Origin of the sequence: Streptomyces montanisoli, from assembly GCF_017813245.1 — a bacterium.
GTDB classification, from domain to species: domain Bacteria; phylum Actinomycetota; class Actinomycetes; order Streptomycetales; family Streptomycetaceae; genus Streptomyces; species Streptomyces montanisoli.
Genome location: NZ_JAGIQL010000033.1, coordinates 1 through 53,274 on the forward strand (window position 1 = coordinate 1; position 53,274 = coordinate 53,274).

47 protein-coding genes and 1 pseudogene are annotated in these 53,274 nt (G+C 72.4%); 36 read left to right on the forward strand and 12 right to left on the reverse strand.

The features are described from left to right. Positions 1-186: 186 nt before the first annotated feature. On the forward strand, positions 187-981 hold the full coding sequence (locus JFN87_RS10940; RefSeq protein ID WP_209339795.1) for an SDR family NAD(P)-dependent oxidoreductase: 795 nt from the start codon (positions 187-189) through the stop codon (positions 979-981). A gap of 24 nt (positions 982-1,005) precedes the next feature. On the opposite strand, the gene JFN87_RS10945 is transcribed toward JFN87_RS10940, so the two are convergent. Both JFN87_RS10945 and rhaI read right to left on the reverse strand, forming a co-directional pair. After that, positions 1,006-2,025, reverse strand: coding sequence for a LacI family DNA-binding transcriptional regulator (locus JFN87_RS10945; protein WP_209339796.1), 1,020 nt, complete (start codon positions 2,023-2,025; stop codon positions 1,006-1,008). 162 nt (positions 2,026-2,187) lie between these two features. Further along, positions 2,188-3,357, reverse strand: coding sequence for an L-rhamnose isomerase (gene rhaI / locus JFN87_RS10950; RefSeq protein ID WP_209339797.1), 1,170 nt, complete (start codon positions 3,355-3,357; stop codon positions 2,188-2,190). Between the two features lie 291 nt (positions 3,358-3,648). On the opposite strand from rhaI, the gene JFN87_RS10955 reads away from it, so the two are divergent. From JFN87_RS10955 to JFN87_RS10995, 9 genes are all read left to right on the forward strand, one after another. After that, the gene (locus tag JFN87_RS10955) at positions 3,649-5,169 is read left to right on the forward strand and encodes a sugar ABC transporter ATP-binding protein (protein WP_209339798.1); all 1,521 of its coding nucleotides are present in this window, start codon (positions 3,649-3,651) and stop codon (positions 5,167-5,169) included. Beyond that, positions 5,166-6,215: an ABC transporter permease gene (locus JFN87_RS10960; protein ID WP_209339799.1), complete on the forward strand. Its 1,050-nt coding sequence runs from the start codon at positions 5,166-5,168 to the stop codon at positions 6,213-6,215. Before JFN87_RS10955 ends, JFN87_RS10960 begins: the two co-directional genes overlap by 4 nt. After that, the gene (locus tag JFN87_RS10965) at positions 6,199-7,269 is read left to right on the forward strand and encodes an ABC transporter permease (protein ID WP_209339800.1); all 1,071 of its coding nucleotides are present in this window, start codon (positions 6,199-6,201) and stop codon (positions 7,267-7,269) included. The genes JFN87_RS10960 and JFN87_RS10965 overlap by 17 nt, the downstream gene beginning before the upstream one ends. Before the next feature lie 97 nt (positions 7,270-7,366). After that, positions 7,367-8,455, forward strand: coding sequence for a rhamnose ABC transporter substrate-binding protein (gene rhaS, locus JFN87_RS10970; protein WP_209339801.1), 1,089 nt, complete (start codon positions 7,367-7,369; stop codon positions 8,453-8,455). Between the two features lie 17 nt (positions 8,456-8,472). Next, a complete protein-coding gene (locus JFN87_RS10975; protein ID WP_209339802.1) occupies positions 8,473-8,811 on the forward strand; it encodes an L-rhamnose mutarotase in 339 nt (112 codons plus the stop codon). Positions 8,812-8,883: 72 nt separating this feature from the next. Continuing rightward, the gene (locus JFN87_RS10980; protein WP_209339803.1) at positions 8,884-10,308 is read left to right on the forward strand and encodes an L-fucose/L-arabinose isomerase family protein; all 1,425 of its coding nucleotides are present in this window, start codon (positions 8,884-8,886) and stop codon (positions 10,306-10,308) included. Further along, entirely contained in the window at positions 10,308-11,342 is a 1,035-nt protein-coding gene (locus tag JFN87_RS10985) for a LacI family DNA-binding transcriptional regulator (RefSeq protein WP_209339804.1), read from the forward strand. The genes JFN87_RS10980 and JFN87_RS10985 overlap by 1 nt, the downstream gene beginning before the upstream one ends. Before the next feature lie 118 nt (positions 11,343-11,460). Further along, entirely contained in the window at positions 11,461-11,940 is a 480-nt protein-coding gene (locus JFN87_RS10990) for a tyrosinase family oxidase copper chaperone (RefSeq protein WP_209339805.1), read from the forward strand. A 26-nt stretch (positions 11,941-11,966) separates the two neighbouring features. Next, a complete protein-coding gene (locus JFN87_RS10995) occupies positions 11,967-12,833 on the forward strand; it encodes a tyrosinase family protein (protein ID WP_209339806.1) in 867 nt (288 codons plus the stop codon). Positions 12,834-12,967: 134 nt separating this feature from the next. Here JFN87_RS10995 and JFN87_RS11000 read toward each other — a convergent pair whose 3' ends face one another. Together JFN87_RS11000 and JFN87_RS11005 are read right to left on the reverse strand one after the other, a co-directional pair. Beyond that, positions 12,968-13,267 carry a chaplin gene (locus JFN87_RS11000; protein WP_209339807.1) on the reverse strand — a complete coding sequence of 100 codons (300 nt, stop codon included), beginning with the start codon at positions 13,265-13,267 and terminating at the stop codon, positions 12,968-12,970. 126 nt (positions 13,268-13,393) lie between these two features. Beyond that, the gene (locus JFN87_RS11005; protein ID WP_209339808.1) at positions 13,394-13,858 is read right to left on the reverse strand and encodes a DUF2000 domain-containing protein; all 465 of its coding nucleotides are present in this window, start codon (positions 13,856-13,858) and stop codon (positions 13,394-13,396) included. A 105-nt stretch (positions 13,859-13,963) separates the two neighbouring features. On the opposite strand from JFN87_RS11005, the gene JFN87_RS11010 reads away from it, so the two are divergent. The 3 genes from JFN87_RS11010 to JFN87_RS11020 all read left to right on the forward strand — a co-directional run bounded on the left by JFN87_RS11010 (position 13,964) and on the right by JFN87_RS11020 (position 19,889). Next, positions 13,964-14,455 carry an Lrp/AsnC family transcriptional regulator gene (locus tag JFN87_RS11010; RefSeq protein WP_209339809.1) on the forward strand — a complete coding sequence of 164 codons (492 nt, stop codon included), beginning with the start codon at positions 13,964-13,966 and terminating at the stop codon, positions 14,453-14,455. Positions 14,456-14,631: 176 nt separating this feature from the next. Beyond that, on the forward strand, positions 14,632-16,194 hold the full coding sequence (locus JFN87_RS11015) for a SpoIIE family protein phosphatase (RefSeq protein ID WP_209339810.1): 1,563 nt from the start codon (positions 14,632-14,634) through the stop codon (positions 16,192-16,194). 239 nt (positions 16,195-16,433) lie between these two features. Further along, positions 16,434-19,889, forward strand: a complete 3,456-nt coding sequence (locus tag JFN87_RS11020; protein ID WP_307865400.1) for a phosphodiester glycosidase family protein — start codon at positions 16,434-16,436, stop codon at positions 19,887-19,889. A 74-nt stretch (positions 19,890-19,963) separates the two neighbouring features. Here JFN87_RS11020 and JFN87_RS11025 read toward each other — a convergent pair whose 3' ends face one another. Both JFN87_RS11025 and JFN87_RS11030 read right to left on the reverse strand, forming a co-directional pair. Next, a complete protein-coding gene (locus tag JFN87_RS11025) occupies positions 19,964-20,602 on the reverse strand; it encodes a GNAT family N-acetyltransferase (RefSeq protein WP_209339811.1) in 639 nt (212 codons plus the stop codon). 84 nt (positions 20,603-20,686) lie between these two features. Beyond that, positions 20,687-21,253, reverse strand: coding sequence for a response regulator (locus JFN87_RS11030; RefSeq protein ID WP_443732202.1), 567 nt, complete (start codon positions 21,251-21,253; stop codon positions 20,687-20,689). Between the two features lie 77 nt (positions 21,254-21,330). On the opposite strand from JFN87_RS11030, the gene JFN87_RS11035 reads away from it, so the two are divergent. From JFN87_RS11035 to JFN87_RS11050, 4 genes are all read left to right on the forward strand, one after another. Continuing rightward, entirely contained in the window at positions 21,331-22,461 is a 1,131-nt protein-coding gene (locus JFN87_RS11035) for an enolase C-terminal domain-like protein (protein ID WP_245179202.1), read from the forward strand. Positions 22,462-22,812: 351 nt separating this feature from the next. Next, a complete protein-coding gene (locus JFN87_RS11040) occupies positions 22,813-23,964 on the forward strand; it encodes a type III polyketide synthase (protein WP_209339813.1) in 1,152 nt (383 codons plus the stop codon). 2 nt (positions 23,965-23,966) lie between these two features. Beyond that, positions 23,967-25,199 carry a cytochrome P450 gene (locus JFN87_RS11045; protein WP_307865401.1) on the forward strand — a complete coding sequence of 411 codons (1,233 nt, stop codon included), beginning with the start codon at positions 23,967-23,969 and terminating at the stop codon, positions 25,197-25,199. A gap of 25 nt (positions 25,200-25,224) precedes the next feature. Next, positions 25,225-25,782 carry a cupin domain-containing protein gene (locus JFN87_RS11050; protein ID WP_209339814.1) on the forward strand — a complete coding sequence of 186 codons (558 nt, stop codon included), beginning with the start codon at positions 25,225-25,227 and terminating at the stop codon, positions 25,780-25,782. A 34-nt stretch (positions 25,783-25,816) separates the two neighbouring features. On the opposite strand, the gene JFN87_RS11055 is transcribed toward JFN87_RS11050, so the two are convergent. Further along, positions 25,817-26,407, reverse strand: coding sequence for a TetR/AcrR family transcriptional regulator (locus tag JFN87_RS11055; RefSeq protein ID WP_209339815.1), 591 nt, complete (start codon positions 26,405-26,407; stop codon positions 25,817-25,819). A gap of 118 nt (positions 26,408-26,525) precedes the next feature. On the opposite strand from JFN87_RS11055, the gene JFN87_RS11060 reads away from it, so the two are divergent. The 5 genes from JFN87_RS11060 (at position 26,526) to JFN87_RS11080 (ending at position 31,555) form a co-directional block, all read left to right on the forward strand. Continuing rightward, on the forward strand, positions 26,526-27,563 hold the full coding sequence (locus tag JFN87_RS11060) for an SDR family oxidoreductase (RefSeq protein WP_209339816.1): 1,038 nt from the start codon (positions 26,526-26,528) through the stop codon (positions 27,561-27,563). Positions 27,564-27,659: 96 nt separating this feature from the next. Then, on the forward strand, positions 27,660-28,604 hold the full coding sequence (gene metF / locus JFN87_RS11065; protein ID WP_209339817.1) for a methylenetetrahydrofolate reductase [NAD(P)H]: 945 nt from the start codon (positions 27,660-27,662) through the stop codon (positions 28,602-28,604). Positions 28,605-28,676: 72 nt separating this feature from the next. Further along, positions 28,677-29,660, forward strand: coding sequence for an aldo/keto reductase (locus tag JFN87_RS11070; RefSeq protein WP_209339818.1), 984 nt, complete (start codon positions 28,677-28,679; stop codon positions 29,658-29,660). A 245-nt stretch (positions 29,661-29,905) separates the two neighbouring features. Next, entirely contained in the window at positions 29,906-30,109 is a 204-nt protein-coding gene (locus tag JFN87_RS11075) for a cold-shock protein (protein WP_209339819.1), read from the forward strand. 261 nt (positions 30,110-30,370) lie between these two features. After that, positions 30,371-31,555 (forward strand): hypothetical protein, encoded by a 1,185-nt coding sequence (locus tag JFN87_RS11080; protein ID WP_209339820.1) that lies wholly within the window; start codon positions 30,371-30,373, stop codon positions 31,553-31,555. A gap of 93 nt (positions 31,556-31,648) precedes the next feature. Here JFN87_RS11080 and JFN87_RS11085 read toward each other — a convergent pair whose 3' ends face one another. Next, positions 31,649-33,148 carry an MFS transporter gene (locus JFN87_RS11085; protein ID WP_209339821.1) on the reverse strand — a complete coding sequence of 500 codons (1,500 nt, stop codon included), beginning with the start codon at positions 33,146-33,148 and terminating at the stop codon, positions 31,649-31,651. Positions 33,149-33,344: 196 nt separating this feature from the next. Continuing rightward, a complete protein-coding gene (locus JFN87_RS11090; RefSeq protein WP_209339822.1) occupies positions 33,345-33,992 on the reverse strand; it encodes a histidine phosphatase family protein in 648 nt (215 codons plus the stop codon). Positions 33,993-34,296: 304 nt separating this feature from the next. Here JFN87_RS11090 and rpmG point away from each other — a divergent pair, with 304 nt between their 5' ends. The 7 genes from rpmG to JFN87_RS11125 all read left to right on the forward strand — a co-directional run bounded on the left by rpmG (position 34,297) and on the right by JFN87_RS11125 (position 42,801). Beyond that, positions 34,297-34,461: a 50S ribosomal protein L33 gene (gene rpmG, locus JFN87_RS11095; RefSeq protein ID WP_209339823.1), complete on the forward strand. Its 165-nt coding sequence runs from the start codon at positions 34,297-34,299 to the stop codon at positions 34,459-34,461. Positions 34,462-34,512: 51 nt separating this feature from the next. Further along, positions 34,513-34,776 carry a type B 50S ribosomal protein L31 gene (locus JFN87_RS11100; protein WP_030904738.1) on the forward strand — a complete coding sequence of 88 codons (264 nt, stop codon included), beginning with the start codon at positions 34,513-34,515 and terminating at the stop codon, positions 34,774-34,776. 406 nt (positions 34,777-35,182) lie between these two features. Next, positions 35,183-36,628, forward strand: a complete 1,446-nt coding sequence (locus JFN87_RS11105) for an AMP-binding protein (protein ID WP_209339838.1) — start codon at positions 35,183-35,185, stop codon at positions 36,626-36,628. 51 nt (positions 36,629-36,679) lie between these two features. Continuing rightward, positions 36,680-37,693 carry a DUF2510 domain-containing protein gene (locus tag JFN87_RS11110; RefSeq protein WP_209339824.1) on the forward strand — a complete coding sequence of 338 codons (1,014 nt, stop codon included), beginning with the start codon at positions 36,680-36,682 and terminating at the stop codon, positions 37,691-37,693. An 81-nt stretch (positions 37,694-37,774) separates the two neighbouring features. Beyond that, positions 37,775-38,737 carry an SDR family NAD(P)-dependent oxidoreductase gene (locus tag JFN87_RS11115; RefSeq protein WP_209339825.1) on the forward strand — a complete coding sequence of 321 codons (963 nt, stop codon included), beginning with the start codon at positions 37,775-37,777 and terminating at the stop codon, positions 38,735-38,737. A gap of 219 nt (positions 38,738-38,956) precedes the next feature. Then, positions 38,957-40,417 (forward strand): GH1 family beta-glucosidase, encoded by a 1,461-nt coding sequence (locus JFN87_RS11120; RefSeq protein ID WP_209339826.1) that lies wholly within the window; start codon positions 38,957-38,959, stop codon positions 40,415-40,417. Positions 40,418-40,845: 428 nt separating this feature from the next. Beyond that, on the forward strand, positions 40,846-42,801 hold the full coding sequence (locus JFN87_RS11125) for a S53 family peptidase (protein WP_209339827.1): 1,956 nt from the start codon (positions 40,846-40,848) through the stop codon (positions 42,799-42,801). 231 nt (positions 42,802-43,032) lie between these two features. Here the strand turns inward: JFN87_RS11125 and JFN87_RS11130 are convergent, their stop codons facing one another. Further along, positions 43,033-43,650 (reverse strand): hypothetical protein, encoded by a 618-nt coding sequence (locus tag JFN87_RS11130; RefSeq protein WP_209339828.1) that lies wholly within the window; start codon positions 43,648-43,650, stop codon positions 43,033-43,035. A 358-nt stretch (positions 43,651-44,008) separates the two neighbouring features. After that, positions 44,009-44,737 (reverse strand): class I SAM-dependent methyltransferase, encoded by a 729-nt coding sequence (locus JFN87_RS11135; RefSeq protein ID WP_209339829.1) that lies wholly within the window; start codon positions 44,735-44,737, stop codon positions 44,009-44,011. 134 nt (positions 44,738-44,871) lie between these two features. Here JFN87_RS11135 and hemC point away from each other — a divergent pair, with 134 nt between their 5' ends. The 6 genes from hemC to JFN87_RS11165 all read left to right on the forward strand — a co-directional run bounded on the left by hemC (position 44,872) and on the right by JFN87_RS11165 (position 52,740). Beyond that, positions 44,872-45,813, forward strand: coding sequence for a hydroxymethylbilane synthase (hemC, locus tag JFN87_RS11140; protein ID WP_209339830.1), 942 nt, complete (start codon positions 44,872-44,874; stop codon positions 45,811-45,813). 170 nt (positions 45,814-45,983) lie between these two features. Next, positions 45,984-47,294 (forward strand): glycosyltransferase 87 family protein, encoded by a 1,311-nt coding sequence (locus tag JFN87_RS11145; RefSeq protein ID WP_307865402.1) that lies wholly within the window; start codon positions 45,984-45,986, stop codon positions 47,292-47,294. Positions 47,295-47,398: 104 nt separating this feature from the next. Then, entirely contained in the window at positions 47,399-48,367 is a 969-nt protein-coding gene (locus JFN87_RS11150; RefSeq protein ID WP_209339831.1) for an aldo/keto reductase, read from the forward strand. Between the two features lie 106 nt (positions 48,368-48,473). Further along, on the forward strand, positions 48,474-49,349 hold the full coding sequence (locus tag JFN87_RS11155; RefSeq protein WP_209339832.1) for a Sco1979 family transcriptional regulator: 876 nt from the start codon (positions 48,474-48,476) through the stop codon (positions 49,347-49,349). A gap of 169 nt (positions 49,350-49,518) precedes the next feature. Beyond that, positions 49,519-50,826, forward strand: a complete 1,308-nt coding sequence (locus JFN87_RS11160) for an MFS transporter (protein ID WP_209339833.1) — start codon at positions 49,519-49,521, stop codon at positions 50,824-50,826. A gap of 378 nt (positions 50,827-51,204) precedes the next feature. Continuing rightward, a complete protein-coding gene (locus JFN87_RS11165) occupies positions 51,205-52,740 on the forward strand; it encodes an alkaline phosphatase D family protein (protein WP_209339834.1) in 1,536 nt (511 codons plus the stop codon). An 8-nt stretch (positions 52,741-52,748) separates the two neighbouring features. Here JFN87_RS11165 and JFN87_RS33600 read toward each other — a convergent pair whose 3' ends face one another. Further along, entirely contained in the window at positions 52,749-52,940 is a 192-nt protein-coding gene (locus tag JFN87_RS33600; RefSeq protein WP_307865403.1) for a peptidoglycan-binding domain-containing protein, read from the reverse strand. Positions 52,941-52,950: 10 nt separating this feature from the next. On the opposite strand from JFN87_RS33600, the pseudogene JFN87_RS33605 reads away from it, so the two are divergent. After that, a pseudogene (locus JFN87_RS33605) lies at positions 52,951-53,274 on the forward strand (hypothetical protein); the annotation flags it as partial.

Genomic DNA, 53,274 nt, shown 5'->3' on the forward strand with positions numbered 1-53,274 from the left:
CGGAGCGCCCGCCGGGCCGGGGCCCATGCGACGGGGCTGAGGGGCCGCGAGCGCGGTCCCGGGTGAGCGGCCGGCCGGCGACACACCGCGTGCGCCGCCGGGCCGGACACGAGGGCCGGGCGGGCCCACAATGTCCCCGATGCCTTGACCGTGCAGACCGACGACCGCAGACGGAAGGAACCGGACTTGCGTATCGACCTCGCAGGAAAGACCGCTCTCGTGACCGGCTCCACCCGGGGGATCGGCGCCGCCATCGCGAAGGGCCTGGCCAGGGCCGGCGCCCGGGTCGCAGTGAACGGCCGCACCGACGAATCCGTGGACAAGGCGCTCGACCAGCTGCGCGACGGCTCGCCCGGCGGCGACTTCGTCGGAGTTCCGGGCGACGTGTCGACGGACGAGGGCGCGCGCGCCGTGCTCGAAGCGCTGCCGCGCACCGACATCCTCTGCAACAACCTCGGCATCTTCGGGGCGCTGCCGGCGCTGGAGATCACCGACGACGAGTGGCGGCGCTACTTCGAGGTCAACGTGCTGGCCGCCGTCCGGCTCACCCGCGCCTACCTGCCCGGCATGACCGACCGCGGCTTCGGCCGGGTGCAGTACATCGCCAGCGACTCCGCGATCGCCGTGCCCGCCGAGATGATCCACTACGGCGTCACGAAGACCTCGCTCCTCGCCGTCGCCAGGGGGTTCGCCAAGACGGCGGCGGGCACCGGCGTCACGGTGAACTCCGTACTGGCCGGGCCCACCCACACCGGCGGCGTCGAGGAGTTCGTCTACCAGATGGTCGACAGCGAACTGCCGTGGGAGGAGGCGCAGCGGGTCTTCATGCGGGAGCACCGGCCCCAGTCGCTGCTCCAGCGCCTGATCGAGCCGGAGGAGATCGCCAACATGGTCGTCTACCTCAGCTCGCCGCTCGCGTCCGCCACCACGGGCGCGGCGGTGCGGGTGGACGGCGGCTACATCGACTCCATCGTGCCCTGACCCGCGGGCGCGGCCACGCCTGGCTCAGTCGAGGCGGCGCGTCGAGCTGCGGACGACGAGCTCGGGCTGGAGCACCACCGCGCGGTGCGAGTGGTGCTCCGCCTCCAGGCCCGTCTCCTCCATCAGCATCTCGGCCGCCGTGCGTCCCATGCGCTCTGCGGGCTGACGCACCGACGTCAGCGGTACGACGGCGGCCGCGGCGAACTCGATGTCGTCGTAGCCGATGATCGACACGTCTCCCGGCACGTCGACGCCCGCGCCGTACATCGCCTGGAGCACACCGAGCGCCAGCAGGTCGTTGGCGCAGAAGACGGCGGTGGGCCGCTCCGGCAGGCCGAGCAGGCGCGCGCCCGCGTCGATGCCCGACGCGACGTCCAGTCGCGCCGCCTCGACCTGGCGCAGCGCGTCGTCGGGCAGCCCCCCCTCGCGCAGCGCAGCCAGCGCGCCGGTGCGCCGGTCCCTGCACTGCGCCAGCTGCTTCGGCCCGCTGATGTACGTGACCGAGCGGTGCCCCGCCGCCAGCAGGTGCCGCACGGCGAGCGTGCCCCCCGCCACGTCGTCCACGGACACCGAGCAGCCGAGCGCCTGCGACACGGCGCGGTCAACGTGCACATACGGGATCTGCCTGCGGGCGAAGTCCCGCATGTTGCGGCCAGTCTCGTCGGCGGGCGTCACGAGCACGCCCCGCACACGCTGCTCCGCGAAGAGCGAGAGGTACTCGGCCTCCTCGGCGGAGCTGCTCGCGCTGTTGCAGAGCATCACCCCGAGCCCGGCCTCCCTGGCCGCGCGCTCGGCGCCCTTGGCGACCGCCACGAAGAACGGGTTGGCCATGTCCAGTACGAGTATCGCCAGGATGCGGCTCGTGCCGACCCGGAGCTGCCGCGCGGTCTCGCTGCGCACGAAGCCCAGCTCGTCGATGACCGCTCGTACCCGCACCCGGGTGCGCTCCGCGACCTTGTCGGGGCGGTTGAGCACGTTCGAGACGGTGCCGACGGAGACACCGGCGAGCCGGGCCACGTCCTTGATCCCCACCGTCTGTGCCACTTCGCCCGCCCTCATTCGCCTCGTCCCGGGGCCCGCGTGCCGCCGAGGATCTGGCGCCGGACCCGGGCCCACCATCATATGCGCGACCTCCCGAGGGACGGCGCGGCGGCCGGTGCCGGGGGCAGTGCCCGCCGCCGGCCCGCCGAACGCGTACCCGGACTGTCAGGCGCCCCAGCCCGCCTGGGTGCCGCCGACGCGGTCGGCCACGATCTTCTGCCCGTAACCGGAGGAGCGGTAGGCGGCGACCGGGTCGGCGTCGGCGCCCAGTTCGTCACGGACCTCCGCCACGAGCGGGCGCACGTCCGTGTTGTACGCGTCCATCAGCACCGCGTTCGCGCCCAGCACGTCACCCTCCCGCTGCGCCTTCGCGAGCGCGTCCCCGTCCACCAGCAGGGCCTTCGCCGTGGCCTCCTGAACGTTCATCACGGAACGGATGATCGCGGGGATCTTCTCCTCGATGTTGTGGCACTGGTCGAGCATGAACGCGATGCCGGCGTCGAGGCCGCCGCCGTGCACCACCTCGTACATGATCCGGAACAGCTGGAACGGATCGGCGGCGCCGACCATCAGGTCGTCGTCGGCGTAGAAGCGCGAGTTGAAGTCGAAGCCGCCGAGCTTCCCCTCCCGCAGCAGCATCGCCACGATGAACTCGATGTTCGTGCCCGGCGCGTGGTGGCCGGTGTCGACGACGACCTGCGCCTTCGGGCCGAGCTTGAGGCAGTGCGCGTACGCCGTGCCCCAGTCCGGCACGTCCGTCGTGTAGAAGGCCGGCTCGAACAGCTTGTACTCGAGCAGCATCCGCTGGTCGTCGCCGAGCCGCTCGTAGACGGCGGAAAGGGCCTCGGCCAGCCGTCCCTGGCGCGCGGAGATGTCGTCCTGGCCCGGGTAGTTGGTGCCGTCGGAGAACCACAGCTTGAGGTCGCGCGAGCCGGTGGCGTCCATGATGTCGACGCACTCGAGCAGGTGGCCGAGCGCCTTGCGGCGCACGGCCGCGTCGGGGTGCGTCACCGAGCCCAGCTTGTAGTCGTCGTCCTGGAAGACGTTGGAGTTGATGGCGCCGAGCCGCAGCCCGAGGTCGCCCGCGTAGGCGGCGAGCGTCGCATAGTCGTCGACGCGGTCCCACGGGATGTGCAGCGCCACGGTGGGCGCCACACCCGTGTGGGCGTGGACCCGGGCGGCGTCGGCCAGTTTCTCCTCGGGCGACCTCGGCACGCCCGGCTGGGCGAAGACCTTGAAGCGTGTCCCCGAATTGCCGAACGCCCACGAGGGCAACTCGATGGCCTGGGACTTCAGCGCGGCCTTCGCCGCGGACACAGCGGACTGACCTGACATCTCTCGGAGCTCCCGTGGTGGGGACCCGCCGCGCGGGCCGGCCGGCAACGCAGCCTTGATCGAACAATAGGCTGAATCGTTTCATTGCCAGGTCAACGTAGAGGACACCCCTTGGGGAGTCAAGGCTCTTGCCGTACTGTGCCGTTCGCGTCGGATCGGTCCACATCCGGGCGAGCCGGAAAATGTCGAGCAGACCCGTTGACTCCATCGGCCGAGGGCGTCTAGCTTCCAGGACATCCTTTTGAAACCTTTCACGATGTGCCAAGAGTGAGCCACGCCGAGGAGCCTTCGATGAACCAGCCCGAGACGGGCGGAGCCCCCGTTCTGGCACTGAGGGACGTGAGCAAGTCCTTCGGCGCGGTGCGGGCCTTGCGGGACGTGTCCCTCCAGCTGTTCCCCGGCGAGGTGCACGCACTCGCCGGGGAGAACGGCGCGGGCAAGTCCACCCTGATCAAGACGCTCGCCGGCGTGCACCGGCCCGACAGCGGCGAGGTGCTGCTCGACGGACGCCCCGTCACCTTCGCCGGGCCCGCCGACGCGCGCGACGCCGGGATCGCCGTCATCTACCAAGAGCCCACGCTCTTCCCCGACCTGTCGGTCGCCGAGAACATCTTCATGGGCCGCCAGCCGCGGCGCGGCCTGGGCCGCATCGACCGCGCGGCCGTCCGCTCGACCACCGAGGACCTGCTGAAGCGGCTCGGCGTGGCGCTCGACCCGGACAGGCTGGCACGCGGCCTTTCCATAGCCGACCAGCAGATCGTGGAGATCGCCAAGGCGCTCTCCTTCGACGCGCGCGTCCTGATCATGGACGAGCCGACCGCCGCGCTGACCGGCAGCGAGACCGCCCGCCTCTTCTCCGTCGTACGCGCACTCGAAGCCGAGGGCGCCGCCGTCCTGTTCATCTCGCACCGGCTGGAGGAGATCTTCCGGCTGTGCGCGCGGGTCACCACCCTGCGAGACGGCCGCTTCGTCTCGTCCGAGCCCCTCGAAGGACTCACCGAGGACGACCTGGTGCGCCGGATGGTCGGCCGCGACCTCGGCGAGCTCTACCCCAAGCAGAAGGCGAAGCTCGGCGAGACCGCCCTGACGGTACGCCGGCTCACCAGGGAGGGCGTCTTCCACGACGTCTCCTTCGAGGTCAAGCGGGGCGAGATCGTCGCGCTCGCCGGGCTCGTCGGCGCGGGCCGCAGCGAGGTCGCCCAAGCCGTCTTCGGCGTGGACCGCGCCGACGCGGGCGACGTCGAGGTGGCCGGCAGGAAGCTTCCCAAGGGGTCCCCGACCGCCGCCATGGAGGCGGGGCTCGCCCTCGTCCCCGAGGACCGCAGGCAGCGCGGCCTCGTGATGGCGATGTCCATCGAGCGCAACATCGGCCTGACCGGCCTCGGCAAGCTGGGCAGAGGAGGGCTGGTGCGCCGCGCCCTCGAACACGGACGCGCCGCCGACTGGGCCGTACGGCTCCAGCTCAAGTACAACCGCCTGGCCGACCCGGTCGGCGTGCTGTCGGGCGGCAACCAGCAGAAGGTCGTGCTGGCCAAGTGGCTCGCGACGCTGCCCGCCGTGCTGATCGTGGACGAACCCACCCGCGGCATCGACGTCGGCACCAAGGCCGAGGTGCACCGCCTGCTGTCCTCGCTCGCCGCCGACGGCCTCGCCGTCCTGATGATCTCCTCCGACCTGCCCGAGGTGCTCGGCATGGCCGACCGCGTGCTCGTCATGCACGAAGGCCGCCTCACGGCCGAGATACCCCGAGCCGAGGCCACCGAGGAGAGCGTGATGGCCGCGGCGACCGGACGAGAGAGGGCCGCGGCATGACCACCCTGACCGACAAGCCCACCGCGGCGACGGGCGAGCCCGGCTCGGCGCGCTCCCTCGTCGACACCGTCTTCCGCGCCAGGGAGATCAGCATCGCGGGCGCGCTCGTCCTGCTGATCCTGTGCACCTGGATCGCCAACCCCCGCTTCCTCGACAGCCAGGGCGTCAAGGACCTGCTCCTGAACGCGTCCATCCTGGTGCTGCTCGCGATCGGGCAGTCCGTCGTCGTCGTGACCCGCAACATCGACCTGTCCGTCGGCTCCGTGACGGGCCTGTCGGCCTTCGCCTGCGGCAAGTTCGTCGCCGACACCGAGCACGGCGTGCTGATCACCCTGCTGCTCGGCGTGGCGATCGGACTCGCCTGCGGCCTGGTCAGCGGAGCGCTCGTCAGCTTCGGCAGGGTGCCCGCGCTCGTGGTCACCCTGGGCATGCTCTACATCATCCAGGGCCTCGACTACTGGTGGGCGAGCGGCGACCAGATCAACGCGGCGCAGGTGCCCGAGGCGATCCTGCACCTCGGCAGCGGCAGCGTCCTCGGCGTGCCGTACCTGCCGCTCATCGCCGTGGTCCTGCTCGCGCTCACCACGTACTTCCTGCGCGGCTACCGCTCGGGCCGCGAGCTGTACGCGATCGGCTCCAACCCCGAGGCGGCCAGGCTCGCCGGCACCCCGATGCGCCGCCGCGTCCTCGGCGCCTACCTGTTCTCCGGGGCCGTCGCCGGATTCGCCGGCGCCCTCTGGCTCGCCCGGTTCGGCACGGTCGTCGCGGACAACGCACACGGCTACGAGCTGACCGTCGTGAGCGCCGTCGTCGTGGGCGGTGTCGCCATCACCGGCGGCACCGGCACCGCGTGGGGCGCGGCGCTCGGCGCCCTGCTGGTGACCACCATCGGCAGCGCCCTGGTGGTGCTGAAGGTCAGCTCGTTCTGGCAGGGCGCCATCACCGGCGCGCTGCTGCTCGCGGCCATCAGCGCCGACCGGATCGTCAACCTGCGGATGACAGCCGCACTGAGGAAGAGGAGCGCCCGCCATGGCCATGGCGCCTGACACCCGCAGCCCCGCGCCCGGCGCGGCCGGGAAGGCGGAGCCCCCGCTCACGGCCGGCCTGCGCGCGAAGTCCCTCGCCCTGCGCTGGGACACGGCGGTCGTCGCCCTGCTGATCGCGGTCTTCCTCGTCGGCCTCGGCACCACGGACGGCTTCAGCGGCGGCGGCAACCTCGCCTTCGCGTTCAACGACATATCCGAGGTCGCCCTGATCGCGCTGCCCATGACCCTGCTGGTCGTGGCGGGCGAGATCGACCTCTCCGTCGGCTCCATGCTCGGCTTCAGCAGCGCCCTCGCCGGCGCCCTGTGGAACGCCGGCTGGGCCTTCGAGACGATCGTGCCGATCGTCCTCGTCGTCGGGATACTCGGCGGCCTGCTCAACGGCTGGCTCGTCACCCGCGTGGGACTGCCCTCGCTGGCGGTGACCATCGGCACCCTCGCCCTCTACCGCGGTCTCGCCTCCGTCGTGCTCGGCAGCGACGCCATCACCGACTTCCCGTCGAAGTACGCCGCCTGGACGGCCAACACCACGACCCTCCCCGGCACGTTCCTGACCTATCCGATCGTGCTGTTCATCGTGCTCGCGATCGTGACGGCGTTCGTCCTGCACTCCACCTCCTTCGGCCGCTCCCTGTTCGCGATCGGCGCCCAGGAGGACGCCGCGTTCTTCGCGGGCATCAGGGTCAAGCGGTACAAGCTGCTGCTCTTCGTGCTCACCGGCCTGCTCTCCGCCTTCGCCGGCATCGTCTTCACGCTGCGCTACGGAAGCGCGCGTGCGGACAACGGCACCGGCTACGAACTGCTGGTCATCAGCGCGATCCTGCTCGGCGGCATCGACTTCGACGGCGGCAAGGGCACGCTCGCCGGGGCCGTCGCCGGCATCCTCCTCATCGGGGTCCTGCGCAACCTGCTCACGCTCAACGACGTGCCGGGCGAGGTGCAGACCGTCGTGACGGGCCTGCTCCTCGTCGCCTCCGTCCTCACCCCGCGGATCATCGGCGCCGTCACCGAACGGCGGCAACGGCGAGCGGCGTCCGCCGCTGCCGCCACCACCTGAAAACCCACCGCAACCCCGCCAGGGGCCGGCGCCGCCCGGCCGGCCCCGGCACGGCCCGCACACCCTCAGCAGCGACTTCCCGAAAGGCCACGACCCCATGACGATCCGTACCGCCGCCCGCGGGCGCACAGCAGCCACAGCCGCCGCCGTCTGCGCCCTGGCCGTCGCGCTCACCGCCTGCTCCGGCACCACCAAGAACGACGCCAAGAACGACGCGGGCGGCGCCGCGGCGAGCTCCGCGAAGGCCGACCCGAACGCGCCGCTGAAGAAGAACCTCAAAATGGCGTTCCTGCCCAAGCAGATCAACAACCCCTACGAGAAGATCGTCGACGACGCGGGCATCGCGGCGGCCAAGTCCTTCCACGGCACCGCCAAGGAGGTCGGCCCGTCCGACGCGAGCGCCTCCTCCCAGGTGTCGTACATCAACACGCTGATCCAGCAGCAGCAGGACGCGATCCTCGTCGCCGCCAACGACCCCAACGCGGTGTGCGGCCCCCTCAAGCAGGCCATGAAGCAGGGCATCAAGGTCGTCTCCTACGACTCCGACACCGCCAAGGACTGCCGCCAGATCTTCATCAACCAGGCGAGCTCCGAGGACATCGGACGCAGCCTCATCCAGCACATCGGCAAGCAGATCGGCTACAAGGGCAAGATCGCGATCCTCTCAGCGACGCAGAACGCGACCAACCAGAACACCTGGATCGACTTCATGAAGCAGGAGCTGAAGGACCCCAAGTACAAGAACATGAAGCTGGTCAAGGTGGCCTACGGCGACGACGACGACCAGAAGTCCTTCCAGCAGACCCAGGGCCTCCTCCAGGCGTACCCCGACCTCAAGGGCATCATCTCGCCCACCACCGTCGGCATCGCCGCCGCGGCGCGCTACCTCGACGACTCCTCGTACAAGGGCAAGGTCGTGCTCAACGGCCTCGGCACGCCCAACCAGATGCGCAAGTACGTCAAGGACGGCACCGTCGAGCAGTTCTCGCTGTGGAACCCGGAGAACCTCGGCTACCTCGGCGCCTACGCCGCCGCCGCCCTGGCGTCCGGCCAGATCACCGGCGCCCAGGGCGACACGTTCAGCGCCGGCAAGCTCGGCAAGTTCACCGTCGGCAAGGACGGCGAGGTCATCCTCGGCAAGCCGACCGTCTTCGACAAGACCAACATCGACCAGTTCCACTTCTGAGCCGGGGGGACGGCACCGTGCAGCGCGTCTGCTTCCTGCTGAAGGTGCGCGAGGACAGGGCGGCGGAGTACCGCGAGCGCCACGCCGAGGTGTGGCCGGAGATGCTCCAGGCCCTGACCGCGTCCGGCTGGCACAATTACTCGCTGTTCCTGCGCGAGGACGGACTGCTCGTCGGATACCTCGAGACCGAGGACTTCGAGGCGGCCCGCGAGGCCATGGGCCGCACCGGGGTCAACGCACGCTGGCAGTCCGGCATGGCCCCGTTCTTCGAACCACCCGAAGGGCGGGCCGGCGGGACGGGGCCCGCGCCCGACGAGGCGATGGTCCCGCTCACCGAGATATTCCACCTCGCCTGACGCACGGCGGCGTGTCACGTCCGAGGCGCGCGACACGCCGCCCACCGCCCGCACCCACCCGATGGAGGCGCCATGAACCACCGCACCCCCGCCGTCGCCCGCAAGCCCCGGATCGGGCTCGTCGCAGGGGGGCTCGGCGCCTACTGGCCGCAGTTCCCCGACCTGCTCCCGCAGCTCGAACGGTCCGCCGCGCGGGTCGTCGAGCGGATGCGGGCCTTCGACGCGGAGATCGTCGACGTCGGCTTCATCTCCGACGCGCAGCAGGGCGCCGAGGCCGCGGCGAGGCTGCGCGCCGCCGACTGCGACCTCATCGTCGGGTTCCTGACGACCTACATGACGGCGAGCATGCTCGTGCCCGTCGCCCGGCGCAGCGGCGCGCCCGTCCTGCTGATCAACCTCCAGCCGACGCCGTCCATGGACCACGCCTCGTTCGACACCGGCCAGTGGCTCGCCTACTGCGGCGCCTGCCCGCTGCCGGAGATGGCGAACGCCTTCGAACGCGTCGGCGTGGAGTTCAGGTCCGTCTCCGGGCACCTCGAGGACGAACGCGCATGGGAGCGCATCGGACGGTGGATCAGGGCCGCCGGCGTGCGCTCCGTCCTCAACAACGGCAGGCACGGGCTGATGGGGCACCTGTACCCGGGCATGTACGACGTCTCCACCGACCTCACCATGGTGACCGGCAACCTCGGCGGCCACATGGAGGTCCTGGAGTTCGACGACCTCAGGGTCAGGGTCGAGAAGGTCTCCGACGACGAGGTGGACGCCAAGCTGGCAGAGACCCGCGACGTCTTCGACCTCGACGGCTCCGTGGTGGAGGACGACCTGCGCTGGGCCGCGCGGGTGGCCGTCGGCCTCGACGGGCTCGTCGCCGACTTCGACCTGGACTCCCTCGCCTACTACCACCGCGGACTCGACGGCGAGACGCACGAGCGGCTCGGCGCCGGCATGATCCTCGGCGCCTCCCTGCTGACCGCGCGCGGGATCCCGACCTGCGGCGAGTACGAGCTGCGCACCTCGCTGGCCATGCTCGTCGCCGACCGGCTCGGCGCGGGCGGCTCCTTCACCGAGCTCCAGGCCCTCGACTTCACCGCCGGCGTCGTCGAGATGGGCCACGACGGGCCCGGCCACCTCGCCATCAGCGAGCGCAAGCCCCTGCTGCGCGGCCTCGGCGTCTACCACGGCAAGCGCGGCTGGGGCGTGTCCGTCGAGTTCGACGTACGGCACGGACCCGTCACGCTCGTCGGCCTCGGCCAGGGCCGCGACGGCTCGTACCGCCTCGTCGCCGCCGAGGGCGAGGTCGTCGGAGGCCCGCTGCTGAAGATCGGCAACACCACCTCCCGGGTGGACTTCGGCTGCGACCCCGGCGAATGGACGGACGCCTGGAGCGCGAGCGGCGTCGGCCACCACTGGGCCCTCGCCACCGGCCGCCTCCTGCCCGACCTGCGGGCACTCGCCGGCCTTACGGGCCTCGACCTCGTGGAGGTCGTCGTCTGATGGGCCGGGCCCGGCCGGCGGGGATCAAGGATGTGGCGGACGCGGCCGGAGTCTCGGTGGGCACCGTGTCCAACGTGATCAACCGCCCGGAATCCGTCACCGACGCCACCCGCCGCCGGGTGCTGAACGCCATCACCCGCCTCGGCTACGTCCGCAGCGAGTCGGCGCGCCAGCTGCGCGCGGGCAGCAGCCGCATGCTGGGCCTGCTCGTGCTCGACATGGCCAACCCGTTCTTCGTCGCGGTCGCCGCGGGCGCGGAGCGCTCGGCGCGCGACGCCGGGCTCGGCGTGATGGTCTGCGACAGCGCCGAGAGCACCGAGGAGGAGGCCGCCTACCTCACCATCTTCTCCGAGCAGCGGGTGCGCGGCGTGCTCGTCTCGCCCGCCGACACCACCGGGAAGACCCTCGACGTCCTGCGCCGCCACGAAATCCCGTTCGTCTCCGTCGACCGGGTCGTGCCGAGCGAGAACGGCTGCTCCGTGGCGGTGGACGACGTGACGGGCGGCGAGCTCGCCGTGCGCCACCTGCTCCAGGCCGGCCACCGCCGCCTCGCGTACGTCAGCGGACCGATGCACCTGGCCCAGTGCCAGGAGCGCCGCGACGGCGCGCTCGCCGCGCTCGCGGCCGCCGGGCTGCCCCCCACCGCCCTGCGCCACATCGAGGCCGCGCGCCTCGACGTCGCCTCCGGCAGGGACGCCGGCGCCCGGCTGCTCGGCGCCCAGCCGCGGCCCACCGCGGTCTTCTGCGCCAACGACCTGCTGGCACTCGGTGTGCTCCAGGCGCTGTACGACGCCGGCGTGCGCGTCCCCGAGGACACGGCGCTCGTCGGCTACGACGACATAGAGTTCGCGGCGGCCGCCGCCGTGCCCCTGACCTCCGTGCGCCAGCCCGCCACCCGGCTCGGCGCCCTCGCGGCCGGCCTGCTCATCGAGGAGACCGGGGCGCGGGCGTCGGCCCACCGCCACCGGCGCATCGTGCTGGAACCCGAACTCGTGGTCCGCGCCTCCTCGCTGCCCCACCGCCGCCGGGCCTGACACCGGAGAACCCACCGCGTCCGGATATCCGTCGCGCATAACCGTTGCGCCGTCACCTCGTTGTGCGAGGTGGGACGGTGACCCCTCGTCCCGTCCCGTACGACGAGCGGAGGAGCCCATGACGGGTGCCACGACGGGTGTCACGGCAGGCGGCGGACGGACCAGGCGCGCACTCCTGCGCACCCTGTTCGGCCTCGGGGCGCTGGGCGGCACGGCCGCGGCCCTCGCTCCCCTCGTGCGCGCCGACCGCGCGGCGCGCACCCGCACCGTGGACCCGCCGGCCCCAGGAGCCCGGCCGTACCGGGAGGCGGTCGAGGAGACCTACCGGGGCCGCCACATCAGCATCAGGCCTTCCGCGGGAGTGGCCACGACCGGGCCCGCCGCGTACCGGCCGGGTGTGCACCCCGGCGTCCCGGCGGACGACGTCCTCGTCGACGGCAGGCCCCTGAAGCTCATGCGGCGGGCCGACGGCGGCTGGATGAGCGTCGTCAACCACTTCGAGTCGTTCCCGACGCCGCTGGCCGCCGCCCGCGCCGCCGTCGACGACCTGCACGGCGCCCGGCTGTCACTCGACGGCCCGATGCTCCACCACGCCTGACCGAACCGGGGAGGACCACAACCGCCATGTACACGAGGAAGAACCAGCGGGACCTCACGGGCGCGGAGAAGAAGAGCTTCGTCAACGCGGTGCTCGAACTGAAGAGGCGCGGCCACTACGACGAGTTCGTCCGCACCCACGTCGAGTTCTACACGCCGGACGGCGAGAGCGGTCTGCGCTCGGGGCACATGGCCCCCACCTTCTTCCCCTGGCACCGCAGGTTCCTGCTGGAGTTCGAGGGAGCTCTGCGCTCCGTCGACCCGGGGGTCAGCCTGCCGTACTGGGACTGGACGAAGGACAACACACCGGCCGCCGCGCTGTGGGGCGACGATTTCCTCGGCGGCACGGGCCGCTCCCGGGACCAGCAGGTCATGACGGGACCCTTCGCCTACCGGTCCGGCAACTGGACCGTACGCGACAACGTCACCGACGACCCCTTCCTCACCCGCGACCTCGGTCGGCCGGGCCGCGACCCCATCGTGCTGCCCACCGTGCGGGAGCTGGAGTCGGCGATGAAGCGGCCCGTCTACGACGTGGCGCCCTGGGACTCGACGCCCACGAAAGGGTTCCGCAACGGCCTGGAGGGGTGGGTGAAGCCCGGCGTCGACCAGCCGTGGCGCAACCACAACCGGGTGCACCGCTGGGTCGGTGGCGACATGCTGGGTGCAGCGTCCCCCAACGATCCGGTGTTCTGGCTGCACCACGCGTTCGTGGACCTGCTGTGGGACCGCTGGCAGGCCAGGCACCCGAAGGCGGGATACCTGCCGGCGAAGAAGCTGCCCGCGGGAGACCCGCAGAGCGGACGCGTCATCAGCCTGCACGAGCCGATGCCGCCGTGGAACGTGACGCCCTCGGCGATGCTCGGCCACGCGAAGACCTACCGGTACGCCTGAGGGGTTCGGGAGGTCGCAAACGCACCGAAACGGCCCCCGCGCGGAACGCGGAGGCCGTTTCGGGAAGGGGCAGGGCGACGGGCACCCGACAGGTCCCCGCCGCCCGGCGCGGGCGGGCGGCCCGCACAAAGGGATCAGCCGCCGTAGCCGCCCTGGCCGCCGTCGTCGTGGTGGCCGTGGTGGTGGTCGTGGCTGTCGACGTTGGCACAGGTGTTGCCGAAGGCCGGGTTCAGCAGGCCGATGACGTCGACCGTGTTGCCGCACAGGTTCACCGGCACGTGGACGGGCACCTGCAGGACGTTGCCGGACAGGACGCCCGGCGAGTTGACGGCGGCGGCACCCGCGCCGGCGTCGGCGGCGGCCATTCCGGCACCGCCGGCCAGCACGGCACCGGCGCCGGCCAGCACCGCGGTTGCCTTCGTGATACGCGACATCAGGAATCTCCTTGAACGTTTGCTGCACAGCCGCACGATGTGCGGCCTCACGCACGTTCAACGCCGGGACTCCGGCCGGGTAACGGCGATCGCCGCAGATCGCCGTCGAATGGGTGCACCCGGGGGTCATGCCAGCAGCCCGAGACCGCCCACCAGCCTGTCCACGGCGTTGCGCGGCCCGACGAGCGCCACACCCAGGTACACCATCTCGTCGCTCTTCGTGCCGCCCATCAGTTCGGTGAACTCCGTGTACACGCGGGAGGCCTGCGCGTGTCCCGGCATGTCGACGACGAGCATCCGGTCCTTGCCCGCCGCCTTGTCCCTGATGGCCCGCAGCCGCTCCGTCCCGGTGGCCAGCACGCTGCATCCGGCCCACGGCAGGCCCGTGTGCGCCACGCCCGAAGCGTCCTCGGTGTCAGGACCGAGCAGGCGCGGCAGAGCCCTGCCCACGGCGGCGGCCATGCAGGCGGCGGCGTTCGCCGCACGCCCGGGCGGCAGGGTCTCGTCGACGACGATCACCCACTTCAGCCGTGCTTTGCGGGTCGACTCGTGCAGGGTGATGTCGGCATCGGTGAGCTCGGGCAGGGACATCGGACTCCTTGGTACGTCATCGCGTCGGCATTCCGCGGCTAAGCTAGCCAGACATCCTGCGGCAGTCACTCAGCACCGAATTCAATGCGCCGATAGTGGGAATCCATGAAATTTGATGCGGTCGACCGGGCTCTGCTGCGCGAGTTGCAGAACGACGCACGGCAGACCAACCGCGACCTCGCCGCCAAGACCGGCGTCTCGCCGTCCACCTCCCTGGAGAGGGTGCGTCTGCTGCGCGAGCGCGGCGCCATCACCGGCTACCACGCGGCCGTCGACCTCGATGCCATGGGAAGGCCGGTGCAGGCCCTGATCTCCGTGCGGATCAGGCCGCCTGCCAGGCCCGTCATCGACGGGTTCAGGAACTGGTCCGCCCGGCTGCCCGAGGTCATCGGCCTCTTCGTCACCTCGGGCACCCACGACTTCCTGCTGCACGTGGCCGTCCCCGACGTGAACGGCGTCTACGCGTTCGTCATCGACCGGCTCACCGAGCGGCGCGAGGTCGCCGACGTCCAGACGGCGATGGTGTACGAGCACGTCACGCCCGGCCGGATCGACCCCGCCACCGGCCACGGCGCGGAGCCGCACGCCGGAGCCTGAGCCGGCCGGCGCCACCGGCGCGGGCCCGCGCCGAGCCCTCACTGCTCCGCCGGGGAGTGTTCGGGGCCGAACGGTGAGAAAGTGGCAGCATGGCCGATGGGGGACCATCCGGCGGTGCCGCGCCGGACATGCAGATCCCGCCCGTCCATCCGGTCCGGACGCGGGCGGGGGGAGGCATGGGCAGTTTCGACTGGGACCTGCGCGGTGGCCTGCTCGACCTCGACCCCTCGGCGCTCGCCGTGCTCGGCCTGAGGCCCGAGGAGTACGACGGCAGGGCCGTGAGCGCCACCCGCCTGATCCCGGCGGAGGAGGCGGCGCGGCTGCGCGCGCGGGCCCGGCAGGTCCTGAAGCAGGGACTGGACGGCTTCGGCGCCTACTACAGGACCAGGGGGCAGGACGGGGTGCTGCGCACCCTGCACTCCCAGGCGCAGATCCGTTTCGACGACAAGGGCAGGCCGGCCCGTATCGTCGGCGTCGTCCGCGCGGCGGACACGGTGGCCGAACGGGCGACCATAGGCCGCGACCGCGCGGGCGTCACCGAACGGCTGACCTCGCTGATGGAGCAGGCGGTCTCCGTCGACGACGTCACCGCCGCGCTCAACGACGCGGAAGTGCTGGGCAGCCTGGGTGCCATGGGCGTGATGCTCGGCATGGTGGGCGGCGGCAGGATGCACCTCCTCGTCCATCCCGGCCTCGACCTCGTCCTGCCGGTCCAGGAGCGCTCCCGCCTGGACGAGCCCCTGCCGATGGCGGCCACCGTCGTGACGGGCACGCCGCGGTTCGTGGGGGCGCCGAGCGAGTTCCGCAGGCGGTATCCCACCATGTGGCCAGGCGTCGACCCCTTCCCGCTGGGCGCGGGCGCCTACCTCCCGCTCGTCGTCGAGTCCCGCTGCATCGGCGTGCTCGGCGTGCTCTTCCCCGAGCCGCACGTCTTTCCGCAGGAGGAACGCGACCTGCTGGTCACGCTCGCCGGCGGCATCGCCCAGGGCCTGCAGCGCGCCATGCTGCACGGGCAGGAGCACGACCTGGCGGAGAGCCTCCAGCGGGCGATGCTGCCGCGTGTCATCCCGGCCGTGCCGGGCGCCACGATCGCCGTGCGCTACCGGTCGGCGCGGCTCGGCAGGAACGTCGGCGGCGACTGGTACGACGTGATAGAGCTGCCCGGCGCGGTGGGCGTGACGGTCGGCGACGTCCAGGGCCACGACACCGAGGCGGCGGCCGTCATGGGGCAGCTGCGCATGGCGCTGTCCGCGTACGTCGCGGAGGGGCACCCGCCGGCCACGGCGCTCGCCCGTACGTCGACGTTCCTGCGCGAGCTGGACACGGATCGCTTCGCGACCTGCACGTACGTCAAGTGCGACCTGGCGTCCGGCGAGTTGCGCATCGTCCGGGCAGGCCACCTGGACGTCCTCGTGCGGCGCCGCGACGGCGCGTGCCGGTGGATCGACTCGGCCGGGGGGCTGCCGCTCGGCCTCTCCGCCGAGTTCTCCGGCTCGGGCGCGATCTACCACCCCGTGACACGTGCCGTGCTCGCTCCGGGCGAGACCATGCTGCTGTGCACGGACGGCCTGGTGGAGCTGCCGGGCACCGACCTCGGCAGCAGGATGTGCGCGCTGAGCGACGCCATGGCCGCGGGACCCGCCGAGGTCGAGCCGCTCGCCGACCACCTCCTCGACATGGCGGCCGCCCAGAAGGGCGGGGACGACATGGCCCTGCTCCTGCTGCGACGCGACGCCTGAGCGGACGCGTCTCGCGCCGGGCCGTCAGCCGGCCCGTCCGCCGCTCGGCCCGCCCTCCTGACGCAGGGCGGGTGACGCGCCGTCACCACGGGGCGGCACGAGGCCGGTACGGTCGAGGCGCGGCACGGCCTGTTCTTCGCGATGTTCCCCCGCGTCCCTGGATCATTGGCGTGTGCACGGCGATGCTGGCGTCTTGACCCCGCCCGTCCACGGGCGACCCGCGATCCTCAGGAGAACGTGTGGGACCACGTATCGCCGGCCGGTCGGCCGTGCTGTTCGCCACCGTGACCGCGCTGACCGCGCTCACCGCAGGGGCCGCCGCGCCCGCACTCGCCGACGGGGGCGTCGACCCCCATCCCCGTACCGCCGCCGAGGTGCTGCGGCCCGTCGCGCCACCGCCCGCCACCGCGGGCGGACTCGACGCGGCGCCCGCCGGTGCGGCCGGACCCACGGCCGGACCCGACGGCATCGAGACCGCCCGCAGCTCGCGCCCCGTCGCACCGGGCGTGCGGCTCACCTCCTTCGACCGGCTGGAAGCCGACAAATGGCTGCGCGTCGACGCGCTGAACGTCGACCTCGGCGGAACAAATACGCACAGCGACTACCTCTCCTCCGGCACCGTCTCCGGACGTGACACGGTGTCGGACATGGCGGCGCGCCACGACCCGGGACCGGGGCGCCGCACCGTCGCCGCCATCAACGCCGACTTCTTCGACATCAACGAGACCGGCGCCCCCGAGGGCGAGGGCATCGAGAACGGCGCCGTGGTGCAGTCGCCCAGCGCCGGTCCCTCCGAGGCCCTCGGCTTCGGACCCGACAGCGCGGGCCGCGTCCTCCAGCTCTACTTCGACGGCACGCTGACACTCCCCTCGGGAAAGAGACCGCTCGCCACCTTCAACGCGGCCGACGTCCCCGCCGACTCCATCGGCGTCTACACGCCCGCCTGGGGCACGGCCGACCGCGCGCTGACCGTGAACGCCGCCAAGGACCCGGTGGCCGAGGTGACCGTGCGCGACGGCAGGGTCGTCTCCGTCGCGGACCGGCCGGGCAGCGGCCGCATCCCCGACGGCACGAAGGAGCTGGTCGGCCGCGGAACCGGCGCCACCGCCCTCGACACCCTCAGACCCGGGGACCCGGTGTCGCTCTCGTACCGGCCGCGCACCGACTCGGGACCCGTGCCACGCACCGCGGTCTCCGGACGCGAGCCTCTCGTCGTGGACGGCGTCGCCCAGAACCACGACGGCGAGGGCAACAACACCGCCGCACCCCGCACCGCGGTCGGGTTCTCCCGCGACGGCAGCCGCATGCAGGTCGTCACCGTCGACGGCCGCCAGGCCGACAGCGCGGGAATCACCCTCACCGAACTCGGCACGCTCATGAAGAAGGCCGGTTCGTACAGCGCGCTCAACCTGGACGGCGGCGGCTCCTCGACGCTCGTGACCCGCACGCCCGGCAGCGACGCCCTGCACGTCGACAACAGCCCGTCGGACGGCAGCGAGCGCGCGGTCGCCAACGGCCTCGCGCTGACCGCGCCCGACGGCAGCGGGCGCCTGAAGGGCTTCTGGGTCACCACCCGCACGCACGCCGCGGAGGCGCCGACCGCCGACCCGGTCGCAGGCGGTCACCCGGACCGCGTCTTCCCCGGCCTCACCAGGCAGCTCACCGCCGCCGGGTACGACGAGACCTACGGCCCCGCCGCAGGCAGCCCCCACTGGCGCACGGACGACCGGTCCGTCGGCCGCGTCGACCGGCACGGCCTGTTCACCGCCGTCTCCGGCGGTTCGACGCGCGTGCGGGCCACGCACGGGCGGGCGAGCGGCGCCACGACGCTCGAGGTACTCGACCGGCTCACCACGCTCGAACCGACGACACGCCGCGTCGGCCTCGCCGACGCCTCCGCCACCGGCACGTTCGGCCTCGTCGGCCTCGACGCCCACGGCGACAGCGCGCCGATCGCACCGCGGGACGTGACGCTCGGCTACGACCACGCGCGCTTCACCGTCACGGGCGACGGCAAGGGCTCCTTCACGGTCACGGCACGCCCGGGCGCCGTCGGCGGGCAGATCACCGCGAGCGTCGGCGGCGTACGCACGGTGCTCGCCGTCAGCGTCGGGCTCGAGCAGCGGCAGGTCGCGTCCTTCGACGACGCGGCGTCCTGGACGTTCAGCCAGGCGCGCGCGAGCGGTTCCGTCGCCGCCGCACCCGACGGGCACACCGGCACGGCACTCGCCATGAGCTACGACTTCACCGGATCCACGGCGACGCGCGCCGCGTACGCCAACCCGCCGGCGCCCATCCCTGCGCTGGGCGAGCCGCAGTCCTTCACCCTCTGGATCAAGGGCGACGGGCACGGAGCCTGGCCCACCCTCCACCTCAAGGACGCCGCGGGCACCGACCAGCTGCTGCGCGGACCGTTCGTCACCTGGACCGGCTGGAAACAGGTGACCTTCACCGTCCCCACGGGCGTGGCGATGCCCGTCAGCGTGTACCGCTTCTACCTCGCCGAGACGGACCCGGCGAAGTCGTACACCGGATCGGTGGAGATCGACGACCTCGCCGCGCAGGTGCCGCCGGCCGTCGCCCTGCCCGCGGCGCCGCCACGCACCGACCCGCTGATCAGCACCGCGGCGGACACGCGGGGAAGGGACTGGCGGTTCGCCGTGATGTCGGACGCCCAGTTCGTTGCGGCCGCGCCCGACAGCGACATCGTCACGCGGGCCCGGCGCACCCTGCGCGAGATCAGGGCCGCGAAACCCGACTTCGTCGTCATCGACGGCGACCTGGTGGACGAGGGGTCGCCCGCCGACCTGGCGTTCGCGCACCGGGTTCTCGACGAGGAGCTGGGCGACGCTGTCCCCTGGTACTACGTGCCGGGCAACCACGAGGTGATGGGCGGTTCGATCGCCGACTTCACGGCCGAGTTCGGCCCGGCGCACCGGGTGTTCGACCACAAGGGCACCCGCTTCATCACGCTGGACACGTCGAGCCTGACCCTGCGGGGCGGCGGCATCGACCAGATCGAGCAGCTGCGCGAGCAGCTGGACGAGGCCGCGACGGACGACCGTATCGGCTCGGTGGTGGTGATCGAGCACGTACCGCCGCGCGATCCGACGCCGCAGAAGGGCAGCCGACTCGGCGACCGCAAGGAGGCGGCGATGCTCGAGCAGTGGCTCGCGGACTTCCAGCACCGCACGGGCAAGGGCGCCGCCTTCGCCGGCGGGCACGTCGGGGTGTTCGACGCCTCGCACGTCGACGGCGTCCCCTACCTGATCAACGGCAACTCGGGCAAGGCCCCCTCCGCGCCGGCCGACCAGGGCGGGTTCACCGGCTGGTCGCTGGTGGGCGTCGACCACGTCGCGCCTTCCACGCAGCGCGCGGCGCGGCACGCGCCGTGGCGCGGTGGACCCGACTGGCTCTCGGTGGCGACCCGGCCCCGCACGGACGCGCTGACCCTCTCGGCGCCCTCGTCACTCCCGGTGGGCGGCGAGGCGCGGGTGACGGCCACCGTGTCGCAGGGGACCCGCACGGTGCCGGTGGCGTTCCCGGTGAGCGCGGACTGGCGGGTCACGGGGCCGGCCACGTACGACCCGGAGGACTCCACGCTGACGGCACGCGGCTGGCCCGGCACGGTCCGGCTCTCGGTGACCGTCGACGGTGTGACGCGCGAGGCGGTGATCCACGTGACGCGCCGGTAGGGCCACAGGACGGCCCGGCCGGGAGCGCGCCGTTCCCGGTAGGGCCGCATCCGCCCACCGGCTCTGGCCGCATGTCAGGCCGCGACGCCGGTGGACCGCCCCAGGTACGTCAGCGGGCCGGGGTCCGGCACGTCGAGGACCCGGAACCCCAGCCGGTCGTAGAAGGCGCGGGCGGCCGTGTTCGCGGTCACCATCGACAGGTGCACCGCCCCGACGCCCCGCGCGTGCAGCGCGGCGAGGAACGTGTGCATCAGCGCCCGCCCGTACCCCTTGCGCTGCCAGCCGGGCAGCAGGTCGATGTGCAGATGCGCCGGGTGGTCCGCGAGCCCGGGCACCACCATGCGCTCCGGCGTGTGGAGGAGGACGGCCATCTCCTCGCCGGGTGTGGCGGGCGGTGCGGACGGGGCCGGGTAGCGTTCCGCGACCCGCGGCAGCCACCGTTCGCGGAAGGCGTGGACGAACCCGGCCGTGTCGCCCGTGCCGAGTATGTAGCCGACGGCCCGGCCTGCCCCGTCGTCGAGGACGAAGGCCAGGCCGGGTTCCAGCACGGCGTACGGTTCGGCGAAGATCGCGGGCAGCACGCCGGGGTCCTGGTACAGGTGCCGGGCATCCCCGCCCTCATGGGCGGTGCGCACGCAGATGTCCGCGAGCGCTTCACGGTCCCCAAGGCGGTACGGGCGGACGGACACGGCGGCGGAGGCGGAAGACGGCATGGCCATATTCTGCCGCTTCTGAGAGCGCTCTCACAACCAATCGCCGCCGCGTTGCCCGCAGAGGGCGTCCCGCCCTTTCGCCGCCTAGCCGCGGGGCGGGATGGCCGCCGTGTCGAGGAAGAACGCGTCGATGTCCTGGACGGAGCGCATGAACTCGTCCAGGTTCATCGGCTTCGTCACATAGGCGTTCGCGTGCTGGCGGTAGGCGTCCTCGATGTCGTCGGGCGCCGACGACGTGGTCAGCACCACGACCGGGATGGAGCCCAGATCGCTGTCGTCCTTCAGCACGGCGAGCAGCTCGCGCCCGTTCATCCGGGGCATGTTGAGGTCGAGCACGATCAGGTCGGGGCGGTCCTTCGACGGGTCCCGCAGGTGCTCGAGAGCGGCGACGCCGTCCGTGACGTGCGCGATGTCGCGCGCCATGCTGCGTTCGACCAGCGCGTCCTCGATCAGCAGCGCGTCCGCGGGGTCGTCCTCCACCAGCAGGAGGCTGTACGCACGGTCGTCGGTGAGAGTGTTCACGGCGGTCTGCTCCTGCGCTGGAAGGTGGGGGAGGCACGAAGGCAGCCGTGCGGTCCTGAAGCTCCAGCTTATGCGGTGGCAACCCGCACGCCAACAGCCTCCGCCGCCCGCCCGGGTGACCCGGGACACGGCGTGTCCGCTCCGCGCCGCCCCGGCACTCCGGCGCGAGGATGGAACGAGGGCGGCGAGGCGGAGGAGACATGCCGATGGGGACGACCGGGGACATGCGGTGGCATCAGGGCGCGGTGAGTGTCGACCGCCTGGACGCCGGGGCCTATGCGGTCCCCACCGGCGGCCCCGGCGAGGAGGGGGCCGGGAAGGCGACGACGGTGGTCGTCGTCGAGGCGTCGGCCGGAGGGGCCACCGGGGTCGGCTGGACCTACGGGCCCGCGGCCGTGGCCCGCGTGGTCAACGACCTGCTGGCTCCCGCCGTGACCGGGCGGTGCGTCCACGACGTGCCCGCGGCGCACGTGGCCATGGGACGCGCCCTCCGGGAGGCCGGCGGCGACGGGCTCGCCGCCGGGGCGATCTCCGCCGCCGACATCGCCCTGTGGGACCTGAAGGCGCGCGTGGCCGGCCTGCCGCTCACCGCCCTGCTCGGCGCGGCGGCCCCCGGCGTTGCGGTCTACGGCAGCGGCGGCCGTGTGGACCAGGGCCAGGCCGGTATGGAACGGGAGCTGCGCGGCTGGGTCGAGGAGCAGTCCATCCCGCGGGTCAAGATCGAGATCGGCGAAGGGGCGGGCCGGGCGCCGCAGCGCGACCTCGACCGTGTCCATGTGGCACGCGAGATCATCGGACCCGTGCACGAGCTGTACGTCGACGCCGGCGGTGGCTACAGCGTCAAACAGGCCGTCAGGATCGCGGAGGCCTTCGCCGACGACGGTGTCAGCTGGTTCGAACAGCCGGTACCGGCGCGCCACCTGACGGCACTGCGGCAGGTCAGGGACGCCGTCACCGCCGAGGTCACCGCGGGCGGGGACGGCCACGACCTGGCCTGCCTCGCGCGCCTGGCAGGGGCCGGCGCCGTCGACTGCCTCCAGGCCGACGTGACCCGCTGCGGCGGCATCACGGTCTGGCTCCGGGCGGCAGCCGTCGCGGAGGCCCACGGCCTGGAGATCTCCGGACGCGGCGCGCCGCACGCCCACGCGCACGCCGCCGCGGCCGTGCCGAACCTGCGCCATGTCGAGTGGCGCCGCGACCACGTCCTCGCGGAGACGGCCCTGTTCGACGGCGTCCTCGACCCGCAGGGCGGCACCCTGCATCCCGGCGCCTCGGGCGAGCCGGGTCTCGGACTCGTCCTCAGACGCGAGCACGCACGGCGCCACCGCGTGGCATGACACACCCGCACGGAGTCCCGCCGGCAGCGCGAGGCGGATCGGGCGGCCGGACGCGCACGCGCCGGGTCGTGCGCTCCGCCGAACAGCCGCGGTCCAGGTGGGAGCGCGCGGGAAGGTGATCCGCGCCGATCGCAGCGGCTGCCGCGGGCGCTGACGCACGGTTGCCCGCGGTCCGGGGGGCGCCGCGCCGCCTGTCGCCTCTTCGAGTGCCCGCCGGACGGACGACACGGCGCGCTCGCGGCGACACGCCCGGGCGTCCCACTCATGGAATTCTCAGGTTGCGGGGTCCCGTGCCGCCGCCGAGGGTGGGCCGCAGTCGCTGCCCCGGTGGATCCGAACAAGGAGAGTGTCGTGCCGACCCTGTGCAAGCCTGCCGTCTCGGTACCCGAGCACGTCATCACGATGGAGGACACACTCGAGCTCGCCCGCACCCTCCATCCCGACCACCCCCAGCTACCGCTCGCGCTCAGGCTGATCGGCAACACCGGAGTGGCGAAGCGGCATCTCGTGCAGCCGATCGAGGAGACGCTCAAGCACCCGGGCTTCGAGAGCCGCAACGCGATGTACGAGACCGAGGCGAAGGCCCGCGTGCCGCGGGTGGTCACGGAGGCGCTAGGCAACGCGGAGCTGCGCCCCGAAGACATCGACATGATCGTCTACGTGTCGTGCACGGGCTTCATGATGCCCTCGCTGACCGCCTGGCTGATCAACACCATGGGCTTCCCCGGCCACACCAGGCAGCTGCCCATCGCGCAGCTCGGCTGCGCCGCCGGGGGAGCGGCCATCAACCGGGCCCACGACTTCTGCGAGGCCTACCCGGACGCCAACGTCCTCATCGTGGCCTGCGAGTTCTGCTCCCTGTGCTACCAGCCCACGGACCTGGGCGTCGGCTCCCTGCTGTCCAACGGCCTGTTCGGCGACGCCGTCGCGGCGAGTGTCGTGCGCGGCAAGGGCGGCACCGGCATCTCGCTGGAGCGCAACGGATCGCACCTCGTGCCCGACACCACCGGGTGGATCGCCTACAGCGTCCGGTCCACCGGCTTCCACTTCCTGCTCGACAAGCGGGTGCCCACCACCATGGAGCCGCTCGCGCCCGCGCTGCGAACCATGGCGGCACAGCACGGCTGGGACGCCGGCGAGCTCGACTTCTACATCATCCACGCGGGCGGCCCCCGCATCCTCGACGACCTGAGCCGCTTCCTCGAAGTACCCCCGGAGGCCTTCCGGTTCAGCCGCGCCACGCTCACCGAGTACGGCAACATCGCCAGCGCGGTCGTCCTCGACGCCATCCGCCGCCTCTTCGACGAGGGCGGCACGGCCGACGGCGCGCGCGGCATCGTCGCCGGTTTCGGACCCGGGATCACCGCCGAGATGTGCCTCGGCCGCTGGGCGAGCGAGCTCTCCGAGGCAGCCCTCACCACCGAGCGGCAGGTGCTGGGCTCCGCGCTGCGCGGCACGGCCGCGGGCCACGGCACCGACGCCCCGACGGAGACGGTGCTCTGACCGTGACGACACACGTTGCCGCCCCCGACGCGCCCGGTCACGGCGGCGTCAGGTTCTGGGACGTTCCCGATCTGCCGGGCCTGGAGTTCGACCCGTTCCTCGACGAGATGCTGCGCGAGGACCCCGTCTCCCGGATCAGGCTGCCCAACGGCGAGGGCTTCGCCTGGCTCGTGACGCGCTACGAGGACGTCAAACAGGTCACCAACGACGCACGCTTCAGCAGGCAGGCGGTCGTCGGACGCTCCGTCACCCGGCTGGCGCCGCACTTCATCCCGCTGGAGGGCGCCGTCGGGTTCGCCGACCCGCCCGACCACACCAGGCTGCGCCGCTCCGTCGCCAAGGCCTTCACCTCGCGCGCCGTGGCGCGGGTCGAGGAGAGCGCCCAGCGCGTCATGGACGGGCTCGTCGACGCGATGCTCGCCGAGGGCGCGCCCGCCGACCTGATGGCCCACGTCAACGGGCTCTTCCCGCTCGCCGTGGTGAGCGAGGTCGTCGGCGTGCCGAAGGAGGACGGCCCCCTGATGAAGGGCTGGACCGCCTCGATCCTCTCGTCCGCCCACGGCAAGGAGCACAGTGACCGCGCGAAGCAGGAGATCGGCGCCTACTTCACCGGCCTGCTGTGCCGCACGGCGCCCGGCGACGACACCCTCGCCTCGCTGCTGTCACACGCCGTCGCCGACGACGAGCTGACCCTGCCCGAGGCCGTCGCCCTCGCGGTCCTCATCCAGGTCAGCGGCGCGCACGCCGTCACCAACAACAGCGCCAACATGCTCTACGCGCTGCTCACTCACCCCGATCAGCTGCGGCGGCTGCGGGAGGACCCCGCGCTGATGCCCGCGGCGATCGAGGAACTGCTGCGGTTCATCCCGCACCGCAACGGCGTCGGCCTCTCCCGCATCGCCCTGGAGGACGTCACCGTCGGCGGCGCGACCATCAGGGCAGGTGACGCCGTCTACGCCTCCTATCTCACGGCCAACCGCGACCCCGGCGTCTTCGCCGACCCGGACACGCTCGACTTCGGCCGCGAGCAGACCGCGCACTTCTCCTTCGGCCACGGCCCGCACTACTGCGTCGGCCCTATGCTGGCGCGGCTGGAGTCGCGCATCACGCTCGCCACCCTCCTCGACCGCCTGCCGGGACTGCGGCTCGCCGTCCCGCCCGAAGACATCCGCTGGCGGCGTGGCGCGCTCATCCGCGGACCCGAGAACCTGCCGGTCACCTGGGACATCGCATGACCGCACGAGCGACAGGGAGCGCCGCATGACCGACCTGACCCTGACCGCGCGCGAGCAGGGTGCCGCAGCTTCCGAAGGGCTCGTCGTACCGCCGGGCGGCGGCAGGACCGTGCACACCGCGGCCCAGCACGTGACGTTCAAGGTCACCGGAGAGCACTCCAGGGTCTCGTCCAGCTTCGAGGTGGTCGTGCCGCCGGGCTTCGACGTAGGCGCGCACCGCCACACCCACAGCGAGGAACTGTTCTACGTCCTCGAGGGCGTACTCGACGTGATGGCCTTCGAGCCGCGTGTCCTGACGGGGGACTGGCGGCACTGGGAGTCGGAGTCCGGGCTCACCGCCGTACGGGCCGAGCCGGGCACCGTCATCGCGGTACCGCCCGGCTGCCCGCACGCCTTCGCCAACCGGGGCGATGCCCCGGCGAAGATGTTCTTCCAGTCGTCACCGCCCTCCGACCACGAGCGGTACTTCGACGAGCTGCTGGACATCCTGAAGCAGGGGGGACCGCCCGACCTCGCGGCCATCGACGCGCTCAGGGTGCGCTACGACATCGAGCAGCTCACCCCGCTGCGCCACGACGCCTGACGCCGGCGCCTGAGGCCGGCGCGAACACCCGCGACTATCGCTCCGCGTTGAGCAGGGCGTGAACCGTGCCGCGGGCGGAGGGCACCTTGTGGCCGGCCTCGAGCTCGATGAGGGCGGCCTCGGAGGCGAGCGCCATGATCAGGCGGGTGGAGATCCGCGCCGGAGTCATGCCGAGCGCGCGCACACTCGGCTCGGCGAGCTTCGTCAGGCGTGCCACGCGCTCGGCCATCGCCTCCGTCATCACGCCCCGCGCCGACATCTCGAAGACCAGTGCCTTCACGCCGTGATTGGCCAGGCACACGTCGAGGTAGGCGTCGACGGCGGCGACGAGCAGTTCGCGGCCGGGTTCGAAGCCGGCGACGGCCGTCGAGACGCGGTCGGCGACCTGGTCGTAGAAACGCTGGTGGAGGGCGTCGACGAACGCGTCACGGTCCGGGAAGTAGACGTAGAAGGTGCCCTTCGCAACCCCTGCCCGGGCGGCTACCGCCGAGACGCTCAGCCCTGCGAGGCCTTCGCGTTCGGCGACGGCCTCGCCGGCCTTGAGCAGGGACTCCTTGGTGCCCCTTCCCTTCGGGGTCACCGGCGTGGAGCCGGAGCGCGCGCTGTCGGCGGGAGATGGAGGCACGAGAGCCATTGTAGGAGCACACAGAAATGACCCTGCGGTCATAAAAAACTGACCGCTCGGTCATAAGTGCGCTACCGTCGAAGGGAACCGAACGCGGAGCGATGGGGAGTGAAACACCATGAGCGGTGAAACGGTGCTGGTCACCGGGGGCTCGGGGTTCGTGGGGGCACATGCCGTGCTGCGGCTGCTCGAGACAGGCCGCACGGTGCGCACGACCGTGCGCGCGCCGGGCCGCGAGCAGGTAGTCCGGGGGATGCTGCGCACGGGCGCCGCCGAGCCGGGCGAAGAGCTCGAGTTCGCGGTGGCCGACCTCACGTCGGACGAGGGGTGGGCCGCCGCGGTGAAGGGCTGCGCATACGTCCTGCACGTCGCGTCGCCCTTCCCCGCGACCGTGCCCCGGGACGAGGACGAACTGATCGTCCCCGCGCGCGACGGCACACTGCGCGTACTGCGCGCCGCACGCGACGCGGGGGTGCGCAGGGTCGTGCTCACCTCCTCCGTCGCGTCGATCAGCTACGGCCACGCCGACCTGGACAGGACGTTCACGGAGGAGGACTGGACCGACCTCGCCGGCGCGCACGTCGCCCCCTACGCGAAGTCCAAGACCCTCGCCGAGCGCGCCGCGTGGGACTTCGTGGAACGCGAGGGCGGGCCCCTCGAACTCGCGGTCGTCAACCCGGTCGGCGTGCTCGGGCCGGTGCTCGGCCCCGACTGCTCGACGTCCGTCACGCTGATCCAGCGCCTGCTCGGCCGCGACATGCCCGCGCTGCCGCGCCTGTCCTTCAGCTTCGTCGACGTCCGTGACGTCGTCGACCTCCACCTGCGGGCGATGACCGACCCCGCCGCCCGCGGCGAGCGCTTCCTCGCCGCGGCGGGCGCGCCGATGTGGGTCGCCGAGGTCGCGCGCGTGCTGCGCGACGGCCTCGGGCCGGCCGGCGCGCGCGTCCCCACACGCCGACTGCCGGACGTCCTGGTGCGCCTGGCCGCACGCGCGGACGCGTCCCTGCGCGGCTTCGTGCCGGAACTCGGCAAGGTCAAGAAGACGAGCGCGGACAAGGCGCGAAACGTCCTCGGCTGGCGGCCCAGGACGAACGAGGAGGCGATCATCGCCTGCGCCGAGAGCCTGATCGCGCTCGGACTCGTGAAGAACACGTGAAGCGGGCCGCGGCCCAACGGGGCACGGACGAAAAGCCCTAGGCTGGACGCGCGCGACGCGCCACGTCGTCGCCCGTACCGGAGGAAGGACCCCCGCATGGCGGCCACGACCGCGCAGCGTCCGCACCCCGACGGCCAGGGCCTGCGCGCCCTGCTGGCGTCCGGCCTGCCCTCGTTCTCCTTCGAGTTCTTCCCGCCGAAGACGGAGGCGGCGGAGCGGACACTGTGGAAGGCGATCCGCAGGATCGAGGCGCTCGCACCGTCCTTCGTCTCGGTGACGTACGGCGCGGGCGGCTCCTCGCGCGGCCGGACCATCGAGGTGACCAAGCGCATCGCGGCCGAGACCACCCTGCGGCCCGTCGCCCACCTCACCGCCGTCGGCCACTCCGTGGCGGAGCTGCGCCACATCATCGGCCAGTACGCCGACGCGGGCATCCGCGACGTGCTCGCCCTGCGCGGCGACCCGCCGGGCGACCCGAAGGGGCCCTGGGTGCCCCACCCGGAGGGCTTCACGCAGGCCGGTGAGCTCGTCTCCCTCATCAAGGAGCTCGGGGACTTCACGGTGGGCGTGGCCGCCTTCCCCGAACGCCACCCCCGCTCGGCGGACTGGGAGAGCGACGTGGCGCACTTCGCCGCCAAGTGCAGGGCGGGCGCCGACTACGCCATCACCCAGATGTTCTTCGACGTGGAGGACTACCTGCGGCTGCGCGACCGCCTCGCCGCGGCCCGCTGCGCCACCCCGATCATCCCGGAGATCATGCCCGCGACCGACGTGCGCCAGATCAGCCGGTTCGCCGAGCTGAGCGACGCACGCTTCCCCGACGCCCTCGCGCGGCGACTGGACGCGGCGCGCGAGGACCCCGCCGAGGGGCACAGGATCGGTGTCGAGTACGCGACCACCATGGCGGAACGGCTGCTCGCGGAGGGCGCGCCCGGACTGCACTACATCACCCTGAACCGCTCGACGGCGACGCTGGAGATCCACCAGAACCTCGGCGTGGGGCCCCGCCCCGCACCACCGCTCGCCACCCTCCCGCGCTGACCGCCCGCGGTCCTCGTCCGACCGGGGGACCGCGCGCCCGGCCGCCCGGGCGCCCCGTCGTACGATGCCCCCATGGAGCAGCGCGTATTGGGCAGGACCGGACGTGACGTGTCCGTGGTCGGACTCGGCACCTGGCAGCTGGGGGCCGACTGGGGCGACGTGGCGGAGGCGGACGCCGCCGCCGTGCTCGACGCGGCCGTCGAGTCGGGTGTGACCTTCTTCGACACCGCCGACGTCTACGGCGACGGGCGAAGCGAGCAGATCATCGGCGGCTACCTCAAGCGCCGCCCCGACGCCGGGGTCTTCGTGGCCACGAAGATGGGCCGCCGCGCCGAGCAGCTGCCCGAGAACTACGTCCTGGACAACTTCAGGGCCTGGAACGACAGGTCGCGCACCAACCTCGGCGTGGACACCCTCGACCTCGTCCAGCTGCACTGCCCGCCCACCGCCGTCTTCGCCTCGGACGAGGTCTTCGACGCGCTCGACACGCTCGTCGAGGAGCGGCGCATCGCCGCCTACGGTGTGAGCGTCGAGACCTGCGCCCAGGCGCTCACCGCCATCGCACGCCCCGGCGTCGCCAGTGTGCAGATCATCCTCAACCCCTTCCGCCTCAAGCCGCTCGACGAGGTGCTGCCCGCCGCGCGCGCGGCGGGCGTCGGCATCATCGCGCGCGTCCCGCTCGCCTCCGGCCTGCTGACCGGCAAGTACACCAAGGACACCGTCTTCGCCCCGGACGACCACCGGTCCTTCAACCGGCACGGCGAGGCGTTCGACCAGGGCGAGACCTTCTCCGGCGTCGACTACGAGACCGGCCTCGCCGCGGCCGCCGAGTTCGCCGCGCTCGCCCCCGACGGCGCAGCCCCGGCGGCGACCGCGCTGCGCTGGATCATCCAGCAGGACGGCGTGAGCAGCGTCATCCCGGGCGCCAGGTCGGTGGCACAGGCGCGGGCCAACGCGTCGGCCGCCGCGCTGCCCGCGCTGCCGGACCGGGTGCTCGACGGTGTGCGCGACCTCTACGACCGCAGGCTGCGGGCGTCCGTCCACGGCCGCTGGTAGGCCGCGGGGGTGAACCACGGGGCGCGCCAGGCGACACGGGGCGGACACGGGGGGCCGTCTTCTGTGGCTGGACCGCGCCCGGCGATGTAGCGTCGCCATCAGCTGTCGTGGTTCCGAAGTGCCGCTCGCCCGTGACGCTCCGTTACGGGCGTTCGTGTTGTTCAGCGCGTCCACGGACCAGGGCGATCACCTCCGGGCTCCCGTACGGTGCGGGGCCCTCGTGTCCCGGAAAACGGAGAATCGGCATGGCCAGTGGCATCGTCAAGTGGTTCAACTCGGAGAAGGGCTTCGGCTTCATCGCGCAGGACAGCGGCGGTCCCGACGTCTTCGCGCACTACTCCAACATCGCGATGACCGGCTTCCGCGAGCTGGCGGAGGGCCAGAAGGTCACCTTCGACGTCACTCAGGGCAACAAGGGCCCGCAGGCGGAGAACATCTCGCCCTCCTGACCCGTCACGGCCCGCCGCTTGGCGGGCGCGTGGTCGACGCGGGGCGTGGGTCCGGCGGCAGTCGCCACCGGGCCCACGCCCTTGTTCGCGGCGTTGCCGCGCCGCCCCGCGCGGGCGCCCGGGTCCCTCGTCTGCACGTCCCCCGATGGCGCACCCCCTCGCGAACAGCTCTGATGGGACACAAGCCAGCGCCCCCCGTGGCGCAGTGATCCACACGGTGTGTGCCCCACCCGTGGTTGTCCGTCAGAGGGAGCCGCGCCCATGTCACCCCATACGCAGACCGCACGACAGGACCATACGGGCCCGGGCGAGGACCAGGCCCACAACCACGAACCGATACGCACCCTGCTGTGGACGGCGGCGACGATCCGTCCGCTGGACGAGGTCGCCGCGCTCGTCGCCCTGCTGCGGCGCACCGGCGAGGTGCCGAGCCCGGCCGACGAGGCGCTCAGGGCAGCCGCTGTCGCCAGGCCGCTCGACGAGGTCAGGCAGCTCGTCCGCATGCTCAACGAGCCGCCGCAGCAGGCCGATGAGGCCGACACCACGCTCCGCGCCGTCGCGGTGGGCCGCCCCATCGAGGACGTCGTGCAACTCGTCAGCATCCTCGGCACCGAGGAGGAGGGCGGCCAGAGGCGCGTCTCCCGGCGGGTGAGCGCCGAGCGCGCCGCGCGCAGGACCGACGCCGCACCGGCGTCCGCCCCCGCGCCCGAACCGGTGCCCGTCATGCCCGAGAAGGCGGCGGCCCGGGCGACGGCGCCCGAGGACCGCGCCACGGCGCAGGCCGTACGGACCGAGACGCGCGAGCAGCGGGCCGCGGCGGCCGGGCCCACGGCGTCCAACACCGTGACGCCGGAAACCGCGGCGCCGGTCAGCGCGACGCCGGACACCGCGACGTCACGGGCCGCGGCGCAGGAGGCTGCCAGGCCGGCCGCGCCGCGGCCGGCGGACGCGGACACGTTCCGGTTCGTGCCGGCCGCCGCCGCCAGGCCCCAGCGCTCCGCCCAGGACGCGGCGGCGGACCCTGAGCCCTCCGCCGCCGGCACACTGCGGGCACTGCGGTCCGCGCTGCGCTGGCCCGCCGCGGTGGCGCTGCTGGCCATGGGCCTCGTCCACCTGCCGCGTGACCTGACCGAACTGCGCTCCGGCGGCACGGCCGACGCACTCGCCGTGGTCGTCACGGTGGTGTGCCTGGTGCTCGCCGTGTGGCTGACGGTCCAGGACATGGTGTGGATCTGGGCGGCGAGCGCGGTGGCGGGCGCCGCCGTCCTCGTCGTCCAGTTCATGGTCGGCTTCGGCAGTGTCGGCCTGCCGGCCAGCACCCTCGCCGGCGCGTACACCTGGGCAAGGAGCGTCGCGCTGGTGTGTGCGATCGTCGCACTGGCGCTGTCCGGCTCGGCGCTGATGCACCGCAGGACGGAGGCCACCGCGAGCGACGTCAGCTCGTAAGGCCGCCACCGTCACCGCACGTGAGGCGCCCCGGACCGACCGGCCCGGGGCGCCTCACGTGCGGCCGTCCGGCGAGGCCGCCGAGCGCGGCCGTCAGACGGCCGGCGCGCTCGGAGTGGGCCGTGTACCGCCGTCCTTGCCACCACGCGCCGACAGGGGAGTGGCGATGTCCTCCAGTGACCTGCCCTCCGCGGACACGGCGAGGAACACCGCGACGAGCCCCGCGGCCGTCATCAGACCCGCGCCGATGCAGAACGCGAGCACCGCGTCGCCGACGTTCCCACTGCTCGTCAGGGACGAGAAGACCAGCGGCCCCGAGATGCCGCCCGCCGCGGTGCCGACCGCGTAGAACAGGGCGATCGCGAGCGCCCTCGTCTCCATCGGGAAGACCTCGCTGACCGTCAGGTAGGCGGAACTCGCGCCCGCGGAGGCGAAGAACAGCACGACGCCCCAGCACACCGTCATCGTGGTGGCGTTCAGCAAGCCCGCGTCGAAGACCCAGGCCGTGGCGAACAGGAGGATGCCGGAGAGGATGTACGTACCGGAGATCATCTTCCGCCGGCCCACGGTGTCGAACAGCTTGCCCAGCAGAAGCGGGCCCAGGAAGTTGCCGACGGCGATGGCGGCGAAGAAGTAACCGGTCGAACCGCTCGACACGTCGAAGAAGTTCACCAGGATCGAACCGAAGCCGAAGGTGATGGCGTTGTACAGGAACGCCTGGCCGACGAAGAGCGAGAAACCGAGCACGGCGCGCTTCGGATAACCGGTCGTCAGTGTCTTCGCGATGGTCCACAGACTGATCGTGCGGTGCTGCTCGACGGTGATGGAGCCCTCCGCCTCGGGCAGCCGGCCCCCCTTCTCGTCCTCCACCTGCCGCTCGACGTCGGACACCAGGTCCTCCGCCTGGCGCTCGTACCCGTGGATGAACATCCACCGGGGGCTCTCCGGCACGTGGCGGCGCACCAGCAGGATCACCAGGCCGAGCACCACACCGAGCGCGAACGTGAGCCGCCAGCCCAGGTCCTTGGGGAAGATGTTCGTGTTCAGGGCCAGCACCGAGAGCAACGCGCCGCCGACGGCCCCCAGCCAGTAGCTGCCGTTGATGATCAGGTCGACCCGGCCGCGGTACTTGCTGGGGATGAGCTCGTCGATGGCGGAGTTGATCGCCGCGTACTCGCCCCCGATCCCGAAGCCGGTGAGGAACCGGAACAGGAAGAACCACCAGGCGGCGAAGGAGAGAGCCGTGGCCGCGGTGGCGGCGAGGTACACCGCCAGCGTGACCATGAACAGCTTCTTGCGGCCGAAGCGGTCGGTGAGCCAGCCGAATACCAGCGCACCCGCGCACGCCCCCGCCACGTAGAGCGCGGCGCCGACCCCCGTCACCTGGCCGTCGGTGATGGCGAGACCGCTGCCCTTCTCGGAGAGCCGGCTCGCGATGTTGCCGACGACGGTCACTTCCAGGCCGTCCAGAATCCAGACGGTGCCGAGGCCGATCACGATCATCCAGTGCCACCGGGACCAGGGCAGCCGGTCCAGTCTCGACGGCACGCGCGTGGTGACCGTTCCGATCTCGGGCTGCGAGGATTCAGTCATCGTCTGCACTCCTGGCCGGCGGCGCGTTCTGTCGGGCCACGGCGCGGCGGCGCCGAGGACGGTTGGCTGCGGTTACCCGATGATCAAAGTGGATAAACCGTCACAGCCCGCGTCGCGTTGGGGCGAGTCGGTGACAGAGCGGGGGAGACAGCCCGATCGGGTGACACCGGCGGGCCGACCGTTGACGGCACGTGCGTCACACGGTGCCGGACCCCTCCTTGGCACGCAGTTCCGCGCGGAGCACGCTCTCGGGGACCTGAAGGTTCCACGCCGTCATCACCGGGCGGTCGTGCTCGGTGCCCAGCCGGGACACCGTGCCGGTCTCCAGCTTGAACAGGCTCCCCGCTGAGGCGTCGAGCCCCAGGTAACGGGCCGTCAGCACGCGCAGGAAGTGCCCGTGGGACACCAGCGCCACGTCGTCGTCGCTCTCCGCCAGGGCCTTGCGCGCCAGGTCCAGCACCCGGTCGGCGCGCGCGCCCACCTGCTCGGGCGTCTCTCCGGGGTGGTCGGCGTCGCCGGGCGTCACGCCGTCCGTCCACAGGTCCCAGCCGGGGCGCGTGCGGTGGATCTCGTCGGTGGTGATCCCCTCATAGCCGCCGTAGTCCCACTCGTGCAGGTCGGTCGTCACCCGGTACTCCGTCAGCCCCGCGAGCTCGGCGGTCCGCTCCGTGCGGCCCAGCGGGCTGACCAGGACGAGTCCGACGGTGCGGTCGGCGAGCAAGGGTGCGACCGCGCGCGCCTGGTCCTCGCCGTGCTCCGTGAGCGGGATGTCCGTGTTGCCGGTGTGCTGTCCTGACAGCGTCCACTCGGTCTCGCCGTGCCGTACCAGGATCAACTCGCCCATGGGGGTTGCCACCCGCTTTCCCGCTCGCGTCGTTCGTACGGCCCTCGGCCGTCTCCGGGGGGAACAACCCGGCCGTGACGTGGCGCATTCCGGCGCCGGCCGGCCGCCGTGGCCGCAGGTGCGCCTCCCGGACTTTCTCCCAGTGTCTCCTGTACCGGCTTCCCGGACACGGCGGGAATGCGACCGGCCAGGGGCGCGTTACACCGTGCGGAACCGCTTGATGAACACGACACCCGTGTTCGGCAGGTGTCCCGGAGCACCGGGATCCGCCGGGACGGTGTCGCGGAGAACGTCTGGAGCACGCATGGCACGCAGTGAGATACGCCCCGTCGTCACCCTGCGGTCGACGGCCGGCACCGGCCACACGTACGTGACGCGCAAGAACCGGCGCAACCACCCCGACCGCCTCGAACTGCGCAAGTTCGACCCGGCCGCCGGGGCGCACGTGCTGTACCGCGAATCGCGCTGACCAGCGGGGGTACCCGCACAGCGTCCGCCACCGAGGAAGGAAGAGTACGCAATGAAGCCTGGAATCCACCCCGAGTCCCGTGCGGTCGTCTTCCGCGACACCGCCACCGGTGACGCCTTCCTCACACGCTCGACGCTCGACTCCGACAAGAGCGTCGAGTGGGAGGACGGCAACACCTACCCTGTCGTCGACGTCGAGATCTCGTCCGCGAGCCACCCGTTCTACACCGGCAAGGGCCGGGTCGTGGACACGGCCGGCCGCGTGGAGAGGTTCGAGCGCAAGTACGGCTCGTACCGCGGGAAGTCCAACGGCTGACCAACGTCTGACCCGCTCCCGTTCCCGTCCCCGCCCGCGTGGCGCGGTTCACAGGCGCCGGGGGCGGCGGGCCGGAACAAGCGGGTGCGGTACGGCGTTGACGAAGACGTGGCCGCGAAGGGGACAGTGTCCCCGGGCCCACTCATAGCCCATGGGGAAGATCGTTCGGCTGAAGCCCCATGGAGCCTTTCGCCGAGAGGCGACCGCCCTTCGCGACCACCCTCGAACGGCCCCGGCTGGTATCCCCCGAACCAGCCGGGGCTTTTTCCTGTCCAGTGCGCCAGTGCGCCAGTGCGCCAGTGCTCCGGGCATCCTGCTCTCCGGGCCGCCGCGCAGGCCTCCTCCCACCCCCGGGCGCCGACCCGGCATACTGCCCGGCATGACGCAGCAGCCGGCAGCCCCCCGTGTGTCCCCGCTCTTCCCGTCCCTCGCCGACCCCGACGGGCGGTCCGCCCTGCGCTTCGGCCCGCGAACGGTCGGATACGCGGAGCTGACGGCCACGGCGACCGCGCTCGCGGCCAGGATCAAGGGCGCCGGCCGTGTCGCCGTCTGGGCCACACCGAGCGCGGACACCGCCGTCGCGGTCGTCGCCGCGCTGCTCGCCGGAGTGGCGGCCGTGCCGCTGAACCCACGCAGCGGGGAGCGCGAGCTGCGCCACGTCGTCACGGATTCCACGCCCACGCTCGTCGTCGCGGAGCCGGACGCCGTCCTGCCTGCTGCCCTCGACGGGATCGAACGCGTCGCCGTGCCCGCCGCGCCGGCGGCCGGTGGCCCTGCCGTACCACTGCCCGACGAGCCGGGCCCCGAGACACCGGCCCTGATCATCTACACGTCCGGCACCACCGGCCCGCCGAAGGGCGCGGTCCTGCCGCGGCGCGCCATCGCCGCCACCCTCGACGCGCTGGCCGACGCCTGGGGGTGGGGCGGCGACGATGTGGTCGTCCACGCGCTGCCGCTGTTCCACGTCCACGGCCTGGTGCTCGGGGTGCTCGGCCCGCTGCGGCGAGGCGGCTCGATGCGCCACCTCGGCAGGTTCGAGACGTCCGCGGTCACGCGCGAGCTGACCGCGGGCGGCACCGTGCTCTTCGGCGTCCCGACGATGTACCACCGCATCGCGAAGGCGCTGCCGGACGACGCGGAACTCGCGGCCGCGCTGTCCGGCGCCCGCCTGCTGGTCTCGGGATCGGCGCCGCTGCCCGCGCCCGACCACCGAAGGATCACCGAGGCCACGGGCAGGCAGGTGGTCGAGCGGTACGGTCTGACCGAGACCCTCATGAACACCAGCGTCCGCCCGGGCTCTCCGCGCGCCGGAACCGTCGGCGTGCCGCTGCCCGGCGTGGAACTGCGGCTCGTCGACGACGCGGGCGACGTGCTCGGCACGTACGACGGCGAGACCATCGGAGAGATCCAGGTGCGCGGGGAGAACCTGTTCACCGGCTACCTGAACCGGCCGGACGCCACCGAGGCAGCGTTCAGCTCCGGTTGGTTCCGCACCGGGGACATGGCCACGCGCGACGGCGACGGGTACGTCCGCATCGTCGGACGCAGGGCCACCGACCTCATCAAGAGCGGCGGCTACAAGATCGGCGCGGGAGAGGTCGAGAACGTCCTGCTCGACCACCCCGCCGTCGCCGAGGCCGCCGTCACGGGAGAGCCGGACGAGGACCTCGGCGAGCACGTCGTCGCCTGGATCGTGCCCGCCGACCCGGCCTCCCCGCCCACGGCAGGCGAACTGACCGCGCACGTCGCGGCCCAGCTCGCCGCGCACAAGCGTCCCCGTGAGGTGCGGTTCCTCGACGCCCTGCCGCGCAACGAGATGGGCAAGATCACCAAGCGTGCGCTCGCGCGCTGATTCTCATCCCCCTCTCACCAGTAAGTACGACAAGCTGAATAGAGTGGTCGAGTGACCAACTCGACTCCTCCCGGCTGGTACCCCGACCCCGGGCAGCCGGACGACCGCCCTCTCCAGCAGCGGTGGTGGGACGGATCCGCCTGGACCGACCACCTGCGCCCCGCGACCGCCGAAACGTGGAACGCGGCGACCGCGTTTCCCGCCCACCCCGGGTATGCGCCGGCGCAGCCGCCGCGAGGGCGCCGGGGCCGCAGGATCGCGGTGTCGGTCGTCGCGGGTGTCGTGGTCGTCGCGCTCGCGGGCGGCTTCTACCTGCTCGGCAAGGACAGCGGCGGCGGTGGAGCGAAGGCCGCGGGCCCCGCGCCCTCCGCCTCCTCGCAGCCGGGGCAGGGCGGCGGGGGACAGGGCGGCGCGAACGGCGGGTCCGGCGGCCTCGGCGGTGACAGTGGCGGTCTCGGCGGCGGTGACACCGGCGGCGGCTCTTCGCAGGGCGGCGAGGGCCAGGGTCAACTCCCGCAGACGGAGCCCGGGTTCGCGACGGACGCGGCCAGCGGCATCGACCTCCCCGTGCCCAGCGGCTGGAAGGGCCAGTCGGGCCTCGAGGGCGCGGGCGTCACGACGGGGAGCTACGCCTGCCCCGGCGCCGCGAAGCAGACCTGCGTGCGCGGCGGGGTCTTCTCCGCCCCCGCGGCCGCACTCAAGAACACCGGGTCCACGGCCAAGGAGGCGGCGGAGCAGGACATCGCGGGCAACGCCAAGGAGTCGTACGGCGCCGGAGGGATCTACGGCACGATCACCTCGCACAAGGAGCTCAAGTCCGGAGCCGTGAAAGTGGCGGGGAAGGAGGGCTACTTCGTGCGGTGGAAGGTCGTCACGAGCAAGGGTGACGACGGCTACGTCGAGTCGCTCGCCTTCCCCTCGCCCACGGTGGACGGGCAACTCGTGCTGGTGCGTGCCGGATTCGACATCAACAGCAAGGCGCCCTCGCTCAGCGTGCTCGACAAGATGGTCAGCGGCATCAAGGCGGCTCCGGCGAGCGGCGGTGGCAGCGGCCAGGGCGTGTGACCCGGCGCCGGGCGGCTCCCGGCGCGCCGGTGCCCGGGCGGTCTTGACCTGGAGTGCACTCGAATCCGTAGCGTGCACCGCATGACCACGCCACAGCAGAGCATCGGATCAGGATTCGGGCCTCGGACCACGGCCGCTGAGGTCCTGCGAGGAATCGACCTCACGGGCAGGCTCGCCCTCGTCACCGGAGGCTATTCGGGCCTCGGCATCGAGGCGACGCGCGCCCTCGCGGGCGCGGGCGCGCACGTCGTCGTCCCCGCGAGGCGGCCCGGGGCGGCCGAAGAGGCGCTCGCCGGGATCAAGGGCGTCGAGGTCGACCGGCTGGACCTCGGCGACCTCGACAGCGTCCGCTCCTTCGCGGAGCGCTTCCTCGCGTCCGGGCGCCCGATCGACGTGCTCATCAACAACGCGGGCATCATGGCCTGCCCCGAGACCCGGGTGGGACCGGGCTGGGAGGCGCAGTTCGCCACCAACCATCTCGGGCACTTCGCGCTGGTCAACCGGGTATGGCCGGCGGTGTCCGACGGCGCACGCGTGGTCTCGGTGTCGTCCGCGGGCCATCGGCGCTCGGCCATCCGCTGGGACGACGTGCAGTTCGAGCACGGTTACGACAAGTGGGAGGCGTACGGCCAGGCGAAGACGGCCAACGTCCTCTTCGCCGTCGAACTCGACCGGCTCGCCCGTACCTCGGGCATCCGGGCCTTCGCGATCCATCCCGGTGGCATCCTCACGCCGCTCCAGCGACACCTGCCCAAGGAGGAGATGGTCGCGTTCGGCTGGATCGACGAGGAGGGGAACGCGATCGGAGACTCCTTCAAGACGCCGGAGCAGGGCGCGGCGACGGAGGTGTGGGCGGCGACCTCCCCCCAGCTCGACGGGGCGGGCGGCGTCTACTGCGAGGATTGCGACATCGCGCCCCTCGCCGAGGGTGCGGGAGCCTCCGGCGGCGTGCAGGCGTACGCGGTCGACGCGGCCCAGGCGACGAGGCTCTGGCGCCTGTCCGCGGACCTGACGGGTGTCAACGCGTTCGCGTCGGTGTCCTGATCCCTCCGCACGCCGGGGCGGCTCGACCCGGCCGGCCGCGTCCTTTGGCTGTGGGTGCGCACGTGACGCACGCCTTGGGACGTACTTGACGCGGTCGGGTGGGTACGGGGACGCTGGGACCGTCCTGAGAGCGCTCCCAGGAGCGGGAGACTTCTGAGAGCGCTCTCGGGATCGGCTGCCGCCGTCGACCCGTACGCAGAACCTCCTGGAAGGACCCCCGTGGCCACGTCAGCACCCACCACAGACCAGGCCCCCGACCCCGCCCGGTCGATCACGTTCCCGCCGGACTTCCTCTGGGGCACGGCCACCGCCTCGTACCAGATCGAGGGCGCCGTGCGGGAGGACGGCCGCACGCCGTCCATCTGGGACGTCTACGCGCACACCCCGGGCAGGGTGCTCGGCGGCGACACGGGCGACGTGGCCGATGACCACTACCACCGCTGGGCCGAGGACCTCGGCATACTCGGGGACCTCGGCGTCGGCGCCTACCGATTCTCCGTCGCCTGGCCGAGGATCCAGCCCACCGGCAGCGGTCCCGCGAACGCGAAGGGCATCGACTTCTACAGCAGGCTCGTCGACGGCCTTCTGGAGAAGGGCATCCAGCCCGTCGCCACGCTCTACCACTGGGACCTCCCGCAGGAGCTCGAGGAGGCCGGTGGCTGGCCGGCGCGCGAGACGGCGTACCGGTTCGCCGAGTACGCGGGCATCGTCGCGGACGCCCTCGGCGACCGTGTCCGCACCTGGACGACGCTCAACGAGCCGTGGTGCAGCGCCTTCCTGGGCTACGGGTCAGGTGTGCACGCCCCCGGCAGGACCGACCACGCCGACGCGCTGCGCGCCGCCCATCACCTCAACCTGGCGCACGGGCTCGCCGTACGGCAACTGCGCGACCGCCTTCCGGCCGGCTCCCAGGTGTCCGTGACGCTCAACCTCCACCAGATCAGGCCGATGACACGGTCGCCGCAGGACCTGGACGCGGCCCGCCGCATCGACGGCACCGCCAACCGCGTCTTCACGGGCCCCATGCTCGCGGGGATCTACCCGGAGGACGTGCGGGCCGACACCGCCCATCTGACCGACTGGTCCTTCGTACGCGAGGGCGACACCGACATCATCCAGCAGCCCCTCGACTTCCTCGGCGTGAACTACTACTCGCCGACGCTGGTCGCGCACGACGAGGGTGGCGGCGCGCACAACTCCGACGGGCACGGAGTCAGCGTGCACAGCCCCTGGCCGGCAGGCGAAGGTGTCGCCTTCCAGCAGGCGGAAGGCCGCAAGACGGCCATGGGCTGGGGGATCGACCCCACCGGCCTGTACGACCTGCTGCAGCGCGTCGCACGCGAACACCCCGGCCTGCCGATCGTCATCACCGAGAACGGCGCCGCCTTCGACGACGAGGTGGCCGGGGACGGCCGGGTGGACGATCCCGAGCGCATCGACTACCTGCACGGGCACCTCTCCGAGGTGCACCGCGCGATCGCGTCGGGGGTCGACGTGCGCGGCTACTTCCTCTGGTCGCTCCTCGACAACTTCGAGTGGGGGTACGGGTACAGCAAGCGCTTCGGTGCCGTGTACGTGGACTACGAGACGCAAGCGCGCATCCCCAAGTCCAGCGCGCGCTGGTACGCGCAGGTCGCGCGGACGGGCGCACTGCCCACCCGGGACGCCCTCTCGCGGTAGCCGCGACTAGAGCGGCCATGCACCGGCCGGCCGCCGCCCGCGCCGCACGGCGTGTGCGGCGGCCGGCCGATGTGCGCGCGGGTGGGGCCCGGCTCGGGGCCGTCCCCGCTTTACGCCGTCTGCCCGGCCTTTGGTGTCTGCCGCGGCTCTCGCCCCCACCTCTACCGGCTTGTCCGGCTTCTGCCGTGTGCTGCGCAATGTCGTGGTGTCGCCGCCTTCGTCTCCCAAGTAAGCCCGGATCAAGGGCATCTGAATCCATGGCACCTACACGTGCCTGACCTGCGGTTTGACCTGAACATGCGGTTCCTTTGGTATTCCTTTGGGCAACTCATGTTCCCCACAGGAACACTTGATCGCAGAGTGAGGGTCTGCGTGTGGCCAGTAGTCACAGCACGCCACACGCGTTCACTCGCACTGCAGGGGGTTCTATGAGATCCAGCCGACCGCGCCTGCGCACCGGTATGGCCGTGGCAGCGACACTGTCCATGGTCACCGGCGCTCTCGCACTCGGCGTCCAGGCCGCCGGAGCCGACACCGGCCCGGCCGGACGCTCCATGCTGCACGGGACGAAGCCGATGTGGGCCACCGCGAAGGCCGACAAGGGCACCACGGCGTCGTCCAAGGAGGTGTCCGCCCGCGTCTACCTGGCGGGACGGGACGCCGCGGGCCTTGCCGCGTACGCGAAGGGGGTCTCCGACCCCTCATCCGCCCAGTACGGCAAGTACCTCACCCCGAAGCAGGCCAAGGTGCGCTTCGGGGCGACGAAGCAGCAGATATCCGACGTCACCACGTGGCTCGAGTCCACCGGCCTCAAGGTCACCGGCACCACGAGCCACTACGTCTCCGTCTCCGGTGACGCCAAGGCCGTGGAGAAGGCGTTCTCCACGCGGCTGCACAACTACGCCAAGGGCGGCAAGACCTACCACGCGCCCGACTCGACGGCGTCCGTGCCCGAGTCGCTGCGCGGTGCGGTGCTGACCGTCACCGGGCTCGACAACGCGCCGAGGGTGTCGCACCACGCCGACACGCTGCCGCCGCCCGACCCGGCCTTCCACAACGCCGGGCCGTTCTCGACGTACTACGGCTCGAGGACCAACAAGAGCCTGCCGAACGCCTATGGTTCGAAGGCTCCTTACACGATCAAGGGCTACACCGGTAAGCAGCTTCGTGCCGCCTACGGCGCGAAGAACTTCACCGGCAAGGGCGTGACGGTGGCCATCACGGACGCCTTCGCCTCGCCGACGATCGCCAAGGACGCGGCCGAGTACGCCAAGCGCAACGGCGGCAAGCGCTACAAGAGGGGCCAGTTCTCCCAGGTCCTCCCGGACGACTTCAACGTCGCGTCGTCGGGCTGCCCCGACCCGGCGGGCTGGTACGGCGAGGAGTCGCTCGACGTCGAGTCGGTGCACGCGGTCGCGCCCGACGCGAACATCACCTACGTCGCCGGAAAGTCCTGCCAGGACGACGACCTGCTCGACGCCCTCAGCAAGGTCGTCGACAGCCACCTGGCCGACATCGTCTCCAACTCGTGGGGAGACGTCGAGGCCAACCAGACGCCGGCGTCGCAGGCCGCCTACGACCAGGTGTTCCAGATGGGCGCCGTCGAGGGCATCGGCTTCTACTTCTCCACCGGTGACAACGGCGACTTCCAGGCGGCGACCGGCACCAAGCAGGTCGACACCCCGGCCAACTCGTCGTGGGTCACCGCCGTCGGCGGCACCTCGCTCGCGGTCGGCAAGGGGAACAAGTACAAGTGGGAGACCGGCTGGGGCACTCTCCAGGCGTCCCTGTCGAAGAACGGCAAGAACTGGACCGGATTCCCCGGCCCGTTCACCTCAGGCGCCGGCGGCGGCACCAGCACCACCGTGCCGCAGCCCTTCTACCAGAAGGGTGTCGTGCCGGGCTCGCTGTCGAAGGCGAACGGCACCTCGCCGATGCGCACCCTGCCGGACATCTCCGCGGTCGCCGATCCCAACACCGGCTTCCTCATCGGCATGACGCAGGAGCAGAAGAACGGCAAGGACCGGTACAGCGAGTACCGCCTCGGCGGCACCTCGCTCGCATCCCCGGTCATCGCCGGGATCCAGGCGCTGGCGCAGCAGGCGCGGCACGGTGTGCCGATCGGCTTCGCCAACCCGGGGATCTACCAGCGCTACGGCACGTCGGCGTACCACGACGTCACGGACCACCCGCTGGGTGCCGGCCAGGACATCGCGGTCGTGCGCAACGACTACACCGACACGCAGGACCCCTCCTCGCCGACCAGGACGACGATCCGCACCCTCGGCCACGACAGCTCGCTGTCCGCCACCGTGGGCTACGACGACGTGACCGGTGTGGGCAGCCCGGGGTCGAACTACGTGACGTCCTACAAGACGCGCTGACCCGCGGCGCCACCACGGCACCGTCACACGCGGGTACGGCCCTCGTGCGGTCCGGAGCAGGTCATCTGCCCCGGGCCCGCGGGGGCCGTTGCGTTGCCGTCGTCCGCGAGGTGTGCCGACCGCGAGTTCGGCGGTGAGGACGGTGGCGAGGGCGGGGCGGGACGGCCGGGCGGGGCCCGGCGGTCCGCCACCCCCAAGACGGGCGGTCCCGTGAAGGGCCCGCCCGATGGTTCAGGCGCGCTCGCGGTACAGGCCGCGGCCCGCGCGGTCGGCGCGGGACGTCGCGACCAGGCGGTCGAGCGTGCTGCGCACGGCGTTGATCTCGCCGGGGCTGCCGTCGCGGCCGAGGACCTTCGCCACGTCGCGCGCCCTGACCGTGCCGCCCTTCGCGTCGGCGAGGATGTCGAGCACCTGGCGGGTGAGGCCGCTCGGCGACTCGCTCTCGTCACCCTTCTTCGCGGCCGCCTTCTTCGCTGCCGCCGGCTTCGAGGAGCGCTCGGGGGCGGCCTTCTTCGCGGCACCCCGCTTCTTGGCCGCCTTCTTCTCGCCCTTCGCGCCGGAGCGGCGCGGTGCGGGCACCGAGGCGACGGGCGCGGCGGCCTTGCCGGCCGCCGGCTCCGCGGCGTCGGCGGCCGGCGCCTCGGCCTGCTCCGCCCCCTCGAGCACGTGCGGCACACCGGAGAGCGCCGTCAGCGCCGCGAGCGCCGAACGCACCGACTCCAGACGCTCGGTGACCGCGGCGAGCTCCTTCTCCAGCGACTGCTGGTGTGCCTCCAGGCGCGGAAGTTCAGCCTGGAGAAGCGTGGTTGTCGCCTCGACACTGTTCGGTGAGGCGGGTGCGGATGTCATTGGTGTCCCTTTCCGTCAGGAGCCACCGGCCGTGTTCCCTCGGTGGCCTGTGCCGACAGAGCCTAAGCGCTGTTGGGGCCTTCGCGGGCGGCAAGTGATCGTTCGGCGTCACACGCATGCACAACGACTCGGAGCCGGCACCGGTTCCTGCACACGGTGCGCGCGACGACGCCCACCGTACACACCCTCTCTGACGTGCTCGAACGCGCCCGCCCCCGAAGACCGTCGGGCACCTGGGCCGGCCGTGGCCGGGTCCGCGGCGGTGCCTGCCACCCGGGTGTGACGGAAAGCGCGCGACGCGCACGGCAGTTGACGCCGGTGTTCGCCGCCACCCGCACACCTGCGCACGCCGGGTGGATCACGCCCGGCGTGCCACCACCGTCACGCAGCGGGCCGCGCCGTCAGCCCGCCTGCCGAGCGCCTCGACGGGCAGCAGTTCCACCGTGAACCCCGCGTCCGCCAACTCGTCGACCACGCCGGACAACCCGAACGTCCGGTAGTACATGACGAACCGGGGCCGCCACACGGCGTTGCGTACGCGCATCGCCGTGTCGAACCCCCACAGCGCCCAGTAGGGGAGCGAACCCACGCGCGGTGGGGCAGGGAGCGGAAACACGAACAGGCCCCCGGGACGCAACGCGCGGCGCACCCCCGCGAACACGGCGGGCCGCTCGCCGGGGAGGAAGTGGCCGAACGCCCCGAAGCTCACCGCGAGATCGAACGCACCGTCGAACGGCAGGGCGCGCGCGTCCCCGCGCACCCACTCCACCGAAGGCCCACCGGGGACGTCCGCGAACGCCGCGGCGGCCCGCGCCAGCATGCCCGCGCTGAAGTCGAAGCCGGTCACACGCTCCGCGCACACCTCCCGCAGGACACCCACACCCGCGCCGGTGCCGCAGCACACGTCGAGCCCGGTGGCGAACGGCCCGAGCGGCCGCACCGCCGACACCACCGCGTCCAGGAAGGGCTCCGGTGTACGAAACGGTGTCGCGTCGAACTTCGGGGCCAGCAGGTCGTACCCGTGCTCCACGGATGACAGCGCCTGCACGGCCAGTTCGGTGAGGGAGGGCCCGCGGTCGGAGAACATCACACCCAGCGTAGGCGAGAGCGGGGCCGAGAGAGGGGGCGCGCGCCGCGCGCTCCCACCACACCCCGCGCCCTGGGCGTGGCGCCGTACGGGTGGCCCCGTCACCCGTCACCGCCGGCCGGCGGCTATCGTTGGTGGACATGTCCGCCCCTGAGATCGTCCGCATCGTCTCCCGCGACTCGCCGATGGCCCTCGCCCAGGTCGAGCGCGTACGCGCCGAGCTGGCCGCCCTGCACCCCGGCATCGCCACCGAGGTCGTCCCGGTGAAGACCACGGGCGACAAGTGGCTCGGAGACCTCGCCAAGGTCGAGGGCAAGGGCGCCTTCACGAAGGAGGTCGACGCGGCACTGCTCGCCGGGGAGGCCGACCTGGCCGTGCACTGCGTCAAGGACATCCCGGCCGACCGGCCGCTGCCCGCCGGAACCACCTTCGCCGCCTTCCTCAGGCGCGACGACGTGCGCGACGCGCTCATCCACCCCGCAGGACTGACGCTCGACGAGCTGCCCGACGGCGCCAGGATCGGCACGTCCTCCGTGCGCAGGGTCGCCCAGCTCGCCGCCTCCCACCCGCACCTGGAGTGCGTCCCGCTGCGCGGCAACGCCAACCGCCGGCTCGACAAGCTCGCCGCGGGCGAGTGCGACGCGCTGCTGCTGGCCGCCGCCGGCCTCGCCCGCATCGGCCGCGAGGACGTCATCACGGAGATCCTCTCCACGGACGCCATGTGCCCGCCGATCGGCGCCGGGGTGCTGGCACTCCAGTGCCGCGAGGACGACACCGCCGTCATCGACGCCATCAGCGACCTCGGCGACCCGGACACCCACCGCGAGACCACGGCGGAGCGCATGTTCCTGCACGTCCTGCAGGGGCACTGCAACTCGCCCATCGCGGGCTTCGCCAAGGCGCACAGGGGCGGCGACCTCTCGCTGCGCGCCTGCGTGTTCTCGCCCGACGGCAAGACCGTGCTCAACGCCCACGAGTGGGCGGGCCCGCTCGACCCCGCGACGCTCGGCACCTCCGTCGCCGTCAGCCTGCTGCGCCAGGGCGCCCGCGAGCTGATCGACGGCATCGCGCACTGACGGACGCGCCCGGACGCGCGCGCCGGACGGCTGCCGCGTGCCGGGCGGATTCCCGCCGCGTGGTCTAGAGTTGGCGCTCGCGATCCGCGGCGGCACCCAACGGCCTGGTGGACGTTCCTGCCCGTCCCCGTCACGGCATTCGTGACGGCGTCACATGCGAGGGCCGCACGGTGAACGACAGCGCACGCGTCGCAGGACCGCCACGCGCGGGCACCACGCCGAAACCGGCCGGCCGGGTCTTCGCCGCGCGCGCCGCGCTGCTCGCCACGCCGGCGCGCCGGGCCTCCACCGCGGCCGTGCTGATCGCGGCCACCGCCGCGTTCGTCACACTCGTGCCCGTCTTCAGGCACTTCTTCGACGCCGGCGTCTACTACGGAACCGTCGACCAGTGGATCCACCACGGCGGCCACATCTACGACTACGTGCGGCCCGGCTCGCACTACGGGTTCACCTACCCGCCGTTCGCCGCCCTCGCGATGGCGCCCATGGCGCTGGTGTCCTGGCCGGTCGTCGTGGCCCTCGCGTGCGCCCTGTCCGTACTCGCCTCGTGCCTGCTGCTGTACTGGCTGCTCGGTGACGCCGTCCGCCGCGTGGCCGGGCGGCCCTGGCTCGCCTGGACCGTGATCGGGTGCCTCTTCGCGGTCCTCGAACCCGTCACCGACACGTTCAGCTTCGGCCAGGTCAACCTGGTGCTCGTCGCCCTCGTGTTCGCCGACGCGCGGCTGCTGGCCACCGGGCGCGGCAGGTACGCGGGGATCGGCACCGGCCTCGCCGCCGCCGTCAAACTGACGCCCGCCCTCTTCATCGGCTACCTGCTCGTCACCGGACGGCGCCGGCAGGCCGCGATCGCCACTGCCACGGCGGCCGCCGCCACACTCCTGGCCGCCGCCGTCGACCCGGGCGCCTCGCGGACGTACTGGACCGGTGCCCTCTTCGACACCGGCAGGGTGGGGCGGCTCGCCTTCGTCTCGAACCAGTCCGTGCAGGGCGTTCTGGCGCGGCTCGGTCCCGGCTTCGCGGGTCACGCCGCGTGGCTGCTGTGCGTGGCGGCCGTGCTGGCCGTGTGGCTGCGCCGCTCCCGCGTCGCCGCGGCCGCCGGCGACGACCGGGCGGGCTTCGCGCTGACGGGCCTCGCGGCCTGCCTCGTCTCGCCGGTCACCTGGGTGCACCACCTCGTCTGGGCGGTGCCCGCGCTCGCCGTACTCGCCGACACCGGACTGCGCCGCGGCAGCCGCAGGACGCTGGTGGTGTGCGGGGCGCTCCAGGTGCTGCTGTCGAGCTACGTCATCTGGCTCTGGGGAGCGGCCGGCGCCACCGGGGCCCTCGCGTTCGCCGGCGGCAACACGTACGTCTGGATCACGCTCGGGCTGCTGATCGCGCTGCCGCTTGCGGACCCCGCACCCGTCGCGGGCACCGCGCGGGCCCCGGGCGCCCACGGCCCGGCCGAGGGGTCCTTGTCCGCCGGCGAGGCGTCTCGTTAGGGTTGAAGCAGTGATCAACAGCGTCCGCGGTGCCACCGGCACCCACCGGACGACTGCCGGCCGGCGGCCGCCGTGACGGCGACCGCCGAGGAGAGGAGCGGCCCGTGCGCTACACACGACTGGGCAACACCGGTCTCGAGGTCTCCGGCATCACGCTGGGCTGCATGAGCTTCGGCGCACCCGACCGCGGCACGCACTCCTGGAGCCTCGGCGAGGAGGCGAGCCGGGAGATCATCAAGCAGGCACTCGACGCCGGCATCACCACGTTCGACACCGCGAACGTGTACTCGGCCGGTTCGAGCGAGGAGATCACCGGCCGGGCGCTCAAGGACTTCGCCCGCCGTGACGACGTCGTCATCGCCACCAAGGTCTTCAACCGCATGCGGCCGGGACCCAACGGCGCGGGCCTGTCACGCAAGGCCATCCTCACGGAGATCGACAACAGTCTGCGCCGCCTCGGCACGGACTACGTCGACCTCTACCAGATCCACCGCTGGGACCCCGCCACACCCATCGAGGAGACCCTCGAAGCGCTGCACGACGTCGTGAAGGCGGGCAAGGCCCGCTACATCGGCGCGTCCTCCATGTACACCTGGCAGTTCGCCAAGGCTCTGTACACCGCCGACCTGCACGGCTGGACGCGCTTCGTGTCCATGCAGAACCACTACAACCTGATCTACCGCGAGGAGGAGCGCGACATGCTCCCCTTCTGCGCCGACCAGGGCATCGGCGTGGTGCCGTGGAGCCCGCTCGCCCGCGGCAGGCTCACGAGGCCGTGGGACGCGCGTACCGCACGTTCCGACACCGACGAGTTCGGCAAGACGCTCTACCACCCCGAGGACCGCACCGTGGTGGAACGCGTCGCCGACGTGGCGGGCAAGCACGGCGTGAACCAGGCGCAGGTGGCGCTGGCCTGGCTGTCCCACCAACCCGTCGTGACGTCCCCGATCGTCGGTGTCACCAAGGCGGCCCAGCTGGCCGACGCGGTCGCCTCCCTCGACGTCGTCCTCGGCCAGGACGAGATCGCCCTGCTCCAGGAGCCCTACCGGCCGCACGAGGTCGCGGGCCACTGACGGCTCCCGCCGACGACAGGAGACGATCTGCCGCACGTCCCTGGCTGATCGCCGCGGCAGCTGACAGACTCGGCCGGGTGAAAGGGTGTCAGGCGGTGATCGTGCCATGAGCGAGGTACGGGCGGGGGGTTCCGCGGGCAGCGCGCCCACGGTCCTGCGCATGGTGATCGGCAAGCGGCTCCTGGCGCTGCGCGAGCGGGCCGGCGTCACGCGGGAGAGCGCGGCCGAGGCGCTCGACGTGACGCCGCTGACCGTCCGCCGTATGGAGAACTCCGAGGTCAGCTTCAAACTGCCGTACGTGCGCGTGCTGTTGCAGATGTACGGCGTCGCGGACGCGGAGGCCGGCCAGTTCGTCGAACTCGTCAAGGCGGCCAACAAGCCGGGCTGGTGGCACCGTTACCGTGACGCGGTTCCCGGCTGGTTCAGCGCGTACGTCAGCCTTGAGGACGAGGCGAGCCTGATCAGGACGTACGAACCCCACTACGTCCCCGGCCTGCTGCAGACCGAGGAGTACGCGCGCGCCGTCCTCGGGGCGGGCGCGCCCAAGGACCCCGAGGCACTCGACCGCCGGGTCGCGCTGCGCGTCAAACGCCAGCAGCTGCTGACCAAGGCGGACGCCCCCATGCTCTGGATCCTGATGGAGGAGGCGGTCCTGCGCCGCCCGGCCGGCGGGTCCGCGGTGATGGCGGCCCAGGTGGACCGGCTCATCGAGGCGACCACACTGCCCAACGTGACCCTGCAGATCCTGCCGTTCGCGATAGGCCCCCACCTCGGCGCGTTCGGTCCCTTCCACCTCTTCAGGTTCGACGTCGTCGAACTCCCCGACATCGTCTACACGGAGAACCTGACCGGCGCGGTCTACCTCGACCGCCGCCCCGACAGCTCGGCCTACCTCGAGGTGCTCGACGGCCTCTCGGCACGCGCCGCCTCCGTCCGCGAGACACGCGCCCTGCTGCACACCCTGCGCGAGGACTACGCCTGAGCCGAGGCCCGGCCGGCGAGCCGGAGCGGAGCCGGATCGTCCGCCCGTCGGGACGGCCTGCCGCACCGGGCGGTGCGTCTGGTTGTCTTGTGGGGTTCAGCCTGCCCCGCGGGCCGCCCGGCGGCCCCGCACCCACGAATCGAGGCCGCGTACGGTGTCCTCCCGCCCTGTGACCCTGCTCAGCCTGGTACCCGCGGTCTTCCTCCCCGCACTCACCTTCGAGACGGGCATGGGGGCGGTGGCGCCGATCCTCGCCCTCAGCGGCAGGGCGCTCGGCGCGTCCGTCGGCGCGGCCGGGCTCGTCCTCGCGCTGCTCGGCGTGGGCCAGATCATCGGCGATGTGCCGGCCGGCGCGCTCGCCGCACGGCTGGGCGACCGCAGGGCGATGCTGGTGGCGGCGGGCGTGGCGGCGCTCACCCTCTGCGGGTGCGCCTTCGCCAGGACCGTGTGGGAACTGGCGCTCGCGGTCACCGCGACCGGTGCGACCAACGCCGTGTTCGTCCTGGCGCGGCAGGCCTACCTCACCGAGGTCATCCCCCTCGGACTGCGCGCCAGAGCCATGTCGACGCTCGGCGGGATGTCCCGGGTCGGTGCCTTCGTCGGGCCCTTCATCGGCGCGGCCGTGCTCCGCGACCGGCCCGTGCACGACATCTTCTGGCTGGCGCTCGCCTTCACGGCGGTGACCGCCTGCGTCCTGCTGTGCGTGCCGGACGTCTCCGACCCGTCGTCCGCCCATGCGAAGGGCGCGAGGAACCCCGTGCCCGTGCGCGCGGTGGTGCGCGACCACCGCGCGGTGTTCCTGACGCTCGGCATGGCCATCCTGCTCGTCGGCTCCGTGCGCGCCACACGGCAGACGGTGCTGCCGTTGTGGGCGGAGCACCTGGGGCAGAGCGCCTCCACGACGAGTGTCGTCTTCGGCATCGCCGGTCTCGTCGACATGCTCACGTTCTACCCCTCGGGGCGGGTCATGGACCGGCACGGGCGGCTGTGGATCGCGGTCCCGTCCATGCTGGTGCTCGGCCTGACGCAGGCCGCGCTGCCACTGACCCACGGGCTGGTGTCGCTCACCGTCGTGGCGATGCTCATGGGGTTCGGCAACGGCATCGGCAGCGGGATCCTCATGACACTGGGGGCCGACGTGGCCCCGGCGGCGACGCGCACGCAGTTCCTCGGCGTGTGGCGGCTGTGCGCGGACTCCGGCAGCGCGGGCGGCCCGCTGGTCGTGTCCGCCGCCGCATCGCTCGGCAGCCTCGCCGCCGGGATCGTCGCCATGGGCGCCATGGGCATCGTCGCGGCGGGCGCGCTGCTGCGCTGGGTGCCGCGCTACTCGGAGTTCGCCACCACCGGCACGCGCCGGCGCGGCACCGTCGCGGCCTCGTCCCCGGCGCACCGCCTGCCGGCGCCGCATCGGCCGCCCGCCCGCGGTGCGCGGCCGACGGGCGAGCAGGAGCGTGAGGACCGCGTCGAGGAGACGTGAGGCAACCTGGCTCGCGCCGGGGGGGGCGGCGCGCCCCGCGTCGTCGGGAGCCGGGGGTGACGACGTTTCGGCGGGTATGTTGACGGTTCGTCGGTCGCGTTCCGCGCCCGGCGGCCCGACGCACGGTAGGCACAGCACATGTCACCTGACGGCACGTCACCCGGTCGGCTCCAGGGCCGCTGCCCGCGCCCGGGGCGTGGGTCCTGTGACGGTGCCGCCTGCTCCCTGCCAAGGTGTGCCCGCATCCGCCTGATATGACCCGTTGCCGGGTCGCCCGCCATTCCGATGTCATGGCCCTGCCCGCTGAATTTCGGGCTCCCGTGCCTGTCAGCCCGTCATCCTGCCTGCGGCCCAGCCGCCACCAGAAGGGACCACGCCATGCCCGAAATCACCCGCCGCCGGCTGATCACCGCCGGTGCCGCCGCGTCCGGAGCCCTCGTCGCGGGACAGCTGACCACCGCCACGACCGCCGCCGCCGCGCCCAGACGCGCCGCGGCGGCCGACCCGTTCACCCTGGGCATCGCGTCCGGTGACCCGCTCACGACCGCCGTGGTCATCTGGACCAGGCTCGCGACCGACCCGCTGCACGGCGGCGGCATGCCGGACCGCACCGTCGCGGTCAGCTGGCAGGTCGCGGAGGACCAGCGCTTCCGCCGCGTCGTCAGGCGGGGCACCGCCTACGCCCAGCCGCGGTTCGGGCACAGCGTCCACGTCGACGTCCGCGGCCTGCGGCCCGGGCGCGAGTACTGGTACCGCTTCCGCACGGGCGCCCACTTGTCGACCGTCGGCAGGACCCGCACGATGGACGCCGCCCCGTCCAAGCTGCGTGTCGCGCTGGCCTCCTGCCAGAACTGGCAGCACGGCTACTTCAACTCCTACGCCGACATGCGCGACCAGGAGCCGGACTTCGTGCTGTTCGTCGGCGACTACATCTACGAGTCCGCGCCCAGCACCTCCTCCGTACGCGTCCACGAAGGCAGCGGCGAACCGGTCACCCTCGACCAGTACCGCAACCGGTACGCCCAGTACCGCACCGACCCGGACCTGAACGCCGTGCACGCCGCCGTCCCGTGGATCGTCACCTTCGACGACCACGAGGTCGACAACGACTGGGCGGGCGAGGTGCCGCAGGACCCGGACAAGCAGCCGCACGACGCCTTCGTGAACCGGCTGACCGCGGCCTTCCAGGCCTACTACGAGCACATGCCCGTCCGGGCGGCCGCCGTCCCGAACGGCCCGCACATCCAGATGTACCGCCGCTTCGACTTCGGCGACCTCGCCAGGCTCAACGTGCTCGACACCCGGCAGTTCCGCAGCAACCAGGTCACCTCCGACGCCGCAGCCAAGGACCCCAAGCTCACGATGCTCGGCGCCACGCAGAAGCAGTGGCTGATCAACGGCCTCGAACGGTCGCCGGCCCGGTGGAACCTGATCGCCTCGCAGATCATGATGGCGGAGACCGACAATGTGGCGGGGCCGGGCAAGAACTGGTTCTACGACGCGTGGGACGGCTACCAGGTCGAGCGCAACGACCTCATGGCCCGCTTCCAGAACATCCGCAACCCCGTCGTCCTCAGCGGCGACCGCCACCTGACCATGATCAGCGACCTGAAGAAGGACTTCTCCGACCCCAAGTCCGCCGTTGTCGGCGCCGAGTTCGTGGGTACGTCGATCAGCTCCAACGGCGACCAGGACGTCGACGCGTTCAACGCGCAGTGGGACCCGCTGCGCCCGGACAACCCCCATTGGAAGCTGATCGACTGCCACCGCGGCTACCACCTGTTCGACATCGACCGCGACGGCATCGACGCCAAGGTGCGGGTCGTCGGCACCGTGCGCAAGCCCGTGTCGGCGGCCACCACGCTCGCCGGCCTCCGTGTCGACGAGGGCAAGCCCGGCGTGCACACCGTCTGACCGGGCTGTCAGGGCGCGTGGGTGCGTGACTCCAGGTCCTCGCGGGTCGCGGCCCCGTACACGCCCGAGGGGTCGCTCGTGATGCCGTGCCCCCGCTGGTAGCGCGCCACCGCGTTCCTGACGCCCGTGTCGTACGTGCCGTCCGGTGCGCCCAGGTAGGCGAGGAGCAGCTGGCCGAGGCGCCTTTGCAACTCGACCACCTCGGGCCCCTTGTCACCTTCCCGCAGCACTGGCGGCCCGGCCGGCGCGCTCGCCGACGTCGCGGGCGACCCGCCCGCCGCCGGCGTGGTCCCGCGATCGGTCGCCGAAGGTGTCGCGGCCCCCCGGCCCGCTACGGCCACCGCGCCCTGCGGTGAGGCGGACGGACCGCCGCTCCGCGGCGTACGCGCCACACCCTCGCGCCCGCTTCCGGAGGCGGACGGCGGCGGGCCCGTGCGGCCCGAGGCCGCCGGACTGGTCGCCGCGCCCGTGGTCACACCGTCTCTGCGGCCGCCCGGCAGGGCGGCGCCGGACCGCGAGGACGGCGCCGCGGCC

Excerpts from the sequence above, each read along its gene's own strand:
- JFN87_RS11080 (WP_209339820.1), top strand. The coding sequence starts at position 30,371 with ATGTCACCCCATACGCAGACCGCACGACAGGACCATACGGGCCCGGGC.
- JFN87_RS10980 (WP_209339803.1), top strand. The coding sequence starts at position 8,884 with ATGAACCACCGCACCCCCGCCGTCGCCCGCAAGCCCCGGATCGGGCTC.
- JFN87_RS10955 (WP_209339798.1), top strand. The coding sequence starts at position 3,649 with ATGAACCAGCCCGAGACGGGCGGAGCCCCCGTTCTGGCACTGAGGGAC.
- JFN87_RS11165 (WP_209339834.1), top strand. The coding sequence starts at position 51,205 with ATGCCCGAAATCACCCGCCGCCGGCTGATCACCGCCGGTGCCGCCGCG.
- rhaI (WP_209339797.1), bottom strand. The coding sequence starts at position 3,357 with ATGTCAGGTCAGTCCGCTGTGTCCGCGGCGAAGGCCGCGCTGAAGTCC.
- rpmG (WP_209339823.1), top strand. The coding sequence starts at position 34,297 with ATGGCACGCAGTGAGATACGCCCCGTCGTCACCCTGCGGTCGACGGCC.
- JFN87_RS11135 (WP_209339829.1), bottom strand. The coding sequence starts at position 44,737 with ATGTTCTCCGACCGCGGGCCCTCCCTCACCGAACTGGCCGTGCAGGCG.
- JFN87_RS11070 (WP_209339818.1), top strand. The coding sequence starts at position 28,677 with ATGGAGCAGCGCGTATTGGGCAGGACCGGACGTGACGTGTCCGTGGTC.
- JFN87_RS11010 (WP_209339809.1), top strand. The coding sequence starts at position 13,964 with ATGAAATTTGATGCGGTCGACCGGGCTCTGCTGCGCGAGTTGCAGAAC.
- JFN87_RS11085 (WP_209339821.1), bottom strand. The coding sequence starts at position 33,148 with ATGACTGAATCCTCGCAGCCCGAGATCGGAACGGTCACCACGCGCGTG.
- JFN87_RS11035 (WP_245179202.1), top strand. The coding sequence starts at position 21,331 with ATGGGGACGACCGGGGACATGCGGTGGCATCAGGGCGCGGTGAGTGTC.
- JFN87_RS11125 (WP_209339827.1), top strand. The coding sequence starts at position 40,846 with ATGAGATCCAGCCGACCGCGCCTGCGCACCGGTATGGCCGTGGCAGCG.
- JFN87_RS11100 (WP_030904738.1), top strand. The coding sequence starts at position 34,513 with ATGAAGCCTGGAATCCACCCCGAGTCCCGTGCGGTCGTCTTCCGCGAC.
- JFN87_RS10985 (WP_209339804.1), top strand. The coding sequence starts at position 10,308 with ATGGGCCGGGCCCGGCCGGCGGGGATCAAGGATGTGGCGGACGCGGCC.
- JFN87_RS11050 (WP_209339814.1), top strand. The coding sequence starts at position 25,225 with ATGACCGACCTGACCCTGACCGCGCGCGAGCAGGGTGCCGCAGCTTCC.
- JFN87_RS11060 (WP_209339816.1), top strand. The coding sequence starts at position 26,526 with ATGAGCGGTGAAACGGTGCTGGTCACCGGGGGCTCGGGGTTCGTGGGG.
- JFN87_RS11000 (WP_209339807.1), bottom strand. The coding sequence starts at position 13,267 with ATGTCGCGTATCACGAAGGCAACCGCGGTGCTGGCCGGCGCCGGTGCC.
- JFN87_RS10960 (WP_209339799.1), top strand. The coding sequence starts at position 5,166 with ATGACCACCCTGACCGACAAGCCCACCGCGGCGACGGGCGAGCCCGGC.
- JFN87_RS10990 (WP_209339805.1), top strand. The coding sequence starts at position 11,461 with ATGACGGGTGCCACGACGGGTGTCACGGCAGGCGGCGGACGGACCAGG.
- JFN87_RS11115 (WP_209339825.1), top strand. The coding sequence starts at position 37,775 with ATGACCACGCCACAGCAGAGCATCGGATCAGGATTCGGGCCTCGGACC.
- JFN87_RS10995 (WP_209339806.1), top strand. The coding sequence starts at position 11,967 with ATGTACACGAGGAAGAACCAGCGGGACCTCACGGGCGCGGAGAAGAAG.
- rhaS (WP_209339801.1), top strand. The coding sequence starts at position 7,367 with ATGACGATCCGTACCGCCGCCCGCGGGCGCACAGCAGCCACAGCCGCC.
- JFN87_RS11155 (WP_209339832.1), top strand. The coding sequence starts at position 48,474 with ATGAGCGAGGTACGGGCGGGGGGTTCCGCGGGCAGCGCGCCCACGGTC.
- JFN87_RS11025 (WP_209339811.1), bottom strand. The coding sequence starts at position 20,602 with ATGCCGTCTTCCGCCTCCGCCGCCGTGTCCGTCCGCCCGTACCGCCTT.
- metF (WP_209339817.1), top strand. The coding sequence starts at position 27,660 with ATGGCGGCCACGACCGCGCAGCGTCCGCACCCCGACGGCCAGGGCCTG.
- JFN87_RS11130 (WP_209339828.1), bottom strand. The coding sequence starts at position 43,650 with ATGACATCCGCACCCGCCTCACCGAACAGTGTCGAGGCGACAACCACG.
- JFN87_RS11005 (WP_209339808.1), bottom strand. The coding sequence starts at position 13,858 with ATGTCCCTGCCCGAGCTCACCGATGCCGACATCACCCTGCACGAGTCG.
- JFN87_RS11075 (WP_209339819.1), top strand. The coding sequence starts at position 29,906 with ATGGCCAGTGGCATCGTCAAGTGGTTCAACTCGGAGAAGGGCTTCGGC.
- JFN87_RS11090 (WP_209339822.1), bottom strand. The coding sequence starts at position 33,992 with ATGGGCGAGTTGATCCTGGTACGGCACGGCGAGACCGAGTGGACGCTG.
- JFN87_RS10965 (WP_209339800.1), top strand. The coding sequence starts at position 6,199 with ATGGCCATGGCGCCTGACACCCGCAGCCCCGCGCCCGGCGCGGCCGGG.
- JFN87_RS11015 (WP_209339810.1), top strand. The coding sequence starts at position 14,632 with ATGGGCAGTTTCGACTGGGACCTGCGCGGTGGCCTGCTCGACCTCGAC.